Annotated in this window: 44 protein-coding genes and 7 pseudogenes (2 of these 51 only partly in view); 11 read left to right on the top strand and 40 right to left on the bottom strand. The window is 54.1% G+C overall.

Translation table 11 applies throughout. The features are described 5' to 3' along the window. The 3 genes from fbaA to epd all read right to left on the bottom strand — a co-directional run. A protein-coding gene (fbaA, locus tag ACQ86O_RS10410) for a class II fructose-bisphosphate aldolase (RefSeq protein WP_431225156.1) crosses the window boundary here: on the bottom strand, positions 1-809 show its 5' portion. Its footprint begins 271 nt before the window's first position; 809 of the gene's 1,080 nt are visible here — the first part of the coding sequence; it begins with the start codon at positions 807-809; the stop codon falls past the left edge of the window. A 156-nt stretch (positions 810-965) separates the two neighbouring features. Continuing rightward, positions 966-2,129, bottom strand: a complete 1,164-nt coding sequence (pgk, locus tag ACQ86O_RS10405; RefSeq protein ID WP_431225155.1) for a phosphoglycerate kinase — start codon at positions 2,127-2,129, stop codon at positions 966-968. Positions 2,130-2,202: 73 nt separating this feature from the next. Further along, positions 2,203-3,219 carry an erythrose-4-phosphate dehydrogenase gene (gene epd / locus ACQ86O_RS10400; RefSeq protein WP_431225154.1) on the bottom strand — a complete coding sequence of 339 codons (1,017 nt, stop codon included), beginning with the start codon at positions 3,217-3,219 and terminating at the stop codon, positions 2,203-2,205. Between the two features lie 490 nt (positions 3,220-3,709). Here epd and ACQ86O_RS10395 point away from each other — a divergent pair, with 490 nt between their 5' ends. Further along, on the top strand, positions 3,710-3,997 hold the full coding sequence (locus tag ACQ86O_RS10395) for a putative quinol monooxygenase (protein WP_142015861.1): 288 nt from the start codon (positions 3,710-3,712) through the stop codon (positions 3,995-3,997). Between the two features lie 47 nt (positions 3,998-4,044). Here ACQ86O_RS10395 and ACQ86O_RS10390 read toward each other — a convergent pair whose 3' ends face one another. From ACQ86O_RS10390 to ACQ86O_RS10365, 6 genes are all read right to left on the bottom strand, one after another. Further along, positions 4,045-4,593, bottom strand: a complete 549-nt coding sequence (locus ACQ86O_RS10390; protein ID WP_431225153.1) for a fimbrial protein — start codon at positions 4,591-4,593, stop codon at positions 4,045-4,047. Continuing rightward, positions 4,593-5,843 carry a hypothetical protein gene (locus tag ACQ86O_RS10385; RefSeq protein WP_431225152.1) on the bottom strand — a complete coding sequence of 417 codons (1,251 nt, stop codon included), beginning with the start codon at positions 5,841-5,843 and terminating at the stop codon, positions 4,593-4,595. Before ACQ86O_RS10385 ends, ACQ86O_RS10390 begins: the two co-directional genes overlap by 1 nt. Continuing rightward, a complete protein-coding gene (locus ACQ86O_RS10380) occupies positions 5,840-6,118 on the bottom strand; it encodes a hypothetical protein (RefSeq protein WP_431225151.1) in 279 nt (92 codons plus the stop codon). Before ACQ86O_RS10380 ends, ACQ86O_RS10385 begins: the two co-directional genes overlap by 4 nt. Before the next feature lie 17 nt (positions 6,119-6,135). After that, the gene (locus tag ACQ86O_RS10375) at positions 6,136-6,564 is read right to left on the bottom strand and encodes a fimbria/pilus periplasmic chaperone (protein ID WP_431225150.1); all 429 of its coding nucleotides are present in this window, start codon (positions 6,562-6,564) and stop codon (positions 6,136-6,138) included. Next, positions 6,561-9,092: a fimbria/pilus outer membrane usher protein gene (locus ACQ86O_RS10370; protein ID WP_431225149.1), complete on the bottom strand. Its 2,532-nt coding sequence runs from the start codon at positions 9,090-9,092 to the stop codon at positions 6,561-6,563. Before ACQ86O_RS10370 ends, ACQ86O_RS10375 begins: the two co-directional genes overlap by 4 nt. Before the next feature lie 135 nt (positions 9,093-9,227). Then, positions 9,228-9,785: a fimbrial protein gene (locus ACQ86O_RS10365; protein WP_431225148.1), complete on the bottom strand. Its 558-nt coding sequence runs from the start codon at positions 9,783-9,785 to the stop codon at positions 9,228-9,230. A gap of 721 nt (positions 9,786-10,506) precedes the next feature. Here ACQ86O_RS10365 and ACQ86O_RS10360 point away from each other — a divergent pair. Then, positions 10,507-11,016, top strand: a complete 510-nt coding sequence (locus ACQ86O_RS10360) for a hypothetical protein (RefSeq protein ID WP_431225147.1) — start codon at positions 10,507-10,509, stop codon at positions 11,014-11,016. Further along, a complete protein-coding gene (locus ACQ86O_RS10355) occupies positions 11,013-11,486 on the top strand; it encodes a hypothetical protein (RefSeq protein ID WP_431225146.1) in 474 nt (157 codons plus the stop codon). The genes ACQ86O_RS10360 and ACQ86O_RS10355 overlap by 4 nt, the downstream gene beginning before the upstream one ends. Before the next feature lie 118 nt (positions 11,487-11,604). On the opposite strand, the gene ACQ86O_RS10350 is transcribed toward ACQ86O_RS10355, so the two are convergent. Beyond that, a complete protein-coding gene (locus ACQ86O_RS10350) occupies positions 11,605-12,564 on the bottom strand; it encodes a LysR substrate-binding domain-containing protein (RefSeq protein WP_431225697.1) in 960 nt (319 codons plus the stop codon). Positions 12,565-12,643: 79 nt separating this feature from the next. Between ACQ86O_RS10350 and ACQ86O_RS10345 the strand changes: the two genes are divergently transcribed. Then, positions 12,644-13,729: a tartrate dehydrogenase gene (locus ACQ86O_RS10345; RefSeq protein WP_431225145.1), complete on the top strand. Its 1,086-nt coding sequence runs from the start codon at positions 12,644-12,646 to the stop codon at positions 13,727-13,729. A 50-nt stretch (positions 13,730-13,779) separates the two neighbouring features. Here the strand turns inward: ACQ86O_RS10345 and ACQ86O_RS10340 are convergent. The 4 genes and pseudogenes from ACQ86O_RS10340 to tkt form a co-directional block, all read right to left on the bottom strand. Then, positions 13,780-14,849 (bottom strand): annotated as a pseudogene (locus ACQ86O_RS10340) (ABC transporter ATP-binding protein). After that, the gene (locus ACQ86O_RS10335; RefSeq protein ID WP_431225144.1) at positions 14,842-16,611 is read right to left on the bottom strand and encodes an ABC transporter permease; all 1,770 of its coding nucleotides are present in this window, start codon (positions 16,609-16,611) and stop codon (positions 14,842-14,844) included. The pseudogene ACQ86O_RS10340 and the gene ACQ86O_RS10335 overlap by 8 nt, the downstream one beginning before the upstream one ends. A 110-nt stretch (positions 16,612-16,721) precedes the next feature. Continuing rightward, positions 16,722-17,810 carry an ABC transporter substrate-binding protein gene (locus ACQ86O_RS10330; protein ID WP_431225143.1) on the bottom strand — a complete coding sequence of 363 codons (1,089 nt, stop codon included), beginning with the start codon at positions 17,808-17,810 and terminating at the stop codon, positions 16,722-16,724. A gap of 262 nt (positions 17,811-18,072) precedes the next feature. Then, on the bottom strand, positions 18,073-20,067 hold the full coding sequence (gene tkt / locus ACQ86O_RS10325; RefSeq protein WP_431225142.1) for a transketolase: 1,995 nt from the start codon (positions 20,065-20,067) through the stop codon (positions 18,073-18,075). Between the two features lie 237 nt (positions 20,068-20,304). Between tkt and ACQ86O_RS10320 the strand changes: the two genes are divergently transcribed. Continuing rightward, entirely contained in the window at positions 20,305-21,057 is a 753-nt protein-coding gene (locus ACQ86O_RS10320; RefSeq protein WP_431225141.1) for a M48 family metallopeptidase, read from the top strand. Between the two features lie 248 nt (positions 21,058-21,305). Here ACQ86O_RS10320 and ACQ86O_RS10315 read toward each other — a convergent pair whose 3' ends face one another. The 20 genes and pseudogenes from ACQ86O_RS10315 to ACQ86O_RS10220 form a co-directional block, all read right to left on the bottom strand. Next, positions 21,306-22,943 carry a thiamine pyrophosphate-binding protein gene (locus ACQ86O_RS10315; protein WP_431225696.1) on the bottom strand — a complete coding sequence of 546 codons (1,638 nt, stop codon included), beginning with the start codon at positions 22,941-22,943 and terminating at the stop codon, positions 21,306-21,308. Positions 22,944-22,979: 36 nt separating this feature from the next. After that, entirely contained in the window at positions 22,980-24,449 is a 1,470-nt protein-coding gene (locus tag ACQ86O_RS10310; protein ID WP_431225140.1) for an aldehyde dehydrogenase, read from the bottom strand. Between the two features lie 78 nt (positions 24,450-24,527). Beyond that, positions 24,528-25,385, bottom strand: a complete 858-nt coding sequence (locus ACQ86O_RS10305) for an aspartate dehydrogenase (protein WP_431225139.1) — start codon at positions 25,383-25,385, stop codon at positions 24,528-24,530. An 18-nt stretch (positions 25,386-25,403) separates the two neighbouring features. Then, positions 25,404-26,198, bottom strand: coding sequence for an SDR family oxidoreductase (locus tag ACQ86O_RS10300; protein ID WP_431225138.1), 795 nt, complete (start codon positions 26,196-26,198; stop codon positions 25,404-25,406). After that, positions 26,195-27,013, bottom strand: coding sequence for an alpha/beta fold hydrolase (locus tag ACQ86O_RS10295; RefSeq protein WP_431225137.1), 819 nt, complete (start codon positions 27,011-27,013; stop codon positions 26,195-26,197). Before ACQ86O_RS10295 ends, ACQ86O_RS10300 begins: the two co-directional genes overlap by 4 nt. Continuing rightward, positions 27,013-27,537 (bottom strand): cupin domain-containing protein, encoded by a 525-nt coding sequence (locus ACQ86O_RS10290; protein WP_431225136.1) that lies wholly within the window; start codon positions 27,535-27,537, stop codon positions 27,013-27,015. The genes ACQ86O_RS10295 and ACQ86O_RS10290 overlap by 1 nt, the downstream gene beginning before the upstream one ends. A 21-nt stretch (positions 27,538-27,558) precedes the next feature. Next, positions 27,559-28,797, bottom strand: a pseudogene (locus ACQ86O_RS10285) (MFS transporter); the annotation flags it as partial. 155 nt (positions 28,798-28,952) lie between these two features. Continuing rightward, positions 28,953-30,164 (bottom strand): NAD(P)/FAD-dependent oxidoreductase, encoded by a 1,212-nt coding sequence (locus ACQ86O_RS10280; protein ID WP_431225135.1) that lies wholly within the window; start codon positions 30,162-30,164, stop codon positions 28,953-28,955. Next, positions 30,161-31,102: a VOC family protein gene (locus ACQ86O_RS10275; protein WP_431225134.1), complete on the bottom strand. Its 942-nt coding sequence runs from the start codon at positions 31,100-31,102 to the stop codon at positions 30,161-30,163. Before ACQ86O_RS10275 ends, ACQ86O_RS10280 begins: the two co-directional genes overlap by 4 nt. Before the next feature lie 118 nt (positions 31,103-31,220). Then, entirely contained in the window at positions 31,221-32,015 is a 795-nt protein-coding gene (locus ACQ86O_RS10270) for an IclR family transcriptional regulator (RefSeq protein ID WP_431225133.1), read from the bottom strand. A 37-nt stretch (positions 32,016-32,052) separates the two neighbouring features. Continuing rightward, on the bottom strand, positions 32,053-32,808 hold the full coding sequence (locus ACQ86O_RS10265) for an SDR family oxidoreductase (RefSeq protein ID WP_431225132.1): 756 nt from the start codon (positions 32,806-32,808) through the stop codon (positions 32,053-32,055). Beyond that, positions 32,805-33,847: pseudogene (locus ACQ86O_RS10260) on the bottom strand (Rieske 2Fe-2S domain-containing protein). The gene ACQ86O_RS10265 and the pseudogene ACQ86O_RS10260 overlap by 4 nt, the downstream one beginning before the upstream one ends. 19 nt (positions 33,848-33,866) lie before the next feature. Next, entirely contained in the window at positions 33,867-34,175 is a 309-nt protein-coding gene (locus ACQ86O_RS10255; protein WP_431225131.1) for a recombinase-like helix-turn-helix domain-containing protein, read from the bottom strand. Positions 34,176-34,177: 2 nt separating this feature from the next. Continuing rightward, positions 34,178-34,495 (bottom strand): non-heme iron oxygenase ferredoxin subunit, encoded by a 318-nt coding sequence (locus ACQ86O_RS10250; protein WP_431225130.1) that lies wholly within the window; start codon positions 34,493-34,495, stop codon positions 34,178-34,180. A 406-nt stretch (positions 34,496-34,901) separates the two neighbouring features. Beyond that, positions 34,902-35,765, bottom strand: coding sequence for a 23S rRNA pseudouridine(2604) synthase RluF (gene rluF / locus ACQ86O_RS10245; RefSeq protein ID WP_431225129.1), 864 nt, complete (start codon positions 35,763-35,765; stop codon positions 34,902-34,904). 30 nt (positions 35,766-35,795) lie between these two features. Next, positions 35,796-36,716, bottom strand: a complete 921-nt coding sequence (gene speB, locus ACQ86O_RS10240; RefSeq protein ID WP_431225128.1) for an agmatinase — start codon at positions 36,714-36,716, stop codon at positions 35,796-35,798. Positions 36,717-37,247: 531 nt separating this feature from the next. After that, positions 37,248-37,979: a peptide-methionine (S)-S-oxide reductase MsrA gene (gene msrA / locus ACQ86O_RS10235; RefSeq protein WP_431225127.1), complete on the bottom strand. Its 732-nt coding sequence runs from the start codon at positions 37,977-37,979 to the stop codon at positions 37,248-37,250. A gap of 16 nt (positions 37,980-37,995) precedes the next feature. Next, entirely contained in the window at positions 37,996-38,499 is a 504-nt protein-coding gene (gene msrB, locus ACQ86O_RS10230) for a peptide-methionine (R)-S-oxide reductase MsrB (protein WP_431225126.1), read from the bottom strand. 411 nt (positions 38,500-38,910) lie between these two features. Beyond that, positions 38,911-40,886: pseudogene (speA, locus tag ACQ86O_RS10225) on the bottom strand (biosynthetic arginine decarboxylase). A 237-nt stretch (positions 40,887-41,123) separates the two neighbouring features. Then, positions 41,124-41,267: a hypothetical protein gene (locus ACQ86O_RS10220; protein WP_431225125.1), complete on the bottom strand. Its 144-nt coding sequence runs from the start codon at positions 41,265-41,267 to the stop codon at positions 41,124-41,126. A gap of 452 nt (positions 41,268-41,719) precedes the next feature. On the opposite strand from ACQ86O_RS10220, the gene metK reads away from it, so the two are divergent. From metK to ACQ86O_RS10200, 4 genes are all read left to right on the top strand, one after another. Next, positions 41,720-42,874, top strand: coding sequence for a methionine adenosyltransferase (gene metK / locus ACQ86O_RS10215; RefSeq protein ID WP_431225124.1), 1,155 nt, complete (start codon positions 41,720-41,722; stop codon positions 42,872-42,874). Between the two features lie 268 nt (positions 42,875-43,142). Further along, the gene (locus tag ACQ86O_RS10210) at positions 43,143-43,586 is read left to right on the top strand and encodes a hypothetical protein (protein ID WP_431225123.1); all 444 of its coding nucleotides are present in this window, start codon (positions 43,143-43,145) and stop codon (positions 43,584-43,586) included. A gap of 344 nt (positions 43,587-43,930) precedes the next feature. Beyond that, positions 43,931-44,836, top strand: a complete 906-nt coding sequence (locus tag ACQ86O_RS10205; protein WP_431225122.1) for a ShlB/FhaC/HecB family hemolysin secretion/activation protein — start codon at positions 43,931-43,933, stop codon at positions 44,834-44,836. A gap of 36 nt (positions 44,837-44,872) precedes the next feature. Continuing rightward, a complete protein-coding gene (locus ACQ86O_RS10200; RefSeq protein WP_431225121.1) occupies positions 44,873-45,256 on the top strand; it encodes a hypothetical protein in 384 nt (127 codons plus the stop codon). 324 nt (positions 45,257-45,580) lie between these two features. Here the strand turns inward: ACQ86O_RS10200 and fhuB are convergent, their stop codons facing one another. The 6 genes and pseudogenes from fhuB to hrpB all read right to left on the bottom strand — a co-directional run bounded on the left by fhuB (position 45,581) and on the right by hrpB (position 56,821). Next, positions 45,581-47,569, bottom strand: coding sequence for a Fe(3+)-hydroxamate ABC transporter permease FhuB (gene fhuB, locus ACQ86O_RS10195; RefSeq protein WP_431225120.1), 1,989 nt, complete (start codon positions 47,567-47,569; stop codon positions 45,581-45,583). Further along, positions 47,566-48,471 carry a Fe(3+)-hydroxamate ABC transporter substrate-binding protein FhuD gene (gene fhuD / locus ACQ86O_RS10190; RefSeq protein WP_431225119.1) on the bottom strand — a complete coding sequence of 302 codons (906 nt, stop codon included), beginning with the start codon at positions 48,469-48,471 and terminating at the stop codon, positions 47,566-47,568. Before fhuD ends, fhuB begins: the two co-directional genes overlap by 4 nt. Continuing rightward, positions 48,471-49,267 (bottom strand): annotated as a pseudogene (gene fhuC, locus ACQ86O_RS10185) (Fe3+-hydroxamate ABC transporter ATP-binding protein FhuC). Before fhuC ends, fhuD begins: the two are co-directional and overlap by 1 nt. A 47-nt stretch (positions 49,268-49,314) precedes the next feature. Further along, a complete protein-coding gene (gene fhuA, locus ACQ86O_RS10180) occupies positions 49,315-51,516 on the bottom strand; it encodes a ferrichrome porin FhuA (RefSeq protein WP_431225118.1) in 2,202 nt (733 codons plus the stop codon). Between the two features lie 255 nt (positions 51,517-51,771). Further along, positions 51,772-54,272: pseudogene (mrcB, locus tag ACQ86O_RS10175) on the bottom strand (bifunctional glycosyl transferase/transpeptidase). A gap of 99 nt (positions 54,273-54,371) precedes the next feature. After that, a pseudogene (hrpB, locus tag ACQ86O_RS10170) lies at positions 54,372-56,821 on the bottom strand (ATP-dependent helicase HrpB). A gap of 192 nt (positions 56,822-57,013) precedes the next feature. Between hrpB and thpR the strand changes: the two are divergent. Then, on the top strand, positions 57,014-57,556 hold the full coding sequence (gene thpR, locus ACQ86O_RS10165; RefSeq protein ID WP_431225117.1) for an RNA 2',3'-cyclic phosphodiesterase: 543 nt from the start codon (positions 57,014-57,016) through the stop codon (positions 57,554-57,556). Further along, positions 57,553-57,671: the 5' end (the start) of a DNA/RNA nuclease SfsA gene (gene sfsA, locus ACQ86O_RS10160; protein WP_431225116.1), read on the top strand. The gene runs 589 nt beyond the window's last position; only the first 119 of its 708 coding nucleotides appear in the window; its start codon is at positions 57,553-57,555; its stop codon lies off the right edge, out of view. The genes thpR and sfsA overlap by 4 nt, the downstream gene beginning before the upstream one ends.

Here is a 57,671-nt window from a genome sequence, read left to right as displayed (position 1 = left end):
GAGCCTGAGCCGCCGTGGAACACGAAGTCCAGCGCATTGTGCGGCAGGTTATGTTTCTTGGAAACATAGTCCTGAGAATCACGCAGAATGGTTGGGGTCAGTTTCACGTTACCTGGCTTATAAACACCGTGTACGTTGCCGAAAGAGGCAGCAATGGTGAAACGTGGGCTGATGGCGCTCAGTTTTTCGTACGCGTAATCAACGTCTTGTGGTTGAGTGTACAGAGAGGAAGCGTCCATGTGGCTGTTGTCCACGCCATCTTCTTCCCCACCGGTGCAACCCAGTTCGATTTCCAGAGTCATACCGATCTTCGCCATGCGCGTCAGGTACTTGCTGCAAATCTCAATGTTTTCTTCCAGTGACTCTTCAGACAGGTCAATCATATGAGAAGAGAACAGCGGTTTACCGGTTGCCGCGAAGTGCTTCTCACCAGCGTCCAGCAGGCCGTCCAGCCAAGGCAGCAGTTTCTTCGCACAGTGGTCGGTGTGCAGGATCACTGGCACGCCGTAATGTTCAGCCATCTGGTGAACGTGATGTGCGCCAGAGATTGCGCCCAGAATGGCAGCACCTTGTGGCACGTCAGTTTTCACGCCTTTACCTGCGATAAACGCAGCACCGCCGTTAGAGAACTGAACAATAACCGGAGCACGTACCTTCGCCGCTGTTTCCAGCACGGCGTTGATAGAGTCGGTACCCACGCAGTTTACTGCTGGCAGCGCAAAGTTGTTCTCTTTGGCAACTGCGAATACTTTCTGAACGTCATCACCTGTGATGACACCCGGTTTTACGAAATCAAAAATTTTAGACATGGAACTTTATCCTGTTTCGTTGGCCGTTATACCCGTCGCCTTTCAAGCGACAGCATGAAAGTTGGCGAGTAGAGATGGATGAAAACCGTTTTTACCCCGCGCCGCATCATGCAGGGGGATAAACAAACGGGCGGCTTTCGCCCCCCGTTATCTGAATTACTTCTTAGCGCGTTCTTCCAGCATCACTACTGCAGGCAGTTGTTTCCCTTCAACGAATTCCAGGAAAGCGCCGCCGCCGGTAGAGATATAGGAGATCTTGTCGGCAATACCGAACAGATCGATTGCTGCCAGGGTGTCGCCGCCGCCTGCAATAGAGAAGGCTTCGCTATCAGCGATAGCGCGCGCGACAATTTCGGTGCCCTTACGGAAGTTAGGGAACTCGAATACGCCAACCGGACCATTCCACAGAATGGTTTTGGCTTCTTTCAGGATCTTGGCCAGACGCTCTGCAGAGACGTCACCCAGATCCAGAATTTGCTCTTCGTCTTTGATTTCGCTGGCTGGTTTCAGGGTTGCCGTAGCGGTTTCAGAGAACTCGGTAGCGACACGAACGTCGGTAGGTACCGGAATATCACAGGTTTCCAGCAGTTTTTTCGCTTCTGGGATCAAGTCTGCTTCGTACAGGGATTTGCCCACATTGTGGCCTTGAGCCGCCACGAAGGTGTTGGCAATGCCGCCGCCAACGATCAGTTGGTCAGCAATCTTGGACAGCGAACCCAGCACAGTCAGTTTGGTGGACACTTTAGAACCACCAACGATAGCCACCATCGGGCGGGCCGGGTTGCCCAGCGCTTTACCCAGTGCTTCCAGCTCTGCAGACAGCAGCGGACCAGCACAGGCAACAGGCGCAAACTTGCCCACGCCGTGGGTAGAAGCCTGAGCACGGTGTGCAGTCCCGAACGCATCCATGACATACACATCGCACAGCGCCGCATATTTCTTGGACAGGGTTTCGTCGTCTTTCTTCTCACCTTTGTTGAAGCGAACGTTTTCCAGAACAACCAGTTCACCTTCTGCAACCTCAACCCCTTCCAGATAATCCTTCGCCAGACGCACTGGAGATTTCATATGCTCTTTCAGGTAGTTGACCACTGGCAGCAGGGAGTATTCTTCGTTGTACTCACCCTCGGTAGGGCGACCCAGGTGGGACGTTACCATAACACGGGCGCCTTGCTTGAGCGCAGCTTCGATAGTCGGCAGGGAGGCACGGATACGTGCATCGGAAGTCACTTTACCGTCTTTCACTGGTACGTTCAGATCGGAACGGATCAGAACACGTTTACCGGCCAGATCCAGATCGGTCATCTTAATTACAGACATGGTGAACCCTCTTTGTTGATTCTCTATAAAAGTTGCCTGAGCGACGCATCAACACCACGTTGATGGCGCCTTACTAGAAACCGCTTGCGGCCATTGCCTGTGTTGTATCCAACATCCTGTTGGCAAAGCCCCATTCATTATCACACCAGACCAAGGTCTTGATCAGGTGTTTGCCGCTGACCCGGGTTTGCGTGCCATCAACGATGGCGCTGTGCGGATCATGGTTAAAATCTATCGAGACTAATGGTAGTTCCGTATAGTCAACTATACCACGAAATGATCCCTGTGCGGCCTTTTGCAACAGCTGGTTGACCTCTGCCACCCGCACCTGCGAACTCACGCTGACGCTGAGATCGATAGCCGTTACGTTGATCGTCGGCACACGCACGGAAATCGCTTCAAAACGATCGCAAAACTGCGGGAAGATGCGCGTGATACCGGCTGCCAGCTTGGTGTCGACCGGAATAATCGACTGGCTTGCCGCACGGGTACGCCGCAAATCCTGATGATAAGCGTCTATCACCGGTTGATCGTTCATTGAAGAGTGGATGGTAGTCACCGTGCCCGACTCAATGCTATAGGCATCGTCGAGCAGTTTGATAATCGGAATAATGCAGTTGGTGGTACAGGAAGCATTGGATACGATGCGGTGCTCGCCCAGCAGCGTTTGGTGGTTAACCCCAAACACGATGGTGGCATCCAGATCGTGACCGCCGGGGTGGGCAAACAACACCTTTTTCGCGCCGGCCTGCAAATGGGCTTCGCCATCTGCCCTGCTGCCATAAACACCGGTGCAGTCCAGCACCACATCCACGCCCAACTCCCGCCAAGGCAACTGCTCCAACGCGGGTTGGTGCAACAGCCGGATGCTGTCATCACCCACGCTCAGCACATCACACTCCTGGCGAACATCCCAGGCGAAACGACCATGGCTGGAGTCATACTTCAGCAGGTGGGCCATCCCCTCGGCATGGGCCAGTTCGTTGATGGCGACGACGGAAATTTCGGCTCTTCTTCCCGATTCATACAGTGCGCGTAAAACGCTGCGGCCAATACGGCCAAAGCCGTTTATCGCTATGCGGATGGTCATGCTACTCCCTGGAAAAGGGCCTTCCCTGTCGGGAATACTCCGTTTCAGGGTGGCGCAGACTGATTATCCTGCTTAGAGTACTTTAGCGTGCTGCCTGCTGTGAATCGCTGCGTTACATTATTCGTCAAAATCTGTTGCTTATCGTGACCACTCACTCGGGCGTTTCGGCTGAATACGATGTTAACTGAAACGCTTCAGCCGAGCATAAACCAAAGTTTTGCCAAAAGGAACAGGTGCGATGAGAAGCCTGCCCAGTGGGCGTGATTTTGCGAAAATAAAATGATCTAGCGCACATTTTCAATTCTACCCATGACAGGAATACTCAGGAAAAAAGCGCTCAAATGACTTGCCGGTAACGATAAGTTCACCATAATGAACCCAGCGTTTGTCGGGTGAAGTTTCTCACCTCTGCGGTGAACCCGCCTAATGAATGCAAACGGGTATCAATCTCCATCTTTTGCGGTCAATGTTGTATAACAAGGAACTCAAAATGAGTGAAGTCAAAGTAGTCGCCCTGATAAAAGCCACCCCTGAACACCGTGCCGCTGTCGATAAGGCCGTGCGTGCGATGGTTGCCCCTAGCCGCTCTGAGCCAGGCTGCATCCAATATGATCTGCATGAAGAACAGGGTCATCCAGGCGCTTTCGTGTTTATCGAACGCTGGACTTCTGAGCAAGCACTGAAAGAACATATGGCAATGCCTTACCACGATGCCTTCCTGGCCGAATTGGAAGGGAAACTGGTCAGCCTGGAAGTGAAAAAACTGACTCAGTTGTAATTGTGCTTTTAGGGGCGTTATGCGCTGCGCCCCTTATCAGCTAAAACCTACTCATAGGAAAGCGTGTAATGCAGCAAACGCGCAAAATTTCCTGCCTGAACTGACCCGGTTTTTACCAGATAGGCGGAATAAAGCAGCACGTTATCCCCACTTTGGATCTTCTGCCCACGAGATTTTTGGCCAAAATTAAGCCGGTTACCTGCACCATCAAGCAGGCTTAATCCAACCCCACTGACGCCATCAACCGGGATCACTTGCCCACTCGCTCCGCTGCCGGTTTTATCAAACAAGGTTTTGACAACCTTATCTGCGGTATTGCAGCCATACAGACGGACAGTGAAAGGAACCGGGGTAGATTGCCCTTTGATATCCAGCTCCGCTGTAGATATCTCGCCCAGGTCAATCGTCTGATTATCGTCCCCCACCACAATATTGCAGGTCGCAATACTGATACGCCCTTTGAATATCGTCCTGCTGCTTGCCATCACATCTGCCCTCGCCATATTCACTAACGAACCGCAGAGTAATAATAAATAAATCAGCTTTTTCATCATCAACTCCAAATAACGGGGAACCTGCCATTCCCCGTTGACCATCAAGGCATCTTGACTTCAAAAACCAATACCTGGCTGTAATCACCCCCTTTAATCTTTTTCAGATCGTTGGTGGTGGCCGCAATCTCGGCGCGGATCCTTTTGGTTTCGCTTATGCTCGTAATATCAGAGATAAAGGCCGGGTAGTTATGGTTAAACTGCAGATAACGGCCCTTACCGAGATCGTAGAGTTTCAGCCCAATACCCTGTGGCGAACCGCTGGAATGATTAATGCCCCAGAAGGTGCTGTTAATGGAATAACCCCCTTCGGTCTTGATGATGCCGGGCAGATTATAGGTGCTGCCAACGCAAGCCTGTGATTGCACTGGCCCCTTGGCCACCGTCAACGTAAAGTCTTCCATCCTGACGCGATTGCGGCTCAGATCGTCAGAAGATATGGGTTGAAACTCGACTACGCCTGGGGTGGTGACCGTCAATGTGCACTGTGGGATCGGCGGTTTTAACTGACCAGAACCACCGCCACCTTCGGAAAGATAACATCCCTCCATATTCGAAAACATAAGCCCGCAGATACCTGGGCTTGGATTACCAAAATTGGTCCAACTCATTCCAGGGTCACTACTGCTGGCATGTACCCAAAGGTTGCCTAATAAATTAATGCCATCAAAGCTTGGCATCAGGTGACCTTCAACCCGGGTCTTGATCGGCCTTACTGTAAATGTGAACGTCAGCGTCTTGTGGTATTGCGGAAAACCAAGATTTACATCCCAACAATTCATCTCGCAAGGTGCCAATGAACCATCAGTCCAACTGCGAAGTGTCCCCTCCGCCATATTCTCCACCCCTGTTAGCGAAAGCGAGCCCGCTCCCGTAACACGCATTGTCATATTTTGGTAATAAAGAGGTTTTTCAGTCGCGGCCTTCTCAAATGAAAATTTGATTGACCCTGTCTTATCTCCAATATTAATACACTTTACTGCAGCCGATGCAGTAACGATATAAGTGCGATTGGGAATAAGCCAATAATAACGATAAGAACATCCAGACTCATCACAATTGTAGGATTCCTTTTTCCATTCTATAAAAGGCTCTATAACATCACGGAAACTACCCGTATTCAGCTTGACAAAGTTATCATAAAGATCCTCCCAACTGCAGACCATCATATCGCCTTCCAATTCTGCATGGGCAATATTCATCATAGAACATACCGCTAACAACACGACCGTCAGCAAGTATTCTATTTTTCGCAGGCAGGCAGACAACCCGGATCTCTTCACCCTTTCCATCATGATTTATCCCGCACGCAAGTGGTCATCGTACAGCTGTAATTCAGCGGCTGATACGCCCCATAGTCGTTGATATACTTGAGCACGATCTTCTGCGGCTGAGGCTTGACAGCAGGCAGTGTCACCTCACTTTTTGGCCTGAGCGTGACGGCCTCCTCCTCTCCCAACAAAACATTTTTCCCCACAATCACTTCCGGCAGAATGACAAAAAACGGTGTTGGGTTTACCAATTTCAGGCCTTGCTTGCCTGGCTCCAAACGGATCTCTTCCTGCCACACTTTCTCGGCTAAAAGCTTCAGGGGGCGGTGCGGTAAAAGACCTTAACCTTGATACGCAGCGCCAATTGGATTGCATTGGCTTTATTCGACTTGGGCGGGATCTCCTGCAGATTAAAGAAAAACAACGATTCCCGATCCTGCGGCAGGTTCGCAGCATCCGCTAGCGGGGTAACGCGGATCTGCACCGTGCTGTCTTTTTCTACCCGTTGCAACGGCGGCAACGCGGTCAATGGTGAGCTGATTTTCTCACCGGCTTCATTCTCCAGCCAGGTCTGTGCCAGATAGGGCAAGGTCTTGCTGTGGTTGATAACGTTTACCGGGGACGACTTCTCATCCCCCAATAAAATAACCCGGGTTCGGTCGATGGAGATAGCCGCCTGCACAGAGCTGGTAAACAGAAAAAGTAGCCCGCCAACCAAGCCTAGGGTGGGTGTTTTATGCATCATTGTGAAATTCCTTGAGGGGATGGATCAATACGGCAAGTAATAGGTAAGGCAGAAGATAAAGACAGCCCCTGGCCTGGGAGAGTAAACCGGCAATGCTGACCGTCGCTGTCCAGCACGGTCAGATCTGCCTGTGCGCCAACGCCGGAAATATAAACTTCACCATTTTCACCCACCACCCCAACCTGGCGCCGGTCCTGGTTTTCTTCCACCGGAGAGCCAAAGGGAATGGCCCTTCCCTGCGAGTCGGTAAGTTGGAGCAAGGCCTTGATACCCCGGTAAAGATTCATTTTCCGGTAGCCGATAGCCCCCTCCGTCAATACCATCTGAATATTGGGATTGGTGCTCTCTACATCGTCAGGTAACAGGTTGGTATTGATGGAATAATTGGTTCGGTAATAATCCGGGACGTTATTGATCACCGCAATACCGTTAGCATTGCTTGGCATGGAGCTGTTATTACCCCGGCTACCGATATAAACGCCCTCAATACCGCCTGTATCGATCATCAGACGGGTATTGCCGGCATAACCATCGCGGTGTACCGCAATGCCGTGCTCGGTGGCGGTAATGCCGGATTTAATACTGCCGCCCAGATAGTAATCCTTGCTGCTCAGGGAGGTATTCAGCGTTGCGGCGTATGCATCCCGGTTCTGAACCATATTGCCATTCAGGCTGCTCTTGCCGAATGAACCCGTTGAACTACTGCCAATCGACCAGGTATTTCCGGGATCTGAATTATTGGTGTAAGAGGTACTCGGTGAAAGGCTGCCATTACTGATCCGCATCGCAGTACTGAGATAGGATTGTGAATTCAGCGGGATACTCAAGCTTAGATAAACGGTGTTGTTATTCTTCTGCTCTTGGGAGATAAAGCTGGTTTTATACTCGGTACGGTTTAGCGAGATGTACGCATTGACATTTTTCAAGCTGCCAATATCAAATGATTTGGATACGCTCAGGCCATAACTGTTACTGTCAGAGACATCCTGCCAATAAGTCTGACGATTATAAATAACGTTAAGTGACAGCCCTAAATCACGGAAGTTCTTGCTGGCAACCAGGTTATAACTTTCTTTACTGGTGGAAGTAAAATCAGGCGACTCCTTCATAGCCACGAAGTTATCCAGTGAAAGATAGTTCTCCTCCGAGAAACGGTAGCCAGCGAAGGTGATCTGGCTGTCGATACTGTCGAATACCTTGGAGTAATTAAAACGGTAGCTTTCCCCTTTCAGGTTTTGATGTTCCAACTGAGAATTGGAGTGGGTCAAATCAACCGATATCGCCCCCAGGGCATTCATGTCATAACCAATACCCCCGTTTAACGCATAATAGTGTTCATCGGTGAGCAGTGCGCCACCAAAGAATGAAGCTCCCGAGAGGACCCCCACGGAGGCTTCCCCGGTTGCCAGCAGCGGCTTGATTGGCCCGTTGGTCTGGTTCATCTGCCCCACCATTGCCTTGTAGCGGATATGGCCCGAGCGGGTCAAAAAGGGCACGTTCGACGTTTCGATAGTCGAGACCCGCTCTTCTCCGTTTTCCTCGCGGATGGTCATTTTCAACTGGCCAGAGGTCGCGTTGGTGAGATCCTGAATAACAAATTCACCGGGCGGCACCATTTTTTCATAGATAATGCTGTCGCCACGGGTAACCGTAACCCGGGCATTGCTGTTGGCTACCCCGGTCAACTGCGGAGCATAGCCACGTAGCGCAGGAGGCAACATTCGGTCATCACTGACGATTGCCATCCCGCTGTAATTTATCGAATCAAAGACATCGGATTGCAGGTAGTTTTTGCCTATTGTCAGGCTAGCGCCGCTCTCTTTGAGTGCACGAGCGGCATAAACTGTCGTGTTAGTTAACCGACGTTGGTCATTGCCATAGCCGTTGCTGTACAACGAAGCCTGGTAGTTACTGCGCAAACGCCACTCCTGATAGTTCACGCCAAGGGTGCCATAGCTGGAAAGTGCGCTATTGCTGCTGTTGCGGCCCTGATACACATTACCGCTCAAGGTATAGTCAAACAGCGCGCCGGTGACTCCATCATCCCATTGCGTCGGCGGCGTCCAGTCAGGATCGCTGTATTTGAGTAATGCCTGCGGAATACTTACCAGCAGTTCGCTTTTACTGCGATCGATACGAGCCGTAACCCCTTTAAAGCCAGCGATCAGCAGGCAATTGGCTTTGCCAGGGACAGTACGTTTTATCAGTTCCGCCAAAGATGTCTCTTTGAAGCCAAACTGTTCAACAATTTGAGGGGAAAAACAAATCTGGCTCTTTCCGTCCAGATTGATAACGTTAAAGCTATCAGTGGTGATAACTCGGTCATTAATTTTTAAGCTAAGGGGATAAACACCTGCGGGAAAATAATCAGGATGAGAAAAGTTACTCAGGTTAATATTTTTATTATCACGCAGTTCAAGCGCTCTGGTTTCAAACTCGACATTATCAGTTTCGGCCCAGGCTGAGTCTACCGCGATAAGACAAAGAATAACGGTAGAAATAAATGAGTATTTCTTTTTATCATCCATAACTATATAAACCCATTGAGACGACAACGTGAAGCGGGGCCTATAAATAAATGCCCAATCGGAATAATAGACAGCACCAAATTACCTTTCTCGGCGATAATTTGGCGCTGGGGTATTACTCTAAAAAATTAAAGCTTAGAGATAGGTCAGGGAGAAGTTGGTCATTGCGTCGTAAGTACCTGCTTCAACACTCTGCCCTTCCAAAGCAACGACCTGAGCAGAGAACTGCAGGGTATTATCCCCAGAACGCAGGCTATAGTTGTCTGAGGTAGCACCGATTTTAACGTGCTTGTTAGCCGCATCCAGCAGGCGGATAGCAATGCCTTTAGCATCACCAGACACGCCCAGGAAACCATTGGCTGCACCAACAGACATACCGTCAAAGCGTACATTAACCTTGGTTTCTGCCGTCGCCTTAGGATCGAAGCTACAACCTATCAGTTTGATTTTAAACTCTTTTGGTGCGCTGAAACCGACAGTTTTCAACTGCGCATCGGCAATTTGCCCCAGGCTGAGATTCTGGTTATCACCATCAACACCAGGAGCCAAGCCGCATGGAGCCTTGATCACAGAGCCTTTAAACAGGATCTCACCATTCCCCTGAGAGCCAGGAGGAACATCAGCAAAGGCGTAACCGGTTAACATTGCAGATGCCAAAGTGGTCAGTGCGAGTGAGCGAAGTTTCATTTTCATTTTATAAATTCCTTGAGAAGTTTTCCTATACTTTGGTTGTCGCCGTTTTTACATGTCGTACTACGTTATACGCTGAGTGCATCATCTGACGCTCCACGCAGGCATCCGGCGACCCGATAAATACTATGCCCCTCGCCCCAAATCAGCAAATTAATCTAAACATATGCTAAATATTAGAATTTAAACCTGTTTAATATAAAATATTAATATTAATACCTAACATAAGGCAAATCAGAACCTCGGCATAACTTTTATGACTTGCTAAAAACCAATCGGTTTATCATTGAAAAATTAATTTTAAAATCACGCTTGACTCTTTATGTTCACTTCACTTAGATTCCAATGGAATTTTAAAATAGGGATTTTTCTTAAAATAATTAAATTACCTCGCCAAGCGCAGTCAGAGAGTTGATCACATAATGAAATATACAATAAACCTAATCGTTGTCTTCGATCCGGAGGACAGGACCCTTGCTTTAAATAATAATAATCAGATGACTATTGAACTATCAAAACCTTCTTGCCGGGTGCTAAATGAGTTCATAAGAAACAACAGGGTTAATTTATCTCGTGAAACGCTGCTAAAAAATGCGTGGGAGGATTATGGTTTATCCCCTCCAATGCCAGTTTGAACAATTACATCAGTGAATTAAGGAAATCATTTATTGGCCTAGGGATCGATAAGCCGATCATTATAACCCTTCCAAGAATGGGGTTTAGAATGGAGGCTGATATACATCCTGCACCGAAGCATAAAACCGAGATTAGCATTAAAGAGGGAGAAATTATTACAGCAAAACTGGAAAAGGCAATGGATTTTATAAAGGAAAATCCCCCGACTACCTTGTCCTTTTCCTTACCAAATAAAACGATAAAAAAGCCTATAAAGTGGTGCCACCTGACTATGTTTGCTGGGTTGAGCATCCTCGGTATTGTTCTATTACGACTCTGGGTTCCATCAACCCAGTTCAAGTTAATGGCTGCCTATAAAAAATGTGATATCTACTCCATCAGGCAGGAACCCCTTCCTGGCTTTGAGCTCAGCGCAATAAATATGCTCGAAGCGGAAAAAGTGGACTGCGGCCACACCAAACACGATATTTACTACACAGAGGAGCGCCCCGATAACGATATTTTTAAAATCACGTTTCTGGCTGCCTGCAAAAAAACCAGAATGGAAGCAATTACCAGCTTTGCAGAACCTTTAAAGTTATTGAGTAAACCAAAATGAAAAAAATGATTGGTGCGGTCTTGTTTACTGCCATTTTACTAATATACCTGTGGTACTACACCCAACAGGGCAGAAAGCCTTTCCGCTGCGATACCCAGCAAATTTCGGTCCAGGTGAAAGCGAAGACTGATATTTTACTCAATGCCAATTCTACCGTCATCTTCTCTTCAGCACAGAACGGTATTGTCTACCTCATCGGTTCAGTAAAAGAAAATGACACCCGATATCTGCTGGATCGCAAAATCTTTTTTATCATTACGCCTTCAGAACTGGAAGGGGTCAACAACACGCAGCTCACCCATGAAGACGTTCATCCAGCCGATAGCACCCCAGATATCATCTGGCGAAACTTCCTGTTACCGGAGATTCAAAACGTTAATTTTTATACGGAAATCATAACGCTATTCCATAATGCATTACTCATCAAGGGGGTCAACAACCCATTGTTGGTCTGTATACGACAAAGTTAGCCTTTCACAACAGGCAGTCGGCACATAAACAAAGGATTGATCGGCGAACAGTGGAGAAATAGCAAATCTCTGCCTTCGCTTTCCAACCCTACAGCCAGATCACTCAATTTCCTTTCCATCAGCGTCGCAGCAGATATTCAGACAAAGGTGCAACTTCCCCATAATGCTGCTGGAAGTAATGACGCAGAAACTCGACGGTGACCCGTATTTTGGCCGAAGTTGCCAGGCGTGAAACATACACCGCCCAGATATTAGCCGGCTGAGTGTATTCCGGCAGAACATGTACCAATCGCCCGCTCTCAATATTATCCTTCACGTCCCAGAACGAACGCAGGGCTATCCCCTGCCCCTCCAGGCACCATTGATGGACGATCTCACCGTGGTTGGAAGAAAGAGCTCCCGTCACTTTTACCGTTTCTTCTCCCCCAGAACCCTGCAACCGCCAGATGCCAAACGGATGATCCCGCTCTTTGATAACCAGGCAAGGGCATCCGGAAAGTTCATTGAGATTCTTTGGTTCACCCTGCTTTGCCAGAAACTCCGGAGCGGCACACAAAATGCGGTGATTCTGCGCCAACTTGCGGGCGATCAGATTCGGGGCAATATCATCCCCAATGCGAATATCCAGATCGATCCCCTCACTGACCATATCCAGCAGACGATCGGATACATCCAATCTGAGATCCAGACGGGGATACTGCACTGCCAGTTCAGACAGGGCCGGGGCCACAAAACGCCGACCAAAACCAAAGCTGGTAACGATATGCAGCGTGCCCTGGGGTTCCTGGCGAATGGCAGAAACCTCATCCACCATCTGATCGACATCGTTAAGAATACGCTGTGCCCATTCATAAATGCGCTCACCATCTTCGGTGATCGTGACTCGCCGGGTAGTGCGGTGCAACAGGCAAACGTTGAGCGATTTCTCCAACAAAGCAATACGCTTGCTGATAAAGGCTGGCGACACGCCCAACTCTTCCGCCGCTGCGGCAAACCCGGCGCGACGCGCTACCAGAACAAACACCTGCAAGTCGCTCAGAATAGGGAGATTATTCATGATTCGTGTTTTATGTTTCACCATTTGCATCATTGATTAACGATCAGTCAATTATAGGATGGAGGTAATGTCAACCAATCCACCAGAAAGTAGGTATCGGATGAAGAAAAACTACAAAATTGCCACCATACCGGGGGACGGTATTGGTCAGGAAGTGATGCCGGAAGGGATCCGGGTGTTACAGGCTGCGGCAGAAAAATGGGACCTGGCGCTGGAATTTACCGCCTTCGAATGGGCCAACTGCGATTATTACCTGCAACATGGCCAAATGATGCCAGACGATTGGTTCGAACAGTTGCAAGGCTTCGACGCGATCTATTTTGGTGCCGTTGGCTGGCCGGATAAAGTGCCGGACCATGTTTCACTCTGGGGCTCGCTGCTTAAATTCCGCCGTGATTTCGACCAATACGTCAACCTGCGCCCGGTACGATTATTCCCTGGCGTCCCTTGCCCGCTGGCCAACAAACAGCCTGGAGATATCGATTTCTACGTGGTGCGGGAAAATACCGAAGGGGAATATTCTTCGCTCGGTGGGCGCATGTTCGAAGGCACCGAGCGTGAAATGGTGATCCAGGAGTCGGTATTTACCCGTCATGGCGTGGATCGCATCCTGAAATATGCTTTTGAGTTGGCACAACAACGCCCGCGCAAACACCTCACCGCCGCGACCAAATCCAACGGCATGGCTATCAGTATGCCCTATTGGGATGAACGCGTTGCCGCGATGGCGCAAGATTACCCAGAGATCAACTGGGACAAACAGCATATCGACATCCTTTGCGCCCGCTTCGTGTTAAACCCGGAGCGTTTCGACGTGGTGGTTGCCTCCAACCTGTTTGGCGATATCCTCTCCGATCTTGGCCCCGCCTGCACGGGCACGATTGGCATCGCGCCTTCGGCCAATCTCAATCCCGAGCGCAACTTCCCTTCAATGTTTGAGCCAGTGCACGGTTCTGCACCGGATATATTCGGCAAGAATATCGCTAACCCGATAGCCATGATCTGGACCGGCGCGATGATGCTGGATTTCCTGGGTGACGGCGAAGCACGTTATCACCAGGCACACGATGACATATTACAGGCCATCGAACAGGTGATTGCCACTGGGCCGCGCACGCCAGACATGCAGGGCAGCGCCTCCACACAGCAGGTCGGCGAGGCAATCGCACGCTTATTACAACCTTGATGTGACAAGGGCCAGCCCTCTGGCCCTTGTCATGGGATGGGAAGCGTTGATCAGGCCTGTGGGAAAATCCACAAATGCTCAGCAGGCAGGGCAAGCGTGCACATCTCCTGGCCGCGAACTTCGCTACCATAGGCACGAACCACAAAATCCTCAGCCACCGTGCGGAACAAATACTCCCAACGGTCACCAAGATACATGCTAGTAAGCAGCGGTAGCGCGATCTGATTACCTTGCGGATCCGCCCCCAGATGGACTCGCTCCACACGGATCACCGCCGTAGCATCCTGCCCGACGCTTATCCCCGCCCCCGCTTTGCCCCACAAAGCCCAATCTTTGCCTTCGATTTTTGCCTTGCCCTCATGGACTTCGGTTATCTTGCCAAGCAGGCGATTGTTGCTGCCCATAAATTCGGCGGTGAACAGGGTCGAAGGTGAGCCGTACATCTCCTGCGGGGTGCCCTGCTGCTCGATTTTGCCGTTATTGAGCAACAGAATACGGTCAGAAATCGCCATCGCTTCGTTCTGGTCGTGAGTCACCATCAGTGCGGAAAGGCCGAGCTTTATGATCAGCTCACGCAGAAACACTCGCGCCTCTTCGCGTAACTTGGCGTCCAGATTAGACAGCGGTTCATCCAGCAGGATCACCGGCGGGTTGTACACCAAGGCCCGGCCAATCGCTACGCGCTGCTGCTGGCCACCGGAAAGCTGATGGGGATGGCGTTTGCCCAACGGCCCCAAACCCAACTGATCAAGCACCGCCTGCACGCGCTGGGTAACTTCCGCAGCAGGCGTTTTACGCAATTTCAGCGGGTAGGCCACGTTATCAAATACGGTTTTATGCGGCCACAAAGCATAAGACTGAAATACCAACCCCAGATTACGCTCTTCTGCCGGGATCTCACTGCGCACCGCGCCGTCATAAACGGTATTTTGGCCAATCACAATCTTGCCCTGTGTCGGTTTTTCCAACCCGGCTACCGCACGCAGCAAAGTGGTTTTGCCACTGCCGGACGGACCAAGTAAAGAAACCACCTCCCCCGCTTGAGCTGCATAGAGACCCCCTTTAATACCGGGTTATCGCCATAGGTCAGGTGCAGGTTATCTACTGAAAGTTCAATCATGTATTTTGACTCCAAATCGCAGGGCGATTCCCAGACCTAACACCACCAGGAGGATGTTAATAAAGGAGAGCGCTGCAACGATATCAATCGCCCCTGCCGCCCACAAAGAGACCAGCATTGACCCAATGGTTTCCGTACCAGGCGACAACAGATAGACCCCGGTGGAATATTCACGCTCGAAGATCAGGAACATCAGCAGCCAGGAACCAATCAGACCGTAACGGGAGAGCGGTATGGTCACATGGCGGGTGATCTGGCCACGCGTCGCGCCGTTGCTACGAGCAGCCTCTTCCAACTCAGGCGCAACCTGCAACAGCGTTGAGGAGATCAACCGCAGGCCATAGGCCATCCACACCACGGTATAAGCCAGCCACACGCTGAAGATGGTGCTGCGCAGCGAGCGTAACCACACCACCAGATTGTCGCGTAGCCATTCAGCGACCGGCAACACAGAGAGCCAACCGGCTTTCAGCGATTTATCCAGCCACATCGGCAGGAACAGGAATACCCACAGGAAGGCCAAGCCTGCCAGCAGGCCGGGTACGGCACGCGGTACCAGCACGCTGTAATCCAGAAAACGGGTCACGCCGTCGGGTTTACGGTGCATCGCAATGCCGATAAACAGATAACAGACCACCGCCAACGCCCCACCAAACACCCCAATCGCCATCGAGTTGACGATCGCCCGCAGCAGATTAGGTTGCTGCCAGATGGTACGGAACGTGTTGAGAGACAGTTCATCCCAGATTGAAACCCCAACCCCCCAATTGGAGATAAAGGCGCGCAACACAACCCCCACCAGAGGCACACCAATGGTGACCGTGAGCCAGAACACCACCACGCCACCCGCTACCCAGCGCCATTTACCCAAAGGCAACGCTCGAGCCTGCGAGGCTTTCCCCTTAACGGTGACAAAGCGGTTGGCGGTGCGCATCAGGCGGCGTTGCAGCATCACCAGCGGGATGGTAATACAGATCAATACCACCGCCACCGCCGCCATCAGATGGTAAGACGGTGTGCCCAGCTTGTTGGTCAATTGATAAAGGTAAGTCGCCAGCACCAGGTTGCCTTCCGGATCGCCCAGCACCAGCATCAGGCCGAAGACTTCCAGCCCGAGGAAGAACAGCAAGACGCTGGCATACAGGATTGACGGGCGCACCATCGGCAGGCTGACGGCGGTCATCACCTGCAACGGAGAGGCGCCTGCGGTACGTGCGGCCTCCTCCACATCCGACCCTACGCTGCGCAGCGCCGATGAAATATAGAGATAGGCGTGGGGAACATGCGTCAGCCCGGCAATCACCACAATGCTGGCCATCGAATAGATGTTCCAAGGCACAAAGCCCAGAATAGCTTCCGCCCACAATGAGAAGAAACCCACCGGCCCCGCCGCGACCACGTAGCCAAAACCCAACACCATGGGCGAGACAAAGATTGGCACCAGGATCAGCGGTTCAATAAAGCGGCGGCCCGGTAAATCGGTTCTCACCATCAAAAATGCCAGCACGCCCCCCAGCGGAATGGCGATCACCACCAGGCCAAATGCCAGAATAAATCCGCTTTTCAGGGCCTTGTAAAAATCAGGATCGGTAAAGATAAAGCGGAAAGCATCAAGGCTGAACACCTTGGAAGGCGAGAAGAACGGCGCGGAAAGAAAGCTTTGGATCACAATAAATGACAATGGCACATAGATAACCAGTGCGGTTATCAGCACCACCAAACCACGCGGCAGACTCTGCCACTTTTTGCGCAATGCATTCATAGACAGTCCCGATGGTTACCCCCGCAACCCGCAGATTGCCTGGGAAATAGTCCCTGTTTGAAAAACGTGGGGCACTTATCGGCACGGCAATAAGCGCCCCCAATCCTGGTTTACTTGGCTGCGGCGGTACGCCATTGCTTGATATAATCCAGGCGTTTTGCCGGTTCCAGGTATTCCAGCAGGCTTTCATTCACCGGGATTGGCTTCAACGCCTTACCCAGCATCTGAGTCATGCCATCAATGTCGTTCTTGCCTTCGATATCATTACGGATGGAAGGAATATCCGCCTGATTGGCAAGGATGCTCTGGCCTTTCTCCGACAACACATAATTCACCCACAGTTTGGCCGCATTGCTGTTGGCCGCTTCCTGGCTGATGAACGTCACCCGTGATAACACCAGCGTATAGTCTTTAGGATAAGAGATACCGAGTGAAGGATCGGTTTTGGCGCGAGCCTCGGCATAGGAGCCAAGGATGTTGAAGCCAATCAGGTTTTCGCCAGAAGACACCCTTTCCATCATGGTGCCGGTGGAGGATTGTACCGCCAGCCCGCCTTTAGCGATCTCGGCCAGCGTGGCGAAGTAGTCAGGATCGGCTTTGAAGTCCTGCACCGAGAGCATAAATCCCAGGCCTGACTTTTCAATATCATAGGTGGTGACTTTCTTTTTGAATTTATCCGGCTGGCTGGCGATCAGTTTAGCCAATGCCGCATGGGAATCCGGGGCTTCACTTTGTGGGATCAGGCGCTTGTTGTAGATAAACACCACCGGTTCGTAAGTGGTGCCATAGGCTTTATCTTTCCACACCGCCCATTTCGGCAGTTGCCCTTGCTCTGGGGAGGTATATTCCAGGGCATAGTCGGTGGCCAACTTCAGCGCGGTATCCATGGAAGAGCTCCAGACAACGTCACCGCTGGTGCCTCCCGCCGCCTGCTCACTGATGTAGCGGTTATACAGCTCGGTGCTGTTCATGTCGTTGTATTCCACTTTGACGCCAGGGTACAGCGTTTCAAACCCTTGGATCAGTGGCCCGGCGGCTTTGGTGTCCGTGGTGGAGTACACCACGACTTTGCCCTCTTTCTTCGCCGCATCGACAATCTTTTGATAATCGACCGGATAACCTGCAGGGAACTGCGCGAGCGCCGGGGCAGAAATCAACACAGCCGTCGCAACCAAAGATAGCCTCATTTTTGAAAACATATTTTTAACTCCTGGTCACATTTTAAAAACTGAAATTTAACATATCGCCAATAGTGACCCCTAGGCAACGACGTTGATTAGCTTTCTTGTTGTTTTGTGACGCTGGGCATTTTTTGGACAGTAACGGCGGTAATTATTCAAGCGGGGAGTAAAATATTAAGGATTTCTTAATGTTGAATAGCAAGTGGATGCAGCAATGTCTGGTGACAGGGAATAAAAAAGGGGCGAAAATCGCCCCTTACGCTAAACGCTTAGTTAAGGTTTACTTCAACAGCGCGTTAGCTTTGGCAACAACGTTGTCGACGGTGAAACCGAACTCTTTGAACAGCAACTCTGCTGGCGCAGACTCACCGAACGTGGTCATGCCCACGATCGCGCCGTTCAGGCCCACATATTTGTACCAGTAATCCGCGATACCCGCTTCCACTGCCACACGGGCAGAGACGGAAGAAGGCAGCACAGATTCGCGGTAGGCCGCATCCTGCTTGTCAAACGCATCGGTAGACGGCATGGAGACCACGCGCACTTTACGCCCTGCAGCGCTCAGTTTGTCGGCAGCTTCCACGGTAATACCCACTTCTGAACCGGTGGCAATCAGGATAACTTCTGGCGTACCTGCACAGTCTTTCAGCACATAGCCACCGCGATACACGTTGGCTAACTGCTCGGCGGTACGTGGCTGCTGGGCCAGGTTCTGACGGGAGAATACCAGCGTGGTCGGGCCGTCATTACGCTCGATACCGTATTGCCAGGCAACCGCAGACTCTACCTGGTCACATGGGCGCCAGGTGCTCATGTTCGGGGTCACACGCAGGCTGGCCAATTGCTCGACTGGCTGGTGCGTCGGGCCATCTTCGCCCAGACCGATAGAGTCATGGGTGTAGACGAACACGTTGCGGATTTTCATCAGCGCCGCCATACGCACCGCATTACGGGCGTATTCCACAAACATCAGGAAGGTAGCGGAATACGGCAGGAAACCACCGTGCAGTGCGATACCGTTGGTGATGGCGGTCATGCCGAATTCGCGCACGCCGTAGTGGATGTAGTTCCCCGCCAGATCATCACTCAAGGATTTGGAACCCGACCACATCGTCAGGTTACTGGGTGCCAGGTCCGCAGAACCGCCGAGGAATTCTGACAGGACTTTACCGAAGGCTTCCAGGGCATTCTGGGAAGCTTTACGGCTGGCAATGTTGGCCGGGTTGGCCTGCAGTTGCTCAACGAATTTTTTCGCTTCCGCCTGCCAGTTGGCTGGCAGCTCACCGCTCACGCGGCGTTTGAACTCGGCAGCCAGTTCCGGGAAGGCTTTGGCGTAGGCAGCCAGCTTCTCGTTCCAGGCCGCTTCCTTGGCCTGACCGGCCTCTTTCGCATCCCACTGAGCATAGATATCCTGCGGGATTTCGAAGGCGGCATATTTCCAGCCCAGAGCTTCACGGGTAGCAGCAACTTCGGCTACGCCCAGCGGTGCACCGTGTGAATCATGGGTGCCAGCCTTGCTCGGTGAGCCAAAACCAATCACGGTCTTGCACATCAGCAGGGAAGGCTTATCGGTCACGCTGTGCGCTTCTTCAATCGCCGCCTTGATGGCATCGCTGTTATGGCCATCAACGCCACGCACTACGTGCCAGCCGTAAGCTTCAAAACGCTTGGCGGTATCATCGGTGAACCAGCCTTCAACGTGGCCGTCGATGGAGATGCCGTTGTCATCATAGAACGCGGTCAGTTTGCCCAGCTTCATGGTGCCAGCCAGCGAACAGGCCTCGTGGGAGATGCCTTCCATCATGCAGCCGTCACCCATAAAGGCGTAGGTATGGTGGTCGACAATATCATGGCCTGGGCGGTTGAACTGTGCGGCCAGCGTGCGCTCGGCAATAGCAAAACCGATGGCGTTGGCAATACCCTGCCCCAGTGGGCCGGTGGTGGTTTCCACACCTGGGGTATAGCCATACTCCGGATGGCCCGGGGTTTTGGAATGCAGTTGGCGGAAGTTTTCCAGCTCGCTCATCGGCAGGTCATAACCGGTGAGGTGCAGCAAGCTGTAAATCAACATGGAACCATGACCGTTGGACAACACAAAACGGTCGCGGTCAGCCCAGTGTGGGTTGGTAGGGTTGTGGTTCAGGTAGTCACGCCACAGAACTTCGGCGATATCTGCCATGCCCATAGGGGCGCCCGGGTGGCCGGAATTTGCTTTTTGTACGGCGTCCATGCTGAGTGCGCGGATGGCGTTGGCAAGCTCTTTACGAGAGGACATGTTTTACTCCAGGTCGGATTAAAAAAGCAGTCAAGTTTTCTATTTTCTCAGACTCAGCATTAAAACGGCAATCCCTAATGCCAAATGAGAGCGAGTTCACAACTTATTAGCACGATCGCGTCGTTTTTCGGAATAGCACTATTTCGGCCAGGCTTGACGTACAATAGGCTCGTGCACCAGAAACAATGCCAACCAAGATGCACAAAATACCCCTTACTATCATAGGAAGATAGCTTTATGAAGATTCGTACTTCTTTGATTGCACTAAGTATTACCACACTGTTAAGTGGTTGTCAGAACCTCAACACCGACGCACTGATGCAGTCTGGAGCACAAGCTTTCCAGGCAGCTACGTTGAGCAACGACGACGTCAAGGCACTGAGTGATAAGTCCTGCGTAGATATGGACAGCAAAGCACAAATCGCACCGGCAGACAGCGCTTATACGCAGCGGTTGAACAAAATCGCCTCCGCACTGGGGGATAATATCAACGGTACCCCGGCGAACTACAAGGTATACCTGACCAAAGACGTGAATGCCTGGGCGATGGCTAACGGCTGTATCCGCGTTTACAGTGGCCTGATGGACATGATGACCGACAACGAAGTGGAAGGCGTGCTGGGCCATGAAATGGGCCACGTTGCACTGGGCCATACCCGTAAAGCCATGCAGGTGGCTTACGGTACCGTGGCAGTGCGTACCGCCGCGGCTTCAACCGGCGGCATCGTGGGTTCGCTTTCCCAATCACAGCTGGCCGATTTGGGCGAAAAACTGGTGAATGCCCAGTTCTCACAGAAACAAGAGAGCGAAGCGGACGATTACTCGTTTGATCTGCTGAAAAAACGCGGTATCGATCCTAACGGTTTGGTCACCAGCTTCGAGAAACTGGCCAAAATGGAAGCGGGCCGTCAGAGCAGCATGTTTGACGATCACCCTGCCTCCGAAGCCCGCGCACAGCACATTCGTGAACGCATCGCGGCCGGTAAGTAATACTGCATTTAGGCGATAAACAGGGTGAGATGATTGCCTCTCACCCTCCCCTCTCCCCAGAGAGAGGGGATTGTTCGTGCCACAGATTGACGTCTGCAGATAATCGTCAACTCCCGCTTCTGTATACCCTAAATAATACGAGTGGCATGAAGGCCGCCAGGCCGAGAACCCCACGAGCATACTCAGGTAAGTGGCTGGGATGAGCGGACGAAGCCAACACACATGCAGCCTGAAGCATGACCGGTATATCAATACAGCTTCTGTGGCGGACCGGCAAAGGTCAATGGCCCGACATTTTTCATATCGACTTCCACCACCGACGGCCCAGGGTAGTTAATCGCCTCGGCCAGCACTCCGCCAAACTGCGCGGCATCGCTCACTTTCCAGGCTTTCAGCCCCATGGCTTCGGCCACCTGACAGAATGCCGGTGTGTGCAGCTCGTTATAATACTGACGCCCGGCGAAATACTTGTCCTGAATGCCACGCATCACGCCATAACCGCCGTCGTTCATGATCAATAAGGTGATATTGGCCTGTTCCTGCGCCATGGTTGCCAACTCTCCCAAACCCAGAGCCAAACCACCGTCACCAACCAGGCCGACAACTTTACGCTGTGGGTTGGCGATAGCGGTGCCGATCGCCATCGGTAACCCCATGCCGATTGCCCCCGCCAGCGAGTGGATATTGCATAAAGGTGAGATAGCCCGGAACAAACGGCTGCCCCAGACGCTGCCAGACACGGTGATATCACGCACCAGCAAGCCATCCTGCGGCAACGCGGCGGCGATGGCATCGTTCAACTTGGCATATTCACCAGACTGCTGGCGTAGCGCCACCTCCGCCTGTTGCACCGCACTGGCGATCTCGGTATCCCAGGCGGCATTCACTTTCTCGCCGGGTGCCAAACGCGCGGCCAGCGCACTCAGCAAAGCACCACAGTCGCCATAAACCTGCTCATCCGCCAGATAATTACGGTTGGCAGCCGCCGGATCGATATCAATCTGCACCAACGGGCGCGGCAGCGGCAACGACCAGGTACGGGTTTCATTACTACGCAGACGCGAACCGGCTACCAGCGTCAAATCGCACTGCGTCAGGATCCCCTCAACGCTTGGCGAATTGTGGAATGCCCGCAGGCTACGCGGGTGGCTGTCCGGCAGGATCCCACGGCCGTGGGTACTGGAGATCACGACCACGCCGGCATCCGCCAACTGTTTCACCGCGTCGCGGCAGGCCAGCGCACCGCCACCCACCCACAGCAATGGGCGCTTGGCGCGCTTCAACTGCTGGTAAAGACGTTCAACCGCCGTTTCATTCGTAGCAGGCAGCGCTGGCGGCAAGACCGGCTTCCCGACAAGGTTGGCTGGCACCAGGCTGTTTTGAATATCGATCGGGATCTCCACCGCTACCGGGCCACAGGGCACGGTCTGTGCATCCAGGATCGCACGCTGGATCACCGCCACTGCCTGTTCTGGCGAATTGACCCGGTAAGCCTGCTTCGAACAGGCACGCAGGAAGCCCAGTTGATCTTTGGTTTCATGGATAAACCCGGCATCGGCATCCAGATAAGCTTTCTCCACCTGCCCGGTAATGTGCAGCAGTGGCGTGTTGGCATTCAGCGCCTCTATCATCGCGCCCACCGCGTTACCCGCACCAGCGCCAGTGCTGGTCAGTGCCACACCCAGACCGGAAAAACGCCCGTGAGCATCGGCCATGGTAACGGCCCCGGCTTCACCACGCGCCGGTACAAAGCGGATTGCCCCACGCTGCCCCACCGCATCGGCAATCGGCAGATTATGGATCGAGATGATGCCGTACATCGCCGCGACATCGTACTGTTCCAGAGTTCGGGCTATCGCCTCACCAACCGTAATTTTTTCGCTCATCATCTGCCTTCTTGTTTTCTTAAGTCGTAAGGTGCGTTATTCGCTCCAGCGGTTAGGCTGATTGCTAAGGGAAAGATACAAACTCTTTTGCTGCATATAGGCCTGGATGCCATGCAGGCCCTTCTCACGCCCTAGGCCGCTTTGTTTAAACCCGCCGAACGGCGTGGAAATCGAGAACGTTTTGTAGGTGTTGATCCACACGGTGCCGGTTTCCAGTTGCTCGGCCAGCGCCATGGCACGAGTAAAATCACGGCTCCAGATACCTGCCGCCAGGCCATACACCGAATCGTTGGCCTGTTCGATCAACTGCGCTTCATCATCAAATGGCATGGCCACCAGCACCGGTCCGAAGATCTCTTCCTGACAGGTACGGGCGCGGTTACTCAACCCTTCAATAATGGTCGGCAGGTAATAGCTGCCCTGCGCCAGCTGTGGGTCGGCAGGTGCTTCGCCGCCAATCAGCACCCGGCCACCTTCCTGCTGTGCCAGCGCCACGTAATCCGCCACGCTTTGCCGATGCTTATCGCTGATCAGCGGGCCCAGGTGGACTCCTGGCTGCAACGGGTTGCCAATACGCAACCCGGCGGTCAGCTCGCATAAGCGAGACAGCAACGGTTGATACAGCGCACGCTGTACAAACAGCCGTGACCCAGCGATACAAGCCTGCCCAGCCGAGCTGAAAATACCGTAGCAAATGCCACGCGCCGCCTGTTCCAGATCCGCATCTTCCAGCACGATGGTCGGCGATTTGCCCCCCAGCTCCAGCGAGGTAGGGATCAGTTTTTCCGCAGCGACATGTGCCAGATGGCGACCAGTGGAGGTGCCACCGGTAAAGGAGATCTTTTTCACCAGCGGATGGCGAGCCAAGGCTTCACCAATCACCGAACCTTTGCCCGGCAATACGCTGAGCAACCCGGCAGGCAAGCCTGCCTGTTCGAATAATTCAGCCAGCTTCAACGCCATCAATGGGGTAGCTTCTGCCGGTTTGAGGATCACCGCGTTGCCTGCCGCCAGCGCCGGAGCGACCTTCTGCATTTCGCTGGCAATCGGTGAGTTCCAGGGCGTGATAGCCGCAATAACGCCCAAAGGCTGATACTGGCTTAGCGTCATCACTTCCCGATTGCGCTGAGTAGGAAGCTCCCCTTCCAGCACTTCGCAGGCAGCAGCAAAATAGCGAGCGGTAGCCGCCGCGCTCATCACCAGACCACGGGTTTCCGCCAGCGGCTTACCGTTGTCGCGGGTTTGCAACAACGCCAGCGCATCCACCTGCTCAGTCATCAAATCGCTGACGCGATACAGGATTGCCGCACGCTGATGAGGAACCAGACCACGCCAGGACGGAGCCCGCCAGGCTTGTTCTGCCGCCGCGACGGCATCATTCACATCCTCAACGCTGGCTGCGCGCAGGCGAGCATTGACGCTGCCGTCTGCCGGGAAAACCGAGCTCATCTCTTCACCGCGTCCTTCACACCAGCGCCCGGCAAGAAAAATCTTTAACGTTGTCATACTTAACTCCTGCCATTCAGGCAATATATCCTTCGTCTCTCAAGCCGCAGCGTTGTTGGCTGCACTCGTTCACTCCAGTCACTTACCGGAATAAGCGCCTGGGGACTCACAAGTCTGCCGCCTGGTTACGACTTCAAATCCAGTGGATATGAAACCACCGCTCACCAGACTGCGGCAGGCTTGCACCGCGCTCAGTGCCGCCAGCGTTGAGGTTTTCGGATTGCTGGCCAGCGGGTTGCCACACAGCTCAATCTGGAACTCGCCAAACTGGCCACAGACCTGCAGGCGATGGGTGTTTCGCTGGGTATGCGGATCCACCTGCAGGCGCACACGTGTGGCATCCATCCCCAAACCGTGCAGCGCAATGGTTGCCGCCACGTTGGCATTGGCAGGGAACATACGCGCGGCCTCACGGGCAGAGCCTTCAAAAAACACCCGTGCTTCACTGATCGCATTCAGATCGATCAGTTTTTCCGCGTGGCTCCCGCGCCAGCTGGCAGGGCTTTTGCTGGATTGATAGGTCACGCTTTCCAATCCGCCTTCACGCGCTGAAGCCAGACCATCCATACCCGCCACCGCACCGGACAGCACGATGAGCTGCCCCTGATGACGCGCACAGGCCTGCTGCAAGCGTAGTTGCAATGCGGCATCGGCCAGTGCGCCGGTGGAGATCACCGCCAAGTGCCAACCACGTTTGAGGATAGCCTCACCCAATTCGGCAACGGCCTGCTGGCTGGCACATTCCAGCACCAGATCCGGCTGACCGGCGCATTGGTCTGGATGGGTCAACGCCTGCGCCCGCCCGGCAAATGCAGTTGCAATCTCGGCATGATATTTTTCACGCGCCACGATCCAAGCGGCTTCCACGCCTTCCGGCAGGCGTGCCAGAACCTCTTTCGCCATCGCGCCGTAACCAATCATCATGATCTTTTTCATCTTTTTTGCCTTATCAGGTTACACATGGCGGTTGAAGCCGCCGGAAACGTCCAGCGCCGCTCCGGTAGTAAAGGACGCCATGGGCGATGCCAGGAACAGCAAGGCCTGCGCTGGCTCCTGGGGTTTACCAAGGCGCCCCATCGGGATACCCCGCCGCTCGGCAATGGCCGCCGTCCACTGTTCCCAGCTCTGTTCTTTATCCTGACGCTCGGCAAAACGCCGACGCCATTGGCCAGACTCCACCATGCCCAACAGGATGGAATTGACGCGTATCCCTTTGCTCACCAGCTCTTTCGACAACGTGAGCGTCATATTAAGCAAGGCGGCGCGGGCCGCCGAGGTGGCAATCATGTGTTCTTCTGGTTGTAAGGCCAGCAGCGAGTTGACGCAGGTAATCGAGGCGATATCTGAACGTTCCAGCGCCGGTAAAAATGCCTGCACCGGGTTGATCACCCCGAACAGTTTCAGTTCCGCTTCATGCAACCAGGCCTCACGCGGGGTCTGATCAAAGTGCGCAACAAAGCCTTGCCCTGCGTTGTTGATCAACATATCGACCGTGCCAAAATGGTCGTTAACCTGCCCCGCAAACTGAGTCACCTGCGCGGCATCAAGCACGTCACAGCGCAATGCCAGGATCTCCGCCTGCGGGAACTCTTCGCGCAGGCTGGCTTGCGCACTGGCCAGCTTGTACTGATTACGGCCACAGAAGGCTACCCGTGCCCCTTCAGCCAACAGCAGGCGCAGCGTTTCAAAACCGATCCCCGAAGATCCCCCGGTGACTACCGCCACCCGCCGCTCAATTTGAAAATTCATGGTTGGATTGCCCCCGTAAAATCCTGCAAATAACGGTTAAACACCGCTGGCGCATCGAGATAGCTGGCATGCCCGGCGTTGTCGATTAGCCGCATCGCCACATCCTGTTGTTGTGCCAGCGTTTGCGCGCCCTGCGGTGGCGTGATGCGGTCAACGCTGCCACACCACACCTGCAACGGCCCCTGGTAACGCGACAGGTATTGCTTGATGTCGTCGTTTGCCAGCATCCACGCGGCACTGAGAAAACCGGCGGGGTTGAGTTGCTGCATACCGCAGCGCACCCAGGCAATATCCTGCGGGTCCGCACCTTCACGCAGCAGCGCCGCCGCACGTTGTTCGCCGTAGCCTTGCGGGCCAAGCGTTTCGATAATCTGCTTGCGCTGGCCATACACCTGTTGGCGTTTTTCCGCTGTGGCGGTGGCATAACCCTGCGCCGGATCAGCCAGCACCAAACCTCTCAAACCCTCTGGATTGGCAGCCGCATAGGCACTGGCGATCAACGCACCGAGCGAATGCCCAACGATCAATGGCCGTTGCAACTCCAGCTCGCCGATCAGGGCCGCCAATGCCTGAGCATAAGCGGCAGCGTCCGGTTCAGTCTGTGACAAAACCGCACTACCGCCATAACCCGGAGCATCCCAGGCAATCAGACGATGGCCATCGGTCAGAGCACCATCGCTGAACTGCTTTACCCAGGAAGCAGAACCAGAACTGATACCATGCAGCAAAACCACAGCCCGGCCGTGCCCGGCTTCACGCCAACTGAGCCTGAAGCCACCACAATCCCCCTGCTGGCGTTCCGGTAAGCTGTTCATCAGTTGCGCTTCACTTTGGACAACGGATGATCAGCCGGGTAAGTCGGGGTTTCCGGCTTGGCGGTGCCGAGCATCACACACATCAGCGCTTCTTCTTCGCCGTGGTTAAACAGGCCGCGATAGATACCCGCCGGTACTGAAATCAGATCACGCTCTTTCAGGAGGGTTTCGTAATACTCTTCGCCGTCCTGGATCATCAGCGTGATGCTACCTTTAAGCATGAAGAACACTTCTTCCACATCGTCGTGCAAATGCAGTGGCCCTTCGCATTTTGACGGCAACACCATGGTGGAGAAGGTGAAGTTCCCTGCCGGAATGGTGTTGATGTCGCTAACCACGCCCGTAGCGCCAGTGCCGATATAGCGCATCTGAGCACGGCGATATTTCGGATCGTAATCAGCCTGGAACTTAAGCGCGTTCCAGTCATATTTGCGGCCTTCGAAACGGGCGATACGCGACTCCACCCACTTTTCCATCGTCAGATCCTGCGGCTTGACGCCGGCTTTGTTCTCAACCTGGGACATATTGTCTCTCCTTCAGTTGCATCAATATTTCTTCAATAGCGGCAGCAGAATGGTGCAGCCGATAAAGGCCATCACCACCAGGAACAGCAAGCCGTTATCCATATTGCCGGTGGCGGCGATCAGCGCCCCCATCAGCACCGGTGCCAATGCACCGGCAAAATTTCCTAACCCGTTAAAAATACCGCCAGCGGTTGCGCTCACCCGGCTGCTGGTTGCCTTGGCTAACAATGCGAAGATGTTTGGCGCACCGGCTCCCCACATAAAGGTGCTGAAAGCCATCGCGGCGATCACGCTGTAGGTGCCTTGCAGATGCAGCACGACCCCAAGACCGATACCGGCACCACACAGCGAGACAAAGCAAGCCAGCGCGCGACGATCCAGTTTGTCCGACAGCCAGGCCCCCACCACTTCACCGAACAACATGGCAATAAACGGCAATGACGACAGATAACCGGCGTGCTCCAGATGAATACCTTTGCCCTTGATCAGGTAGCTTGGTAGCCAACCGTTCATGCCCCACAGATAGGTCAGAAACGCGATATTAAACAGGCAAATCATCCAGAAATGCGGGGTGCGGAACAGCTCGCGGCGTAGCTGTTTGCGTTCGGCAATCGCCGGTTTACTGGTCGCGCTCACCGCCGGACGGGCCACGTTCAGGTGGCGCATGCCAAACAGCACCAACAGCATGACCGGCAGGGTCAGGAACGCCATAAAGAAGAAGGTGGTTTCCCAGTTAAAGCGGCTGAGGATGTACAGCGTCACCGGGAAGCCCAACGCGGCACCTAACGGCGTACCCAACAGCCATAACATGGTGGCTCGTGCCTGCAAACGTTGTGGGAAAGCCTGGCGCACAATCGCATAGGCCATAGGCAACAGTGGCCCCTCGGCGATGCCGAGCAGAATGCGCAACGTCATCATGGTGTGATAAGAGCGTGTCATTCCCATCAACACCATCAGCACGCCCCAGGTCACCATCATGCCAATCAGCACTTTGACCGGGTTCAGCCTATCGCCAATGCAGCTCAACAACATGGAAGAGAAACCGTAGGAGAACAGAAAGGCACTCATCAGCAACCCGAGCCGGGTGGGATCAAACCCAATCCCCATCGCCTGCTGAAACTCGGCGTCAGAAAACAGCGCCGCGATGCTGATCTTGTCAAAAAATGCCAGCAATACGCAGGCAAACAGGGCTGCTGGTACCGACCAACGCACGCTGGTTGGCGAATTTTCGGCAACAGCTTCCCCACCCGATCGCTGCGGGCGTCAATATCTTGCGTAGTCATGAAACGCTCCTTTAGGTCGCAATGCCGTTCAGACAGGCAATAAAACGCACGATGCTCAGGTTAAAACCCCTCTCCTTCTGGGAGAAGGAACGGGTTAGCCTAAGCTGAACCGCATTGCCCTCAGGTCCGGCGTTATTTCAACGCCATCAGAGAAAACTCCACATCCGCCAGTTGCTGCGGATCCAGTACCCGGCCACTGCTCAGCCAACGTTTACCCAGCTTGATGGTGCGTGCGTCGTTAAACGCCACCATCTGCACCAGTTGCCGGTCGGCATTGAGTGTGAAAAACACCTGTGATTGAGGTGTACGCCGCACAATATGGTGGACGCCACCGGTAGGGACGCCGAGAATTTGAATATTGGCGTCGTATTGATCTGACCATAGCCAGGCCACATCGTCGTAAGGCGCGGCAAACCCATCCAGCATTGCACAAGCGGTGCTGATCGCCTGATTCTGTGCATAAGCCCAGGATTGCAGGCACAGGCCAAGCGTTGGATGGCGTGCTACGTCACCGGCGGCAAAAATGGCCGGGTGGCTGGTGCGCCCTTGCCCATCCACGACGATCCCGGCATCAACCCGTAACCCGGCGCTATGCGCCAGCTCCAGGTTCAGCTCGACACCTATGCCCACCACTACCAGATCGAAAGGTTGTGCCGCACTGCTGGTGCTGCCAACCCAGGCTTCACCAGCGCGATCTTCAAGCGTAATTTCGCCGCAGTCGCAGTGCACGGTTACGCCTTGCTGTTGATGCAGTTCCAGCAAGGCCTGTGAAACGTCGGCCCCAACGCTGCGCATGCACAACGCCGGTTGGCGTTCAAATACCTGGACTTCAACCCCCAGCTTGCGTGCCGAGGCGGCAATTTCCAGCCCGATCCAGCCACCACCAACAATGGCCAGTTTCTGGCATTGCAGTAAACCTTGGCGCAGGCGCGCCGCATCATCCCAGGAGCGCAGGGTCATCACTCGCGGATGTTTGGCCCAACTGGCATCCGGCAGGCGTGGTCTGCCTCCGGTGGCCAGCAGTAGCTGTTCGAACTGCAACTGGCTGCCGTCGCTGAGCGTTATCGTCTGCTGTTGCGCATCAATGGCCTCGGCCCGTAATGGACGACGCCAATCGATATTCATTGCTGCAACGGCTTCTTCGCTGAACAGGCGACTCAGCGGCGCATTGCCATCCAGCAGCGCGGCCTTGGAGAGCGGTGGACGTTCGTAAAAATCATAAGGTTCGTCGCTCACCACCGTAAGCTTGCCGTTGTAGCCACGATCGCGCAGCGTTTTCGCCGCCCAACCGCCAGCCTGGCCGCCACCGACAATGACAATACCTGCACGGATTGGCTGGCTCATACTGCCCCCGGCTTCTTATGCTGGCGGCGAGTATCGTGATCGATCCCGCCTTCTACCGCCCACTCGGTAAACGACACCAGCGAATGCTCCAGTTCACGCGGCTGCCAGTTTTCCGTCAGGTAATCGTCATTGGTGTAGTATTCAAAAGCACCGCCGGTAGGGCTGTTGACATACCAGAAGTAAGCGGAGGAGATCGGGTGTCGGCCTGGGCCGATAAAGGTGCTCCACTGTGCTTTATTCATCGCGATACCGCCGCCGATCACTTCATGGATATCCCGCACGGTGAAGGCAACATGATTCAGGCCCCGTGGGCGGTTAGGCAGTTTCAGCAGGAACAGATTATGGTGGCCGCCGCGTGCCTGGGTGCGCAGGAAAACGGCGCGATCGATATAGCGATCAGAAACCTGGAAGCCCAGCAGATCGCAGTAGAAGCGTTCGGTGGCGGCCAGATCTTCAACAAAAAACACCACGTGGCCGATATTGACCGGCTCAGCTTTGGCATAAACCGGGCTAGGTTCGTCGATACGCCGGACATCGCCCCATTGGTTAATCGGCGAAACCGGCAGATCCACCGCCCGCTGTGCGCTAACCGCAAAACGCAGTGTCATCCCGTTGGGATCCTGGCATTCCAGCTCTTCCCCGACCTGACGAAAACCGGGCATCTGCGCCAACCGGGGTTGCAACGCGGCCAACGCTGCCGGGCTTTCAACCGCCCAGGTCATACGGCGCAGCGTGGAACCGGCTTCAAACGGCGCCGGTAACTTTTCGCTGTTCTGCGGATAGAGCACCACACTGGCCCCACTCAGCGTAGTGAATTCACGGCGTGGTTCGCCCCAATGTTGTAGCGTCGGTTGCAGACCAAAGTCCTGCATGAACTTTTCGCACGCTGGCAGATCTTCAACGCCAAATTCCAGCTTTTCGATTCCGGTTATGCTCATTATTGTGCCTCACGTTCTCGCTGAATGCGTTTTTCAGGCATGATCGAACCCCGCCCCATGATGGTCATGGGCCTAATCCCTACCTGAGTCAAAAATTCTGTCTGGCTGGCGAAAGTGCCTAGCCGACATTTGCCTGCGGTGGCGCACCTAAAAGGCCGGAGATTTTCACTGCGGCATCCCGTACGTCGATGCGCAACCGTTCGCGATCCGCTTTGGGGATCTCCTCGAACGGCACCATAATACTGACCACTGCCTCCACCCGCTGTTCACGGTTAAAGATCGGATAAACGATCGAGGAAATGCCGAGGCGGAAGAAGGACTCGCCAATCACATAGCCCCGGGCCTTATCCTGTTGCACCATCTGCCATAGCGCTTCACGGTTGGCTGGCGTGCCCGGCGCCGTATCGGGTAAGGTTTCATTTGGGAACAGGCGATCGAACTCTTCGCGGCTGGTGCTGGTCAGCAACATGCGGCCAAGAGAAGTGCGATGGACCGGCAAACGGGTTCCTACACTGACCTGATTGATCTGCGAACCAACGGCACTGACGCGGGCGATATAGATAACGTCGTGCCCATCGCGGATCGCCAGGTGGCTGCTGCATTGGCTGTGATCGCGCAGTTGCTCAATCACCGGCTGGCCAGCCTGGGCGACGTCCAGCGAGGCGATATATTCAAAGCCCAACCGCAGCACTTTGATCCCCAGCGCAAAGGTATTGGTGCGCGGATTGCGCTCCAGGAACCCCAAATGTTCCAGCGTCTGCACGACCCGGTAGGCAGTCGCCTTCGGCATATCGACCAGGCGATGTAATTCTGCGAAGGTCATTTCCTTATGCTGCTCGCCAAATGCCAACAGCAGTTGTAACCCGCGATCCAACCCCGGGATCAGATATTTACACGCTTGATCGTCTGCCATGTGCTTCCCTCAAAATGTTTGCCTGTCCGTCAGGCGGTCAGTTAAACACGAAACCGCCGTTGACCGGTATCAGTTGGCCGGTAACAAAATTCGCCAATGGCGACAGCAGGTAAAGCACGCTGCCGGTGACATCGTCCGGGTGCTGCGCCCCAACCAGCGCCCGGCCCTGCTCATACAACTGATGGCGTTCGGCTGGCACGTATTCGGTGGCTTCGACTCGCGTCAGGCCTGGTGCAATAGCGTTGACACAAATCCCCTGCGGCCCAAGTTCACGCGCCATGGAGCGGGTCATTGAGATGATCGCCCCTTTACTTGCTACATAGGCCATCAACCTTGGCGCGCCCCACAAGGCAGTATCCGAGGCGACGTTAACGATTTTGGCATGGGGCGTCTGGGCCAGCAGCGGAACCGCCGCCTGGCTCACCAACCAGGTTCCACGCACGTTGACCTGCATTACCCTGTCCCACAGATCAATGTCGTATTCCATCATGGTTTTTCCGCCCACGCCGGTCGCCAGCGCCGCGTTATTCACCAGCCCATCGATTGCGCCACCTTCAGCTATCGCGCTGAACGCTGCGCTGATAGATTGCGGTGACGCCAGATCGATCACCTGCGTTTCCACCTGCGCCCCCTGCTCCCGCAGGCTGGCGGCGCTATCGCGCAGCTCTTGTGCCAGAATATCGCACATCACCACGCTGGCCCCGGCCTGAGCGACCGCAGCGGCAAAGCTGCGCCCCAGGCCGCGCGCCGCGCCGGTGACAACAATACGTTTTCCTGCCAGCAGGCCGTTCACTGCGCTGCCTCCAGCTCGCTTAGGATCGCCAGCTGTTTTTGTGCTTCTTTCTGCATCATACGACGCAGGCGGGATAACCCGACGTCGTGCTGATAGAGGTATTCCTGGCCACGCGCGTTGGGTGCCATGCTCTCCAGCACGATGCGATCCTGCTCAAGAACATCCCAGTGCAGTTCTTCCAGACGGTTGCGATACATAAAGCGCCATGCATCACGCTGCCAGTCTTTCACTTTGCGGATACGCCAGAAGAATACGCGGCAGTGATCTTTGTCTTCCGGCACCACCATACCAATGATCCAGAAGTGGCCACCTGGCCCGAAGCGTTTCTTGTACGGGATCGACAGACGCATCCAATAGGCGCCGCTGCTGCCAAACTCCACCCAGTCGAAGTTCACGCCGATCTGGCCGTTCTTTTTAAAGATGAAACCGCTGTCGGTTGGCTCCAGCGCCATATCTGCCTTGCGATCCCCTTCCGCCATCGAGTGCGATGAAGAGTGCAGGTAGGTGCCATGCATCGGATCCATAACGTTTTCCAATGCATACTGATAGTTGCAGTTCCAACTGGCGGTACACAGGAAGTTGCTATAGTTCTCTTCATCTGCCAGTTCCTGCGGGAAGACCAGCTCGGCAGGTTCTTCATCGGCGGTCACGCCGAAATAGAGGAACACCGCGCCATAGGCTTCTTTCGCCGGATATGAGCGCAGGCATTTCTGTCCAACCAATGGGCAGCGATCCACCGCAGGGACATCTTTGACCGTGCCATCACCGCCCACTTCTACGCCGTGATACCAGCAGGCAATGCGATCGCCGAGGTTCCAGCCCATTGAAAGACGAGCACCGCGATGAGGGCAGCGATCTTCCAGCGCGTGGAGCCCCCTGCGCTGTCGCGCCAGACCACGATCTGTTGCTCAAGGCGGGTGATCCCAACAGGGTTATTGCCCACTTCCCAACTGGCCAGGACCGGGTACCACATACCGCGTAACCCCTGATCCAGGTAATTTTGTACCGTCTGCGCGGAGGATGTTGAGTTAGCTGTCATTGTCTTCTCCCTATGCGGCTCAGAAACCGTTAACGTGAAGGAATTCGCGAAACGCGGCTTCATTCCATGGCTGACCATTGCGATCGAACAGGCGGCGCTGATTGAGTGCGCTGACGATGTGATCCAGCTCCTCCGCGCCCTGTTCGAAGATCTCTTCCAACGCGGCAACCAGAGCCGTTTCAAAACCATCCGGTACTCGCGCACGGTTTTGCCAGATCACATTCTGGAACTGGCCGGGTTGATGGATCTGGCCGTTGCCACCTTCACGGGCCGGGATCACCTGTTGTGTATCCGGCAGCCAGGGGTTGAAATCGGTGATGTGCTGCATGCTTATTCCTCCGCAATAAAGGTGATTTGGATTTGATTGTCGATCACCCGGGTAGGGTAGATTTGCAGATCACGGCCACCTGGTTCGCGCAGGCATTGACCGGTACGCACATCGAACACAGCTTCGTGCAGCGGGCACTCCACTTTTCCGTCATCAACAAACCCTTGGCTGAGCAAGGCATAGGCATGAGGGCAAACGTCTTCCAGCGCGTAATATTGACCATCAATCAAATAAACGCCGACCTCTTTTCCCTCTACATTAGCGGAGAAAGGAAAATCTTCTTTTACCTGAGACACTTCGCACACTTTCTTCCAGCTCATTGCTTCTGTCCTCTATCTGATTGTTTCATATATGAAACTCAGTTTCTTATTTAATACAGTCACTATAGGTATGGCGAATGTTTCGTCAAGCCAACAAAGAGAGAATTGTTAATGATTGGTTATTTTAAGGTTACAACTGCGGAGTGGATCACGAAAAAAATGAAATGAAGAGAAAGGTGAAAGCAAACGGCCCCGGTCATAGAGACCAGGGCCGTATATAGGCGACTAAATTGTTATAAGCGTAAGGGTTGCCAGCCAGCTCACCCGTTCCCTCTCCCACGGGAAGAAGGAGCCAAACAGTGCTCGTGATTGACCCCAAGGCCACCAGCAAACTCGGTCTGTTCCGCTTGATCCTCTCTAAAAGGAAGAGGCATGACTACAGGCATCATGGCCACTGCCAGGCTTATCAACGCCCTTTCTTTTTACGGCCAGGCTGAGCAAAACGCTTGCGGGCAGGTGCAGCGCCCGCAGGTTTAGCGGCACTTTTCGGCCCATTGCCCGCAGGTTTTTTCACTGCAGGTTTGGCTTTCTTCGCCGGTTTGGCCTCTGACGAGGAATCTTCAATCAGTTTAAACAGATCAACCAACTCATCGTCAGTCAGATCGCGCCATTCGCCCAAAGGGAGCCCGGACAGGCCAACATTCATGATGCGGGTGCGTTCCAGCTTGGTAACCTCATAGCCAAAATGCTCACACATGCGGCGGATCTGACGGTTAAGCCCCTGCACCAACACGATACGAAACACAAACGGGGCTTCTTTCTTCACCTTACATTTTTTGGTTACCGTGCCCAGCATCGGCACACCGGCACCCAGGCCACGGATAAAGTCGTCGGTTACCGGTTTATTGACCGTAACCAGATACTCTTTCTCGTGATCATTGCCAGCGCGCAGGATCTTGTTCACCAGATCGCCATGGTTGGTGAGGAAAATCAGCCCCTGAGAGTCTTTATCCAGGCGCCCGATCGGGAAGATACGGGTACTGTGGTTAACAAAATCGACAATGTTGTCTTTTTCGCCGTCTTCCGTGGTGCTGACAATACCAACAGGTTTGTTCAACGCAATAAAGATCAGGTTGTCTTCGTTACGCGGTTCAATCAGTTGGCCATTGACCTTGACCACATCCCCAGCAAATACCCGATCGCCAAGCGCAACACGCTTACCATTGATAAAAACATTGCCCTGTTCGATATAACGATCGGCATCACGGCGAGAGCAGATGCCGCTCTCGCTTATATATTTGTTAAGACGTGTAGATGGTTTTGTCAGCATGGTTCCTCCGTAAACGCGGAATATTGGGACTTAGCGCTGCTTTTTCGCTGCTTGCAGATACAGCATTTCCAACCCCAGGGTCGCCGCCGCCAGGGCGGTGATCTCGGACTGATCGTAGGCCGGAGCCACTTCGACCACGTCCATACCCACGATATTCAGAGACTGCATGCCACGCACCAGTTTCAGAGCGCGATCTGAAGTCAGGCCGCCAATCACTGGGGTGCCGGTACCCGGTGCAAAAGCCGGATCCAGGCAGTCGATATCGAAGGTCAGATAAACCGGCATATCGCCGACGATCTGCTTGATCTGAGTCAGCAGATCGTCCACGCTGCGGTCGTTGACCTGCGCAGCATCCAGCACGGTGAAGCCGTTGTCACGATCGAACTCGGTGCGGATACCGATCTGCACCGAGTGATTAGGATCGATCAGGCCCTCGTTCGGCGCATGGAAGAACATGGTGCCATGGTCAAACTTGCTGCCGTTGGCATAGGTGTCAGTGTGGGCATCAAAATGCACCAGCGCCATTTTGCCAAAGTGTTTGGCATGGGCACGCAGCAGCGGCAGGGTGACAAAGTGATCACCACCGAAAGAAAGCATGCGTTTACCCGCTTTCAGCAGCCTTTCTGCATGCGCCTGCAGCTTGTCGCTCATGTCTTGCGCATCGCCGAAGTTAAATACGATGTCACCACAATCGACGACGTTCAGTCGATCGCGCAGATCGAAGCTCCACGGCCAGCGAGCCCCTTCCCATGCCAGGTTGGTGGATACCTGGCGGATAGCGGCCGGGCCGTGGCGGCCACCAGCGCGGCCAGAGGTAGCCATATCAAATGGAATACCGGTGATGACCCACTCTGCATCGCTGTCGTAAGGCATGAAGTTCAGCGGAAAGCGCAGGAAACCGAAGGCGTTGGACACTAAAGAATTATCGGACTGATGGCCTAAGGTGCTCATAGTTAACCTCATATTTCAACGGTTCGCCCCTAGCCAAACGCTTGGGCGTTAATAAAAAAATCCCTCCCGCGTCGTTAGCCCGACGAGAAAGGGATTGATTCGATATCTGTGCTACTGATGGGGCGAATTATCGCCGTATTACGTTCACTGTTCAAGAGACTCGTCGCTACCAAGTATAGAAGCCATCCTTCCGCCCTCCAATGCCACTACCCTGTCGGCGCAAGCGCTGGTTTCTGGCCGGTGAGCGCTCAATCAAACGGCCAAGCCCCGGTTGCGTAACGTATTGCCGATCATGATTTCGTTGGTCACAGTGGGTACTTATTTGTTAGCACCCACGTTATTAAATCCATTTTCATCTTGTTTACGCTGTTAAAACCATCATGGTTATCATTACTTAATGTGGGTGTTATCGAAAGCTAAGGAATAAAAACCGAGTACTTTACTCATTACCAGTAAAAAATTGATAACCCAATAAAAAAGCCACCTCCGAAGAAATGGCTTTTATATTAACAACTCACTAAAACTGCAGGGTTAGTGATCAGCCACCAATACCGCATCCGTACGATATTGTGTTGGGAACAGTTGCTGTAGCTGTTTAATCTTCGGCAAGTCATTCACCACGATATAGGGTTGTTCGGGGTGATTGGTTAAATAATTTTGATGGTAACTCTCAGCCGGGTAAAAATGGCCGTTTTCCTCAATACTTGTCACCAAGGGTTTGGCAAAGCGTTTGCTGTCATTCAACTGTGCGATGTAGGCTTTGGCAACCTGTTGTTGTGACGCAGTCAGTGGAAAAATAGCGGAGCGGTATTGTGTGCCGCTGTCTGGTCCTTGGCGATTAAGTTCAGTAGGGTTGTGGGCCACCGAGAAATAGATTTGCAGCAGTTGTCCATAGGAAATCTGTTCAGGATCGAAAGTCACCTGCACCGCTTCTGCATGGCCGGTATTCCCATCGCTCACGCTATCATAATTAGCCGTTTGAGCAGCGCCACCGGCATAGCCCGATACGGCGTTGGTCACGCCCTTAACATGCTGGAATACCCCTTGCACGCCCCAGAAACAGCCACCGGCAAAGAGTGCGGTTTCGGTGCGCGCCGCTGAAGGGGCTTCATCTTGAGCTGGTGCAGGGATCGCTACTGCCGTCTCCGTATCGCCAAGCGGCCAGGCCAGCGCCCGAAAACAAAGTACCGCCGCCACCAATACTGCGCCCCAGATGCCATACCAGGGTAAGAAGGCCGCCAGCCTATTTGCATTTTTCATCATATCCTCACTGTTCTGGTTAAGCCGACTGTGGAGTAAACTGCATGGCCAACCCATTCATGCAGTAGCGTAAGCCGGTGGGTTTTGGCCCATCATCAAACACATGCCCCAAATGCCCACCGCAACGGCTGCAATGTACTTCGTCGCGAACCATACCCAGTGAGCTGTCCCGGCGGGAGGCAACCGCCTTTTCAAGTGGCTGCCAGAAGCTGGGCCAGCCGGTATGGCTGTCGAACTTGGTGTGGGAAGAGAACAGCGGCAGGTTGCAACCCGCACAAGAGAACACCCCACTGCGGTGTTCATCGTTCAACGGGCTGCTGTAAGGTGGTTCAGTCCCCTCTTCCCGCAAAATAGCGTACTGCCCGGCAGAGAGCCGCTGTCGCCACTCATCTGCGGTATAGTTAACAGCAAATTGTTCAGCCATCGCGGAGCGGGAAAAGAGCGCAGGTAGCAACCCCACGGCATAGGCTGCGGAAAGCGCACCACCGCCCAAAATGAAAAATCGTCTGTTGACCATCATCATCACCTCCAGAAATAGAGAACCGATGATGACAACCTACAAGGAAACGTCTGGCCAAATCCTCACGGAGAGTTCACAAATTTGTGATAATTTGGGAGGCATCGGAGCTTTTCTCCTTAACCGCTTGAATAATAAAATTAACTCAGACCACGGACTCGGCCTGATAAAAGAACTATCAGAAGATTCAGCAAGTCAGAAGTAAACTATTAGCGGATTGGAGCAGTTTGAGCGCTGGGATAGAAATGGATAAGTTTACTTTGGCGGGATTTTTACCAGACAGGTAACCCCGATTATTAGATGAAAAATGCCCGATCACAGTGGATTCGTTATTCGCTATGAAGCTAGCTGGATTGACTCAACCTATTTAAGGTAAAGGTTGAGCACTCATATAGCGCTCAACCTTTCAGTCCTTAATTATTCATCTTCGAGATAAGTATAGCCATACAGACCGGCTTCAAACTCTTCCACAAATTGCGCCTGCAATTCGCTGTCCAGATCGGTCTCTTTAACCTGATCGCGGAATTTCGCCAGCAGTGCGATCGGATCGAGCTGCACGTATTCCAGCATATCGGCCACGGTGTCGCCTTCATCAGAAAGTTCGGTTTCTACAGTGCCATCCGGGAATACAAACACATCCACTGAAGCGGTATCACCGAACAGGTTATGCATATTGCCCAGGATCTCCTGATAGGCCCCCACCATGAAGAAACCTAACGCTGGCGGGTTTTCCGGATCGTACGGCGGCATCGGCATGGTCGTTGCCACACCGTCACCATCGATATAATGATCGATGGTGCCATCAGAATCACAGGTGATATCCAGCAGCACGGCACGGCCTTCCGGTGGCTTGTCCAACCCTTCCAGCGGCAATACCGGGAACAGTTGATCGATACCCCAGGCATCCGGCATCGACTGGAACAAGGAGAAGTTGACGTAGAACTTGTCCGCCATCCGCTCTTGCAGTTCATCAATGATTGGACGGTGCGCGCGATTGCTGGGATCGAGCTGCTGCTGGATGCGGTTGCAGATGTTCAGATACAGTTGCTCCGCATAGGCGCGCTTGGTCAGATCCAGCATGCCGTGTGCATACTGCGTGTGTACATCGTGCAGATCCATCTGGCTGTCGTGCAACCACTCGCGCAGTGAACGCCGGTTTTCCGGCTCGTTCAATTCCAGCCAGGTTTCCCACATGCTTTCCAACGCACGCGGCGCATCCTCTACCGGCGGAACCGGCTCACAGAATTCATTACGCTCAACGCCGATCACGTTAGAAACCAGCACCGTATGATGGGCGGTAACCGCACGGCCAGACTCGGTGATCACCGTCGGGTGCGGCAGGCCATGTTCATTACAGGCATCACCGATCCCCCAGATCACGTTGTTGGCGTATTCATTCAGCCCATAGTTGACCGAGCAATCAGATTGCGAACGGGTGCCTTCATAGTCGACGCCCAAACCGCCACCGACGTCGAAGCACTGAATGTTAACGCCCAGCTTATGCAGTTCTACGTAGAAACGTGCAGATTCCCGTACGCCCGTGGCGATATCGCGAATATTGGCCAACTGTGAACCGAGATGGAAATGCAGTAATTGCAGGCTGTCCAGGCGGCCCGCTTCTCGCAGGGTTTCCACCAGTTTCAGAACCTGAATCGCCGCCAGGCCGAACTTGGACTTTTCCCCCCACTCGACTGCCATTTGCCAGCGCCTTGCGACGCCAGCCGTGCACGTACACCCAGACGGGGAACCACGTTCAGACGTTCGGCTTCTTCCAGTACCAGTTGGATTTCCGACATCTTTTCGATCACCAGGTACACTTTATGCCCCAGCTTTTCGCCGATCAGCGCCAGACGAACATATTCACGGTCTTTATAGCCGTTACAGACGATCACTGAGCGGGTCATACCGGCATGGGCCAATACCGCCATCAGTTCCGCCTTGGAGCCCGCTTCCAGCCCCAGAGGTTCACCGGAATTGACCAGTGATTCAATCACGCGGCGGTGCTGGTTAACCTTGATCGGGTAAACCAGGAAATAGCCGCCTTCATAGCCGAATGACTCGCGCGCGCGTTTAAATGCGGCGTTAATGGAACGCAGGCGATGCTGGAGGATCTGCGGGAAGCAGAACAAGGCAGGCAGGCGCTGGCCATCCTTTTGGCGTTCTTTCACCAGTTCGGCCAGATCGACACGCGCATGCGGGACGTCCGGATCCGGGCAAACGCTGATATGGCCCAGTTCATTGACGTCAAAATAATTGTTGCCCCAGTAGGCGACGTTATAAGTGCGCAGCATTTTGCTGGCATTAAGATCATTCATGGCAACCTCCTGCATGGAGCGTAAAGATAATTTTTCACCCGCTACTGACGGGCATTGGCCCAGCATATCATCAGACATTATTCGCCTCACATTGCATGCTGGCGACAAAGTCTGCCACTATCGCAGCTACTTCCCGCGAGAACAACCCGGAAACACCCCATTTTAGCAGTGAATTCATCTGCCGTTCGTGGTCAGCGATCGGTTTATACCCAATAGATTTATTGTAAGACACCCTGTTCAAACCTCGTGAATCGGGTCAAGAAACATCCCACAGGAAGGCTGCAGGCTACCCTTGTTCAGTTCTTCAGACGACCGTTAGCCGGCCCGAGAATCCTGAGTAGCGCCCAGATGCGTGTAACATCGGGTAGATGGTGTAGAGACAAGACGGGGAATAGCAGAAGAATGCGCGCCAGAACGGCACTGCTGTTGAGAACCAACAACCGGTAGACAACGGATCATTAATCCAACCACCTCCACGCACGTCGCTCGTGATGAACGACTAAGCCTCTATATAGTGTAAGAACATGAACGTTCAATGAAGCGGCGGCCCCGTTATCGGGTACCTACGGCTGGAATTCACCGCGCGCGCAGTTTATACCGAACACCCGGGCAAAATGCAAAATGAAAATTCGCCAGAAACTGTTTCAAGCGATGAAAATGGCGAGTAGCGCTTTGCGCAAAAGAGCTAGAAGGTAAAAAAATACTGGCATTCCGGCTAAAGCCTGACCTAAAATAGACGTCCAGATGTTAATCCATCTATACTGATTAACCGATAAACTGCTTAACGGCTTTGCCTGAGGGGCGTTGCAGGATGCATCTCGCCATCAGCGGAAGACCCTTCGCTTTGATGCCCGGATCTCCAGCGCTGTGCAGTAATTTCCAACCCGTCTTATGCAAGGTAAAAGAACACCATGGCTAAACACCTCTTCACGTCTGAGTCCGTCTCTGAAGGGCATCCAGACAAAATCGCCGACCAGATCTCCGATGCCGTACTTGACGCTATTCTGGAACAAGATCCGAAAGCGCGCGTAGCCTGCGAAACCTACGTAAAAACCGGCATGGTTCTGGTTGGCGGTGAGATCACCACCAGCGCCTGGGTTGATATTGAAGAGATCACCCGCCAGACCGTACGCGAAATTGGCTATGTTCATTCCGATATGGGCTTTGACGCCAACTCCTGTGCAGTGTTGAGCGCCATCGGTAAACAATCCCCAGATATTAATCAGGGTGTTGACCGTAGCGATCCGTTGGAACAGGGTGCAGGCGATCAGGGCCTGATGTTTGGTTATGCCACCAACGAAACCGAAGTGCTGATGCCTGCGCCAATCACTTATGCTCATCGCCTGGTTCAGCGCCAGTCTGAAGTTCGCAAGAACGGCACGTTGTCATGGTTACGCCCGGATGCCAAAAGCCAGGTCACCTTCCAGTATGATGACGGCAAAATCGTGGGTATCGATGCCGTGGTGCTTTCTACCCAGCATTCCGACGATATCGCGCTGAAAGATCTGCAAGAAGCGGTGATGGAAGAGATCATCAAACCGGTTCTGCCAGCCGAGTGGCTGACCGCAAACACCAAATATCACATCAACCCGACAGGCCGTTTTGTTATCGGTGGCCCAATGGGCGACTGTGGTCTGACTGGCCGCAAGATCATCGTTGATACCTACGGCGGCATGGCTCGTCACGGTGGTGGCGCGTTCTCGGGCAAGGATCCTTCCAAAGTTGACCGTTCTGCGGCCTATGCGGCGCGTTACGTGGCAAAAAACATCGTTGCCGCTGGCTTGGCCGATCGCTGTGAAATCCAGGTTTCTTACGCCATCGGCGTTGCGGAGCCAACCTCCATCATGGTGGAAACCTTCGGTACCGAGAAAGTCTCTTCCGAACAGTTGACCTTGCTGGTGCGTGAGTTCTTCGATCTGCGCCCCTATGGCCTGATCCAGATGATGGATCTGCTGCAACCGATTTACCGCGAAACCGCAGCTTACGGCCACTTTGGCCGAGAGCACTTCCCGTGGGAAGCCACCGACAAAGCAGCCCAACTGCGTGAAGCGGCTGGCCTGAAGTAAGTTTGCAGGTTAGAAGTCACAACGGCGGACCACTGGTTCGCCGTTTTTTTGTCTATCTAGAAAACCTGACGGAGTCAGGTACCTCATTCTGGCGGAACTGTATGCTGCCTCAACCGAGTCCGCATACAAAACATCCTTATGCTCGCTCGACGGTGAATGCCCGGATTAGAACCGTCTGCCGGTTCTATACCTGGGCCCAGAGACGAGGTTGGATCGATGTTTTACCGTCTCATTTTATTGAGCTTCGTTTGAGGGGCTTTCCTGGCTCATGGCAGAAGCTCGGCCGGGAAGCGTGGCCGCTAACATCCTGACGATTGCCGAGTTTGAGCATCTGCCGAGACCACTACGTCCAGATCAGCTCCGCCAGATTTTTGCTCACTTGGGCCCACCTTATCGCCTGATGGCTAAATGGGCTTTGATTACGGGGCTAAGGCGCAAAGAGTTGTGCGGGCTTGAGCTTTTTCAGGCACCGGAGACGGCCCATCTCGATGATGAGGAACACCCTCTAATCAGTTTGCCTGTGACGATCACCAAAGGGGACCGGTCGCGTACCGTTTACCCACCGATCCGACTGCTTGATCGTAAACAACATTACATTGACGAAGTCAGAGGGCCGCAGCTCCGGCTATTGCGCCGGCGGCAGCCGGATCATCCCTTGCCCTCGGCTTTATTCCTCAATACTCGGGGGCGTGCTGCTCAAACGTTACATTGATGCTGATGCTGACGCAGAGCGGCATAAACACCACAATGCCCGGTTGCTCGCGGACAAAGCCCACGCACAGATTGCTGTCCTTCGAGGGCCTAAACCTGGCCCTTAAATCGGTCTTCAGCCAACGTTGTCAGTTGGCTTAGCAAACACCATAAAGCCAAGTCGGTGGCTGATGGTGGGAGAGGTTCGGGGATGCCCAATCAGGCTATCGCAATACCGTTTCCGGTCACCTAATGGTTGATCAAAAATAAATCACTGGACTTTTGCTGACAAATATTTACACTTTGCAACCAACATAGTGTAATGATAATGAGTCTCATTTGCGTATAAACAAGGAATGTTGTTCATTGGCCGTCTGGCTTGGGCTGTCCGGCCTGGCGCAAGCAGCGCCCGCCATGAACCCCGCCGACCAGGACAGTATCGAGCAGCGGCAGAAAGCCCTGCTGGAGCAGGCGCAGCAGCAGCGAAACGACCTGCAGAATACCACCGACCTGCCGTCTTTACCGCTGCCCGCGCCGGACACGGAAGATAAAACCGGCCATTACGTCAACCGCATTGCCTTTCAGGGCGCAAAACATCTTTCCTGGTCGGTGAAAGATATGTTGGCATCTCCCTATCAGGGCCGCTGCCTGACGCTATCGCGCATCAACAACCTGGTGCGCGATACCACCAATGCCTATATCACGCGAGGCTATGTCACGTCGCAGGCCTGGCTGCCGGAACAGGATATCGCCGGTGGTGAAATGACTGTCGCCATCAGCGAGGGGCGCATTGAGGGTATCAGTCTGGATGGACAGGAAACCCTGGCGCTTAAAATGGCGTTTCCCGATCTGGTCGGCCGAGTGCTTAACCTGCGTGATATCGAGCAGGGCATGGAGCAGCTCAACCGACTACCCTCGCAGCAGGTCGCCATCGATATCCAGCCCGGCAAACAGCCCGGCTATTCCTCGGTGGTCTTGCGCCGTACGGCAACCCACCTACCTGTCTCGCTCTCCTTCGGTATCGACAACAGCGGCCAGAAAAGCACCGGCACCGGGCAAATGAATGCCAGCGTGGTGCTGGATAACCCGTTGCACCTGGCCGAACAGTGGTCGCTGTCAGCCTCACGGGATGATGAATTTCACCACGACCGCCGCAGCCGCAGCCTGAACGGCAGCGTTTCTGTTCCCTACGGTTACTGGCTGTTCAGCTACCAGGCCGCCTGGAATGACTTTTATCAACACATCCCCATTCAGGATAGTAGAGGTTCTTGACAACAACGACGTAATGCTGATCCCCGGGAGGTTGAAATGATGGATGAAGAACGTATGACTTACGGTGAAATAAGAGAAATGGTACTGGGATGTTTCTATGATTGCTGTAGAAACATACTTTACATTAACAAAAAGACCGGTGAAAAATCATCTTATGATGGCTTAGAAATTGGGTATGCATCCTATCAATGCGAAAACACGCCTTTTTCGCCGATAGAAAAGCTAATGTTCGAGGTATTTACTCTAATTTTAAGGGCCGGAAGAGGGCCGAAGAAAGCAGAGGATATCACTCGCGACGCTATTACTTTGATTATAAAAGAAACCCCTTTGAATCTTCTCATTGAAGACATCTCTGATGACGAAAAAAGGAACTTGCTTTATGATATGGAGCTGCTTGGATTGCTTGAGAAACCTGAGTAACCTTCCCGCTCCCAACAGTTTGAGATTAAGCACGTTTTGCGCATGCAGGTGCTAGCTAAGGTAAAAAAATAACACTGCAAGCCAGGATTGTCAGAAATCCAACGCCCTTACGAACGGCTCTTTAGAGCCGTTTTTTATGGTTTCTATTCCTGCCTTTCCTGAAAATACACGTCAAAACAAAGCCTTTCATTAAAGAATAATAATATCAATGATATTGCCTGTAAGGGGACACATAAAGCATAACCTAAGATATGCAACCAGCTGAGAAAACCAGGGCGCAGCAATGTTGAGCCCCAGTGGCAATTATCTGGCATCAAACGCTGACTACGAGGTTTGTTTACGCAGCAGATACACGAAGTACGGGGCACCGATAAAGGTCGCCAGCAGCCCGGCAGGGATTTGATAAGGGAACATCACCATCCGGCCACACCAATCCGCAAACACCATCAGCAGGCCGCCTAGTAACGCAGCAATCACCATCTGTGGCAGCGCACGGCGGAAACCAAGCATGCGCGCCATATGTGGGGCCATCAGACCGATAAAGCTCAACGGGCCAACGGTCAGTGTTGCCATCGCTGTCAATGTTGCTGCCAACAGCAAAATGGTCAACCGGGTTGGGGTTAAGGCGATACCCACAGACCGTGCAGTCGCGCCCCCCAATGGCAGGATCGTCAACCAACGCCGACATAACGGTGCCAATATAATCAACACCGCTGCGATTGCCGCCGTCCTTACCGCCTGATGAGCATCCACCGAATAGGTAGAACCAGAAATCCAGACCAACAGGCCGCCCATGCGTGGGTCACCGCTGGCAAGCAGCAGGAAGATGGTGGTCGTAAAGGCAGTGCTGAGGGCAATCCCCGCCAGCAACATACGTTCGGTAGAAAAACCGCCCCGCCCTGCGGCAATCATAATCACCAGCAACGTAGCTGCTGCCCCCAGGCTCCCGGCAGGCAGCAACCATACAAAGGCATCACCGGGTACCATAAACAACATCACCACCACGCCGAAGGCCGCACCGGAGCTGATCCCCAACACTTCCGGGCTGGACATCGGGTTACCAGTCAGTTTCTGGATCAGGGTACCCGCGACGGCCAACATCATACCGGCCGCCAATGCCGATACCACACGCGGCCAGCGCCATGGCATCAGTGCTTGCAGTTCGCTTCCCATGCTCCAGTGCCAGCCATTGGCGTTCTGCCCAAACATCAGCGCGACGGTAAGCCCGGCCAGGAGCAAGACACTACCCAATAGTATCCACACCGTCAGATGCCCGCGTTCAGCAGGCACTTTGTCGCCAAGATCCATCGGCGGTGGCGTCGCACTGCTACGCAAGCGCGGAAGTAGCCACAGTAGCAGAGGCGCACCAATCAGTGCTGTTGCCGCACCGGTAGGAATTTCACGCCATGTCTGGGTCAGTACAATCATCACCTGATCGGTCAACCACAGCAGCAATGCTCCCAAGAGCGGGGCCAGCATCATGCGGTGCGCCAAACGGCGGGCACCCAGCATCTTGGCCATCAGCGGCGCAAACAGGCCGATAAAGCCAATCACACCAACGGCGTTGACCAACATGGCGCTAAATACAATCGCCAGCGCTAACGCGGCAAAGCGTGACATCGCCAGGCCCAGACCAAGATTGCGGGCTACACCGTCATCCAGCCCCAACAGGGTTAGCGGGCGGATCAGCAATGCGGCCAGCACGGCGGCAATCAACAAGCGGGGCAGGATAAATTGCACGCTTCCCCAATCCTGTTGGTTCAGCGCGCCGGTGCTCCACAAGAACAAACCTTGCAGTTGATCGTAATTGAACAGGGCCAGCAGGCTGTTGACCGCACCGCAATACAGCCCAAGCACCAAACCGGCCAGGATCAGCGTAACCGGGGACATCCGCTTGCCCCAGGCAACGCCGAATACCACCCCACCGACCACAATTGCCCCCACCATGGCAGCCAGTTGCCGGGTCAACTCGCCCCCAGGCAACATCCATAAAGTGGCGATAGTCAGCCCAAGCTGAGCCCCTGCTGAAACCCCAAGCGTTGCAGGCTCCGCCAAGGGATTACGCAAGACCTGCTGGAACAAAACGCCCACCAGCCCCAGCCCGGCCCCCACCAGCAACGAGACCGAAAGGCGTGGCAACAGGCTGTAATGGAACAGCATCTGATTGACGTTGTCGATATCAGGCTGCGCCAACGCTTGCGACCACTGGGCCCACGGCAGTTGATGCAACAGATTGAATAGCGTCAGGCCACTTGCCGCCGCCAGCAATAGAATAATCAGCGTGATGGGCAGAATACGAAGACGTCCACTCATGAACCGATCTCCTGCGCCTGCTCAAGCAAACGGCAAAAGCGCATCGCCGACAACGTGGCACCATAAAACCACACCGCCGGCATCTGCCGCAGTTGCCCTTGGCGGACAAAGGGTAACGCCTGCCAAAGCGGTGTTGAGCTGACTTTATCCATCATGCCCTGATTGCCGTGATCGAGATAAATCGCCCGCGCGTTTTTTATCGTCGCCAGGCGTTCAATCCCCACCACCGAGGTGCCCCAAAAGTTGGTTTCACCCTGCCAGGCATTTTCGATCCCCAGTTGATCCATCACTTCCTGGAACAGGCTTTTCTGGCCGATAACCAGCACGTGGCGGGTATCCAGCAAAGAAAACAGCAGCAGCGGCTGTTGCCGATAGCCCTGCAAGCGGCTGCGAGCCTCCAGCAGGAAAAAATCAAACTGTTGTAAATGTTGCGTGGCACGCGCCTCCAGCCCAAGACGTTCGGCCAGTTGCCGTAACGAATTTCTGGCCACGGTAAGCGGTTTGCCACTGCCGTCGTTAAAGCCGAACTCCATGGTTGGGCCGATAGGCTGCAATTTTTGCGCCGATGGGCCATAACCTTTGGATAGCAGGATCAACGAGGGGCTGAGCTGTTGTAACAGCTCCAGATTGGGTTCGGTACGCTGCCCAACATCGATCACCGAGTCTGGCAATGAGGGATCTTGCACCCACAGGTTGTAGTTATGGATATCGGCAACCGCCAACGGCATCACGCCCAGCGCGATTAGCAGCTCAACGGGCAGCCATTCCAGCGCTGCAATGCGGGTGATATCGGGTGAGCCAGCCGCTCGCGTCGGTAAGGAGAACAACAGCGGAGATAACGCCATGGCCGTCAATAAACGGCGGCGCAGAGGATCATGAGAAAAATCGGCAGAAGATGGCATTAATAGACGAAGCTCACTGGTGCGCCGCCGCTCGGATGCGGCAATATCCCCATCGGAATACCGTAAATCTGTTCCAGCACCGGCCCTTGCATCAGTTCCAGTGACGAGCCCTGGGCGATCATGGCGCCCCCCGCAACGCAACCAGATGATCGCAATAGCGTGCAGCCATATTGATATCGTGCAGCACCGCAATCACCGTTAACCCACGCTCATGGCTCAGGCGTTGGATCAGGGCCAGCACTTCAACCTGGTGCGCAATATCCAATGCGGAAGTCGGTTCATCCAGCAACAGACAGCGGCTGTCCTGCGCCACCATCATCGCCAGCCAGGCGCGCTGGCGCTCACCGCCGGAAAGGCTGTCTACCAGCCGGTTGGCGAAGGGTTTCAGCCCCACCAGGGAGATAGCCTCTTCTACCAGTTCACGATCGCCCGCTTTAAAGCGGCCCAATGCACCGTGCCACGGGTAGCGGCCCACGGCGACCAGTTCACGCACCGTCATGCCTTCCGCCGCTGGCAATTGCTGTGGCAAATAGGCCACCTGACGAGCAAAGGCTTTACTGTCCCATTGCCCCAAAGGTTGCCCATTAAGTAACGCCTGGCCAGAAGTAGGATTTTGATGACGACCGAGAATTTTCAACAGCGTGGATTTGCCAGAACCATTATGGCCTATCAACCCGCAGACTTTGCCTTGGGGAAAGGATAATGACAGCGGCTGCAGCAACACGCGGCCAGGAACGGCAAAGCTCGCGCCTTCCAGTTGGAATGTGTCATCGCGGTTAAGAGGTTTATCCTGCATAGGCCCTGCTTTGTCGGGGGCGACACGCAACCGCCCCCATTCGCCGATTAGAAACTGAAGGTTGCGGTGGCAACCACTTGGCGCTCTGCGCCCCAGAAGCAACCATAGGTTGCGAAGCAGCTAGAGACGTATTCTTTATCAAACAAGTTGTTAACGTTCAGCGCAACGGAAGAACCCGGCAGGTTGAAACGTGCCAGATCATACTTGATCACGGTATTCCAAACGGTGTAATCCGGCACTTTAAAGGTGTTGGCTTCATCACCGTAGGTAGAGCCGGTATAACGCACACCAGCGCCTAAAGTCAGCCCAGTGAGCGCAGTTTCGTGGAAGGTGTAATCTCCCCACAATGAGGCCATATTCTTTGGAATAATCGCTGGGCGATTGCCCTGGTTAGTCGTATCTTCGGTATATTCAGCATCAGTATAAGTATATGAAGCCAGCAGGTTGATATTGGCGGTCAACGCAGCCTTGCCTTCCAGCTCGACGCCCCGGGAACGAATTTCACCCGTCTGTTGCTGATACCAACCACTGCTGGCATGTTCGATATCGGTAACCAGGTTATTTGATTTAGTCAGTTGATAGACAGCAATGGTCGCAGAGAGAGGCCGATCCTTTGGCATATACTTCACACCGGCTTCATACTGCTCGCCTTTAGAAGGAACAAAGGCTTTGCCGTTATATCCTGCGCCAACGTTAGGCTCAAAGGATTGCGCGTAGCTGACATACGGAGAAATACCGTTGTCGAATAAGTAGTTCAGGCCAATGCGGTTGGTAGACTGGCGATCTTTCTGCTCGCTGTAAGGAACAGCAGCATTAAGAGTGCGGTCTTCAACCGTGCTTTTCGCCCAGTCATAACGGGTGCCAGCAGTCAGGATCCATTGATTCCATTCGGCTTGTTCTTGCAGATAAATACCCACCTGCTGTTGGCCATTGACTTTACTGGTCGGGTTTAACTCCCCTTTGGTATAATGACCGAACTGCGGATTAGCCAGATTCAGAGGACTCGCGACCCCCCAGCCCCCCTGGATGTCATTATCCATACGCATAAAATCCACCCCAGCCAGCAGAGTATGATCTACCCGGCCAGTAGCGAATTTAGCCTGCCCCTGAGTGTCGACACTGAAGTTATTAAGACGCTCATCTGAAACAATATAGTTGCGGTTCAATGTGACGTTGTCTGCAGCAACACCGGTGCCGTAGATATTGTTTTGGTTGGTATGCAACTGCATGTAGCGCAGGTTCTGGCGCACCGTCCAGGTATCATTGAAGTCGTGATAGAAGCTATAACCAAACATGCGCGTCTGGCGTGAATAGAAGTTACTCTTTTCACCTTCGTTGAAATTGGTGGGTAACTTACCGTAAGGGGCATTCTGTACGGTTCCCTGCATCGGCAACCAGCCGTAATAACCCAGGTTCGGATCGTTTTGCAGGTAAGAGTACAACGTCAGATTGGTATGTTCATCCGGCTGCCAACTGAATGAAGGCGCAATGGCATAACGTTTTACTTTAGCCATCTCCTGCTGGTCGTCTGCATCCTTTGCCAGCCCTGTCAGTCGGAATGAGTATTTTCCGTCATCATCCAGCGCATCACTGAAATCAAACCCCGTCTGGAACAGATTATCTGTACCCATTTTGAATTGAACTTCTTTGAGCGGTTCCGTTGTTGGGCGCTTACTGATCAGAGAAACAATCCCACCCGGGCTGCTTTTGCCGTAAAGCACGGAGGAAGGCCCGCGTAAAACTTCTGCACGCTCAAGGAAATAAGGATCGATCGAAGCTTCGTTAAAGTAGTCACCTTGCAGCTTCAGACCATCCAGATAGATATTCTGGTTTACCGAGCCAAAACCCCGGATATAAACCGCATCATAAACATTTGAACTACCACGGCTACCGACCATCACACCCGGGGTAAAGCCCAGAGCTTCTTTAACAGAACTCGGTTGCATGATGTCCATCTGCTGACGGGTCACCACGGACACGGACTGCGGTGTTTTCACCAGCGGCGTATCGGTTTTGGTACCGGTTGCACTGCGTTGTGCCACGATGGTGGCAGCCGGGCCCCAGGCGCTTTCCTGTTGGGTAGCGCTGCCGCCGCCAACTACCGTGATAGTGTCCTGATTAGCGGCCGTTTCTGCGGCAACCGCAGGCAAGGCCAGGGAACCCAGAGTGGCCGCGATAGTGGCTGCTAAAACGTTAAGGGGTGAAAAGCCTGGTTTAACCGGTGATAAAGAGTGACGCTTGGTCGCCATGTCTGTTTCTCTGATGTGGTTTGATAACGAATGTGAACGATAATAATTATTATAAGCGCCGCATTTTATGCAGAAGCCAAGTGGAACTGCAAGCGCATTTCAGCCTGGAAATAGTTGTGGGTTTAACCGGGTAACCGCATTAACCGAATGGAAATAAAACCGGCGGTAAAGAGAAGAAAGCCCGCAACAGAAAGTTACGGGCTTAATAACACAGAAAAATTATTCTATTACTCCAGTTAACAAGACAAGCCACCGTTACTGGCCAAACATATCCTTGATCCAACCTGCCACACCATTGGCATCTTTCTGCTCACCTTGTTGCTGCTGCTGAGCCTGCTGCTCCGCCGCCTGGCTTGCCTGGCATAACCCCTGTGGGTTTTCAGTCCAGACCGGGATTGTGCGCCAACCGCTACCGCCACAGATAAAGTTACCGCCAGAGTCGATAGCCATCTGGCTGATCCCTTCCGGTTGCTGCAGTTTCAGCACCAGCGGCGTCTGATTTTCCAGATAGCGGCGATACAGCGTCAACGCACCGTTAGCGCCAGTCAGCTTGGCTGGGCCGTTATTGTCACGCCCTACCCAGGCAATCGCCACTTCTTTGCCGTCGATACCAGCAAACCAGCTGTCGCGCAGATCGTTGGTCGTACCGGTTTTGGCCGCCAGATTGTAGTTGGGGAACTTGACCGACAGCGAGCGGGAGGTACCGCGCGCCACGCCTTGCTGCATCGCATACAGCGTCAGGTAAGCTGCCTGCGCCGGAACTACACGCTCCGCCTGCGGGAAGCTCTGGTACAGCACCGTACCGTCTTCTGCAATCACCGAGCGGACCGCAGACAGCGGCGCACGGTTGCCGCCGCTGGCAATAGTTTGGTATTCCTGCGCCACTTCCATCGGCGTCAGGCCAATGGCCCCCAGCAGCATGGAAGGAACCGGCGTGATCGCCGTTTTAGGAATGCCCAACAGTTGCAGGGTGGCGCTGATCTGATCCAGCCCGACCGACATACCCAGATTGACCGTGGGTATGTTGAGTGAATTGGCCAATGCATCCACCAGCATCACCCGGCCACGGAACTGGCGATCGTAATTGTTCGGCTGCCACGAACTGCCGTTTGGTAATTTGATCGACAGCGGCTGATCGGCCAGCCAGGTATTGAGGCGATATTTATCCGGTTCCGACAGCGCAGTCAGGTAGGTTGGCGGCTTGGCCAATGATCCCACCAGGCGGCGAGCCTGGATCGCACGGTTAAACCCAGCAAACTGCGGGTTGGCACCACCGACCATGGCGCGAACCTCACCGGTAAAGCGATCAACGATCACCATCGCCGCTTCCAGATCGTTAACATGGCGCGCAGCACGCAGAGCCGGGATCCCATCCTCTACTGCCTTCTCAGCCGCATCCTGCGAAACCGGATCCAGCGTGGTGAAGATCTTCACGCCGGAAAGATCGTTAACCTTGTCGCCCAGCTTATTCTGCAATTCCTGGCGCACCAACTGCATAAATGCCGGCTGTGGTGAGATCACCCCACCTTTCGGCTGCACGCCCAACGGGCGGGCACTCAGCATGTTATACAGCTCGGCGTCGATCACGCCCTGATTCTGCAACAGCTTAAGCACCAGGTTGCGGCGCTCCAGTGCCAGTGTCGGGTTACGCCACGGGTTATACAGCGAAGCCCCTTTAACCATACCGACCAGCAGCGCCTGCTGATCGAGACTGAGTTCATTAACCGGACGGCCGAAGTAATACAGACTGGCCAGCGGGAAACCACGGATCTCATCGCTACCGCCTTGGCCAAGGTACACTTCGTTCAGGTACAGCTCCAGAATGCGGTCTTTGCTGTAACGGTAATCCATCAACAAGGCCATATAGGCTTCATTGAGCTTACGCCATAACGAACGCTCATTGGTCAGGAACAGGTTTTTTACCAACTGCTGGGTCAGGGTACTACCCCCTGCACCGCTCGCCCGGCGGTCAGGTTTGCCAACACCGCACGGCCAATAGAATAGGGGCTGACGCCGCCATGCTCGTAGAAGTGGCGATCCTCGGTGGCGATCAGCGTATCAACCAGCAGATCCGGGAAACCGGAACGTGGCACAAACAGGCGTTGCTCCCCATTAGGCGACTGCAACATGGTGATCAGCCGTGGGTCGAGGCGGAAGAAGCCAAAATTACGCTGATTTTCCATATTGACGATTTTCGCCAGGCCGTTGTTCTGGAAATCGAGCCGGGCGTGAATCTGGCCTTCTTTGCCATCCGGGAAGTCAAACGGGCGGCGCAGCAGCTCAATGCTGTTGGCCTGCACGGTAAATTCCCCTGGGCGGGTCATACGGCTGACCTGGCGGTATTGCATCCCCTCCAGCAGAGCAACCATTTCCTTTTTACTGTATGGCATGCCCGGTTCCAGATTGACCATGCGGCCATATACCGCCGCCGGTAACTGCCAGACCTTGCCATCAATGCGGCTGCGGATCTGGGAATCCAGATAAACCCCGTAAATCGCCAGCAATACAGCAATAACCAGGAACAGCTTGATAAACAGGCCAAGCCAACGGCGCTTTTTACGTGGCGAGCTCGCTTTTACCTTACGCGGCATGCGTTCTTCCTCTTCCTCGTCATCGTACTCATCATCGTCATACTCATCCTGATAGTCGTCTTCTTCGTAATCTTCATCACGGCGGCGGCGCACCGGTTTGCGCGGCACATTACGTTTTGGTTGTTTCCCTTTGCGCCCTATGGGCTCGCGGTCATCCCCAGCCATTGCGGTCATTCTCCACGCTTGCGGCACTGTTGGCCGTTGTTTTGTCGCTTAATCTGTTCCCTAGACTGCAGGCTGAACAGAAGAAACATCTGAATTCATTCATTGATACTTTTTGGTACGCCGGGTTGGGGCGGTATTGGCCGGGTCGTCGGGCCAAACATGTTTGGGATAACGCCCTTTCATTTCTTTTTGCACTTCCCGATAAGCCCCCTGCCAGAAGGCGGCCAGATCGCCGGTGATCTGCAACGGCCGGTGCGCGGGTGAGAGTAACTCAAGCACCACCGCGATGCGACCTTCCGCCAGCATTGGGCTACGTTGTTCACCAAACATTTCCTGTAAACGCACGGCCAGTGCCGGCGGTTTATCGGTGTCGTAGCGGATGGGAAGGCGGCTACCGGTCGGCACAGTGTAATGAGTGGGTAACGCTTTATCCAGCCGCTGTTTTTGCTGCCAGTCCAGTAGCCGGGCCAAGGCTTCTGCGATATTCACCTGCTTTAATCCACGGAGATCGCGCACGCCGGTCAATGATGGCAATAGCCAGTTTTCCAGCTTTTCAAGCAGTTGCTCTTCCTCCATCGAAGGCCATGCAGCCTCTGGCAACCAACGCTGAGCACAATGTAAACGCAGGCGCAATTGCTCAGCAGCAGTATCCCAATTGAGCGCGGCCAGGCCCTGTGCCCGTACCCAGTTTATCAAAGCCTGCTGCAACTCTGCTTCGCCGGGTTTGGCCAATGGCTGTGCCCGCAGCGTTAAACGGTCTATCTGCTGGCGTTTCCAGGCACGCAAAGTGCCTTTCTCCTCATCCCATTCTACGGCAGTCTGGCTACTGACTATTTCAGGCAACCGGGCCACCAGCGCATCAATATCGACAGGCAAAGCCAGCAGGATACGGGCATCCGGGCTGTTATGCCCTTGCAACAGGCTGGGGATAATCAGCCAGGGGGCTCGGGAAAGCGCTTCGTCCTGATTCATAACCGCCCCCAAACCATTTGCTAACAGGTAACGCCCATCCTGCCCACGCCGCTGGGCGATACGATCGGTAAAAGCCTGCGCCAGCAGAGGAGCGGCCAGATCGGCATCACACTGCCCATTCTTCACAGGTAAGCGCTTACTCAGTTGTGCTGCCCGGCGTTGCCAATGCGGCTGGGGGCGGCTCAGCCAATAACCGATATCCATTTGCCCACTGCGCGGGGGTTCTTCCAACAGAGCGGCCAGCATTGCTGCCGTGGCTACCCCATCAGGCCCCATCCTGGCCCCCGCGCATAGCATGGCGGCCAGCCGAGGCTCACAGCCCAACTCGGCCATCTGGCGGCCTTTAGCCGTTAATTTTTCGCTATCATCAATGGCCGCCAGCCGATGCAATAAACGGCGGGCAGCCGCTAATGCTGCCTGCGGTGGCCGATCCAGCCAGGTCAGTTGCCCAACGTCCACACAGCCCCATTGCAGTAACTCAAGCCAGAAGCTGGCAAGATCGCTTTGCAGGATCTCCGGTTCGGCGTGCTCGGCTGCACGTTCTGCCTGCTCTTTGGCGAACAGGTGCCAGCAAATCCCAGGCGCCAGTCGCCCAGCACGCCCCGCGCGCTGGATCATCGAAGCCTGGCTGATACGTTGAGTCACCAGGCGGGTCAGGCCGCTGCGGACGTCATAACGGGCTACCCGTTCCAGGCCGCTGTCGACCACCAGACGAATGCCTTCGATGGTCAGGCTGGTTTCCGCAATATTGGTCGCCAGCACCACTTTGCGCCGCCCTGCCGCCGCCGGCTGGATCGCTTTTTGCTGCTGCGCCAGGGGAGCGCGCCATACAGCGGGCACAGATCGGTATCGGACGCCACATCGCCAGTGAGCCGTTCGAGCACCCGGTTGATTTCCACCACGCCAGGCAGGAATAACAGCAGCGACCCCTGTTCCTCAGACAATAAACGTTTCACTGCCGATGCCACGCCATCCTCCAACCGTTGATGGCTGGCTAGCGCCTGGTACTGGCGCACAACCGGATAACTGCGCCCTTCAGACACCACCACCGGCGCTTGCGGCAGCAATTGCGAAAGACGCGCATTGTCCAGCGTCGCCGACATAATCAGCAATTTCAGATCGTCACGCAGCCCTTGCTGCACATCAAGCAGCAAGGCCAACGCCAGATCGGCTTGCAAGCTACGCTCGTGGAATTCATCCAGAATGATCAGGGAAACCCCTTGCAGCTCCCCATCCTGCTGCAACATGCGTGTGAGGATCCCTTCGGTCACCACTTCCAGTCTGGTTTGCGGCCCACTTTTACTTTCCGCACGCATGCGGTAACCCACGGTCTGCCCCGGCTCTTCCCCCAGTTGTTGTGCCAACCGATAAGCCACGTTCCTGGCTGCCAGCCGCCTTGGCTCCAGCATGATAATACGCCCCGGCAGCCCGGCTTTTGCCAGGATCTGTAGCGGTAACCAGGTGGATTTCCCGGCACCGGTCGGGGCGTGGAGCAATACCTGCGGGGCGGATTGCAGTGCGGTAAGCAGCTCTTCAAGAACCGCGCTGACGGGCAGTGAGGACACAAAACTCTCCATGGGGGTAGTTAATGGACGGCGCACATTGTATACCCGTCGCCTTTCAAGCTGCAGCGTTGTTATCTGCACGCCTTCTCCCCAGTCACTGGCTAAAGTAAGCGCCAGGGGAGAATGCGCTTGCTGCCTCGCTGCTGCTTGAAATTCATAGGGTATAGAATTAGGCTCAGCGTTTCACTAACTTACCGGGGTTTTATGTCCAGCTCGCGCCGCCTGTTTTTCGCCTTGTCGTTATCTGATGCCTTGCAGCAGCAGGTGATCCGCTGGCGTGCCGGGGCATTTCAGCCGGAGGATGGCCGCCCGGTTGCCGCAGCCAACCTGCATCTGACGCTGGCGTTCCTCGGCGAAGTCAGCCCCCAGAAAGAGCAGGCGTTAAAAACGCTGGCTGGGCGGATTGTACAACGTGGTTTTAACCTCATCCTTGACGATCTTGGCCACTGGCCGCGCCCTGGCGTGGTGTGGCTGGGTACCAAACGGGCCCCGCGCCCGCTGTTACAATTGGCAGAGTTACTGCGTTCGCAAGCGGCCCGCAGTGGCTGCTATCAAAGCCCGTTGCCGTTTCATCCGCATATCACTTTATTACGTGCCGCCACCAAGCCGGTCGCCATTCCCCCAACCACGCCAGGCTGGGTTTTCAACGCCGATCGTTTCTCGTTATATCAGTCGGTGTTTGAACAAGGGCGCACCCGCTACCAGGAACTTGAGCAATGGCCATTAGGCCTGCAGGAAAAACCATGATTTTTGCTCCCCCGTTAAAACCCGCCACGCTGATAAAACGCTATAAGCGTTTTCTGGCCGACGCTATCACCCCTGAAGGCGAAACCTTTACTCTGCACTGTGCCAATACCGGGGC

The sequence above is a fragment of the Serratia sp. L9 genome (assembly GCF_050632285.1).
GTDB lineage: Bacteria > Pseudomonadota > Gammaproteobacteria > Enterobacterales > Enterobacteriaceae > Chania.
The sequence above is the reverse complement of the archived record's forward strand: the minus strand, read 5'-3'. Positions and strand labels throughout refer to the sequence as shown.

Excerpts from the sequence above, each read along its gene's own strand:
- pgk (WP_431225155.1), bottom strand. The coding sequence starts at position 2,129 with ATGTCTGTAATTAAGATGACCGATCTGGATCTGGCCGGTAAACGTGTT.
- epd (WP_431225154.1), bottom strand. The coding sequence starts at position 3,219 with ATGACCATCCGCATAGCGATAAACGGCTTTGGCCGTATTGGCCGCAGC.
- ACQ86O_RS10395 (WP_142015861.1), top strand. The coding sequence starts at position 3,710 with ATGAGTGAAGTCAAAGTAGTCGCCCTGATAAAAGCCACCCCTGAACAC.
- ACQ86O_RS10390 (WP_431225153.1), bottom strand. The coding sequence starts at position 4,593 with ATGGTCAACGGGGAATGGCAGGTTCCCCGTTATTTGGAGTTGATGATG.
- ACQ86O_RS10385 (WP_431225152.1), bottom strand. The coding sequence starts at position 5,843 with ATGATGGAAAGGGTGAAGAGATCCGGGTTGTCTGCCTGCCTGCGAAAA.
- ACQ86O_RS10375 (WP_431225150.1), bottom strand. The coding sequence starts at position 6,564 with ATGATGCATAAAACACCCACCCTAGGCTTGGTTGGCGGGCTACTTTTT.
- ACQ86O_RS10370 (WP_431225149.1), bottom strand. The coding sequence starts at position 9,092 with ATGGATGATAAAAAGAAATACTCATTTATTTCTACCGTTATTCTTTGT.
- ACQ86O_RS10365 (WP_431225148.1), bottom strand. The coding sequence starts at position 9,785 with ATGAAAATGAAACTTCGCTCACTCGCACTGACCACTTTGGCATCTGCA.
- ACQ86O_RS10360 (WP_431225147.1), top strand. The coding sequence starts at position 10,507 with ATGGAGGCTGATATACATCCTGCACCGAAGCATAAAACCGAGATTAGC.
- ACQ86O_RS10355 (WP_431225146.1), top strand. The coding sequence starts at position 11,013 with ATGAAAAAAATGATTGGTGCGGTCTTGTTTACTGCCATTTTACTAATA.
- ACQ86O_RS10345 (WP_431225145.1), top strand. The coding sequence starts at position 12,644 with ATGAAGAAAAACTACAAAATTGCCACCATACCGGGGGACGGTATTGGT.
- ACQ86O_RS10335 (WP_431225144.1), bottom strand. The coding sequence starts at position 16,611 with ATGAATGCATTGCGCAAAAAGTGGCAGAGTCTGCCGCGTGGTTTGGTG.
- ACQ86O_RS10330 (WP_431225143.1), bottom strand. The coding sequence starts at position 17,810 with ATGTTTTCAAAAATGAGGCTATCTTTGGTTGCGACGGCTGTGTTGATT.
- tkt (WP_431225142.1), bottom strand. The coding sequence starts at position 20,067 with ATGTCCTCTCGTAAAGAGCTTGCCAACGCCATCCGCGCACTCAGCATG.
- ACQ86O_RS10320 (WP_431225141.1), top strand. The coding sequence starts at position 20,305 with ATGAAGATTCGTACTTCTTTGATTGCACTAAGTATTACCACACTGTTA.
- ACQ86O_RS10315 (WP_431225696.1), bottom strand. The coding sequence starts at position 22,943 with ATGAGCGAAAAAATTACGGTTGGTGAGGCGATAGCCCGAACTCTGGAA.
- ACQ86O_RS10310 (WP_431225140.1), bottom strand. The coding sequence starts at position 24,449 with ATGACAACGTTAAAGATTTTTCTTGCCGGGCGCTGGTGTGAAGGACGC.
- ACQ86O_RS10305 (WP_431225139.1), bottom strand. The coding sequence starts at position 25,385 with ATGAAAAAGATCATGATGATTGGTTACGGCGCGATGGCGAAAGAGGTT.
- ACQ86O_RS10300 (WP_431225138.1), bottom strand. The coding sequence starts at position 26,198 with ATGAATTTTCAAATTGAGCGGCGGGTGGCGGTAGTCACCGGGGGATCT.
- ACQ86O_RS10295 (WP_431225137.1), bottom strand. The coding sequence starts at position 27,013 with ATGAACAGCTTACCGGAACGCCAGCAGGGGGATTGTGGTGGCTTCAGG.
- ACQ86O_RS10290 (WP_431225136.1), bottom strand. The coding sequence starts at position 27,537 with ATGTCCCAGGTTGAGAACAAAGCCGGCGTCAAGCCGCAGGATCTGACG.
- ACQ86O_RS10280 (WP_431225135.1), bottom strand. The coding sequence starts at position 30,164 with ATGAGCCAGCCAATCCGTGCAGGTATTGTCATTGTCGGTGGCGGCCAG.
- ACQ86O_RS10275 (WP_431225134.1), bottom strand. The coding sequence starts at position 31,102 with ATGAGCATAACCGGAATCGAAAAGCTGGAATTTGGCGTTGAAGATCTG.
- ACQ86O_RS10270 (WP_431225133.1), bottom strand. The coding sequence starts at position 32,015 with ATGGCAGACGATCAAGCGTGTAAATATCTGATCCCGGGGTTGGATCGC.
- ACQ86O_RS10255 (WP_431225131.1), bottom strand. The coding sequence starts at position 34,175 with ATGCAGCACATCACCGATTTCAACCCCTGGCTGCCGGATACACAACAG.
- ACQ86O_RS10250 (WP_431225130.1), bottom strand. The coding sequence starts at position 34,495 with ATGAGCTGGAAGAAAGTGTGCGAAGTGTCTCAGGTAAAAGAAGATTTT.
- rluF (WP_431225129.1), bottom strand. The coding sequence starts at position 35,765 with ATGCTGACAAAACCATCTACACGTCTTAACAAATATATAAGCGAGAGC.
- speB (WP_431225128.1), bottom strand. The coding sequence starts at position 36,716 with ATGAGCACCTTAGGCCATCAGTCCGATAATTCTTTAGTGTCCAACGCC.
- msrA (WP_431225127.1), bottom strand. The coding sequence starts at position 37,979 with ATGATGAAAAATGCAAATAGGCTGGCGGCCTTCTTACCCTGGTATGGC.
- msrB (WP_431225126.1), bottom strand. The coding sequence starts at position 38,499 with ATGATGATGGTCAACAGACGATTTTTCATTTTGGGCGGTGGTGCGCTT.
- ACQ86O_RS10220 (WP_431225125.1), bottom strand. The coding sequence starts at position 41,267 with ATGATCCGTTGTCTACCGGTTGTTGGTTCTCAACAGCAGTGCCGTTCT.
- metK (WP_431225124.1), top strand. The coding sequence starts at position 41,720 with ATGGCTAAACACCTCTTCACGTCTGAGTCCGTCTCTGAAGGGCATCCA.
- ACQ86O_RS10210 (WP_431225123.1), top strand. The coding sequence starts at position 43,143 with ATGGCAGAAGCTCGGCCGGGAAGCGTGGCCGCTAACATCCTGACGATT.
- ACQ86O_RS10200 (WP_431225121.1), top strand. The coding sequence starts at position 44,873 with ATGATGGATGAAGAACGTATGACTTACGGTGAAATAAGAGAAATGGTA.
- fhuB (WP_431225120.1), bottom strand. The coding sequence starts at position 47,569 with ATGAGTGGACGTCTTCGTATTCTGCCCATCACGCTGATTATTCTATTG.
- fhuD (WP_431225119.1), bottom strand. The coding sequence starts at position 48,471 with ATGCCATCTTCTGCCGATTTTTCTCATGATCCTCTGCGCCGCCGTTTA.
- fhuA (WP_431225118.1), bottom strand. The coding sequence starts at position 51,516 with ATGGCGACCAAGCGTCACTCTTTATCACCGGTTAAACCAGGCTTTTCA.
- thpR (WP_431225117.1), top strand. The coding sequence starts at position 57,014 with ATGTCCAGCTCGCGCCGCCTGTTTTTCGCCTTGTCGTTATCTGATGCC.